Annotated in this window: 32 protein-coding genes (2 of these 32 only partly in view); 23 read left to right on the top strand and 9 right to left on the bottom strand. The window is 61.9% G+C overall.

The features are described 5' to 3' along the window. Window positions 1–3, bottom strand: the 5' end (the start) of a protein-coding gene (locus BVK86_RS07645) for an alpha/beta fold hydrolase (RefSeq protein WP_075945852.1). Its footprint begins 768 nt before the window's first position; 3 of the gene's 771 nt are visible here — the first part of the coding sequence; the start codon lies at window positions 1–3; its stop codon lies beyond the left edge, outside the window. 156 nt (window positions 4–159) lie between these two features. Between BVK86_RS07645 and BVK86_RS07640 the strand changes: the two genes are divergently transcribed. Further along, on the top strand, window positions 160–615 hold the full coding sequence (locus BVK86_RS07640) for a MarR family winged helix-turn-helix transcriptional regulator (protein ID WP_075945851.1): 456 nt from the start codon (window positions 160–162) through the stop codon (window positions 613–615). Window positions 616–1,019: 404 nt separating this feature from the next. On the opposite strand, the gene BVK86_RS07635 is transcribed toward BVK86_RS07640, so the two are convergent. After that, window positions 1,020–1,574 carry an RNA polymerase sigma factor gene (locus BVK86_RS07635; RefSeq protein ID WP_083659309.1) on the bottom strand — a complete coding sequence of 185 codons (555 nt, stop codon included), beginning with the start codon at window positions 1,572–1,574 and terminating at the stop codon, window positions 1,020–1,022. Window positions 1,575–1,928: 354 nt separating this feature from the next. Here BVK86_RS07635 and BVK86_RS07630 point away from each other — a divergent pair, with 354 nt between their 5' ends. From BVK86_RS07630 to tagF, 17 genes are all read left to right on the top strand, one after another. Then, the gene (locus BVK86_RS07630; protein WP_075945850.1) at window positions 1,929–2,852 is read left to right on the top strand and encodes an anti-sigma factor family protein; all 924 of its coding nucleotides are present in this window, start codon (window positions 1,929–1,931) and stop codon (window positions 2,850–2,852) included. Between the two features lie 48 nt (window positions 2,853–2,900). Then, complete coding sequence (locus BVK86_RS07625; RefSeq protein WP_075945849.1) at window positions 2,901–3,941, top strand: catalase family peroxidase; 1,041 nt, start codon at window positions 2,901–2,903, stop codon at window positions 3,939–3,941. Between the two features lie 121 nt (window positions 3,942–4,062). Then, window positions 4,063–5,082 (top strand): type VI secretion system protein TssA, encoded by a 1,020-nt coding sequence (gene tssA / locus BVK86_RS07620; protein WP_167371499.1) that lies wholly within the window; start codon window positions 4,063–4,065, stop codon window positions 5,080–5,082. A 61-nt stretch (window positions 5,083–5,143) separates the two neighbouring features. Next, a complete protein-coding gene (gene tssB / locus BVK86_RS07615; protein WP_075945847.1) occupies window positions 5,144–5,650 on the top strand; it encodes a type VI secretion system contractile sheath small subunit in 507 nt (168 codons plus the stop codon). A gap of 128 nt (window positions 5,651–5,778) precedes the next feature. Further along, complete coding sequence (gene tssC, locus BVK86_RS07610; RefSeq protein ID WP_075945846.1) at window positions 5,779–7,275, top strand: type VI secretion system contractile sheath large subunit; 1,497 nt, start codon at window positions 5,779–5,781, stop codon at window positions 7,273–7,275. 86 nt (window positions 7,276–7,361) lie between these two features. After that, window positions 7,362–7,844 carry an Hcp family type VI secretion system effector gene (locus BVK86_RS07605; RefSeq protein ID WP_075945845.1) on the top strand — a complete coding sequence of 161 codons (483 nt, stop codon included), beginning with the start codon at window positions 7,362–7,364 and terminating at the stop codon, window positions 7,842–7,844. Between the two features lie 113 nt (window positions 7,845–7,957). After that, on the top strand, window positions 7,958–8,476 hold the full coding sequence (gene tssE, locus BVK86_RS07600) for a type VI secretion system baseplate subunit TssE (RefSeq protein WP_075945844.1): 519 nt from the start codon (window positions 7,958–7,960) through the stop codon (window positions 8,474–8,476). Beyond that, a complete protein-coding gene (gene tssF / locus BVK86_RS07595) occupies window positions 8,473–10,350 on the top strand; it encodes a type VI secretion system baseplate subunit TssF (protein WP_075945843.1) in 1,878 nt (625 codons plus the stop codon). Before tssE ends, tssF begins: the two co-directional genes overlap by 4 nt. Then, a complete protein-coding gene (tssG, locus tag BVK86_RS07590; RefSeq protein ID WP_231977905.1) occupies window positions 10,335–11,381 on the top strand; it encodes a type VI secretion system baseplate subunit TssG in 1,047 nt (348 codons plus the stop codon). Before tssF ends, tssG begins: the two co-directional genes overlap by 16 nt. Continuing rightward, window positions 11,374–14,019 (top strand): type VI secretion system ATPase TssH, encoded by a 2,646-nt coding sequence (gene tssH, locus BVK86_RS07585; protein WP_075945841.1) that lies wholly within the window; start codon window positions 11,374–11,376, stop codon window positions 14,017–14,019. Before tssG ends, tssH begins: the two co-directional genes overlap by 8 nt. Before the next feature lie 46 nt (window positions 14,020–14,065). Next, window positions 14,066–14,791: a hypothetical protein gene (locus BVK86_RS07580; protein ID WP_075945840.1), complete on the top strand. Its 726-nt coding sequence runs from the start codon at window positions 14,066–14,068 to the stop codon at window positions 14,789–14,791. A 72-nt stretch (window positions 14,792–14,863) separates the two neighbouring features. Then, complete coding sequence (locus tag BVK86_RS07575) at window positions 14,864–16,825, top strand: type VI secretion system Vgr family protein (protein WP_075945839.1); 1,962 nt, start codon at window positions 14,864–14,866, stop codon at window positions 16,823–16,825. 41 nt (window positions 16,826–16,866) lie between these two features. Then, window positions 16,867–18,393 (top strand): type VI secretion system-associated FHA domain protein TagH, encoded by a 1,527-nt coding sequence (tagH, locus tag BVK86_RS07570; protein ID WP_075945838.1) that lies wholly within the window; start codon window positions 16,867–16,869, stop codon window positions 18,391–18,393. A 42-nt stretch (window positions 18,394–18,435) separates the two neighbouring features. Then, window positions 18,436–19,764: a type VI secretion system baseplate subunit TssK gene (gene tssK / locus BVK86_RS07565; protein ID WP_075945837.1), complete on the top strand. Its 1,329-nt coding sequence runs from the start codon at window positions 18,436–18,438 to the stop codon at window positions 19,762–19,764. 32 nt (window positions 19,765–19,796) lie between these two features. Next, entirely contained in the window at window positions 19,797–21,095 is a 1,299-nt protein-coding gene (gene icmH, locus BVK86_RS07560; protein ID WP_231977903.1) for a type IVB secretion system protein IcmH/DotU, read from the top strand. A gap of 2 nt (window positions 21,096–21,097) precedes the next feature. Continuing rightward, window positions 21,098–24,676 (top strand): type VI secretion system membrane subunit TssM, encoded by a 3,579-nt coding sequence (gene tssM / locus BVK86_RS07555; protein ID WP_083659308.1) that lies wholly within the window; start codon window positions 21,098–21,100, stop codon window positions 24,674–24,676. 21 nt (window positions 24,677–24,697) lie between these two features. Further along, entirely contained in the window at window positions 24,698–25,369 is a 672-nt protein-coding gene (gene tagF, locus BVK86_RS07550; RefSeq protein WP_075945836.1) for a type VI secretion system-associated protein TagF, read from the top strand. Here tagF and BVK86_RS07545 read toward each other — a convergent pair. The 4 genes from BVK86_RS07545 to BVK86_RS07530 are packed head-to-tail and all read right to left on the bottom strand — an operon-like array spanning window position 25,366 to window position 29,418. Then, entirely contained in the window at window positions 25,366–26,178 is an 813-nt protein-coding gene (locus tag BVK86_RS07545; RefSeq protein ID WP_075945835.1) for a PP2C family protein-serine/threonine phosphatase, read from the bottom strand. The two genes, tagF and BVK86_RS07545, sit on opposite strands and share 4 nt — an antisense overlap. Next, a complete protein-coding gene (locus BVK86_RS07540; protein WP_075945834.1) occupies window positions 26,175–27,629 on the bottom strand; it encodes a serine/threonine-protein kinase in 1,455 nt (484 codons plus the stop codon). Before BVK86_RS07540 ends, BVK86_RS07545 begins: the two co-directional genes overlap by 4 nt. 8 nt (window positions 27,630–27,637) lie before the next feature. Beyond that, complete coding sequence (locus BVK86_RS07535; protein WP_075945833.1) at window positions 27,638–28,516, bottom strand: c-type heme family protein; 879 nt, start codon at window positions 28,514–28,516, stop codon at window positions 27,638–27,640. Window positions 28,517–28,518: 2 nt separating this feature from the next. Further along, the gene (locus tag BVK86_RS07530) at window positions 28,519–29,418 is read right to left on the bottom strand and encodes a FecR family protein (protein WP_139315755.1); all 900 of its coding nucleotides are present in this window, start codon (window positions 29,416–29,418) and stop codon (window positions 28,519–28,521) included. Between the two features lie 788 nt (window positions 29,419–30,206). Here BVK86_RS07530 and BVK86_RS07525 point away from each other — a divergent pair. From BVK86_RS07525 to BVK86_RS07505, 5 genes are read left to right on the top strand one after another with little or no spacing between them, the layout of a single operon-like run. After that, on the top strand, window positions 30,207–39,908 hold the full coding sequence (locus BVK86_RS07525) for a non-ribosomal peptide synthetase (RefSeq protein WP_075946107.1): 9,702 nt from the start codon (window positions 30,207–30,209) through the stop codon (window positions 39,906–39,908). Beyond that, window positions 39,905–44,017, top strand: a complete 4,113-nt coding sequence (locus tag BVK86_RS07520; protein WP_075945831.1) for a non-ribosomal peptide synthetase — start codon at window positions 39,905–39,907, stop codon at window positions 44,015–44,017. The genes BVK86_RS07525 and BVK86_RS07520 overlap by 4 nt, the downstream gene beginning before the upstream one ends. Continuing rightward, on the top strand, window positions 44,017–53,106 hold the full coding sequence (locus tag BVK86_RS07515; RefSeq protein WP_075945830.1) for a hybrid non-ribosomal peptide synthetase/type I polyketide synthase: 9,090 nt from the start codon (window positions 44,017–44,019) through the stop codon (window positions 53,104–53,106). The genes BVK86_RS07520 and BVK86_RS07515 overlap by 1 nt, the downstream gene beginning before the upstream one ends. Beyond that, window positions 53,099–53,284, top strand: a complete 186-nt coding sequence (locus BVK86_RS07510) for an MbtH family protein (protein WP_075945829.1) — start codon at window positions 53,099–53,101, stop codon at window positions 53,282–53,284. Before BVK86_RS07515 ends, BVK86_RS07510 begins: the two co-directional genes overlap by 8 nt. A gap of 56 nt (window positions 53,285–53,340) precedes the next feature. Next, window positions 53,341–54,210: a TauD/TfdA dioxygenase family protein gene (locus tag BVK86_RS07505; RefSeq protein ID WP_075945828.1), complete on the top strand. Its 870-nt coding sequence runs from the start codon at window positions 53,341–53,343 to the stop codon at window positions 54,208–54,210. Between the two features lie 55 nt (window positions 54,211–54,265). Here BVK86_RS07505 and BVK86_RS07500 read toward each other — a convergent pair whose 3' ends face one another. From BVK86_RS07500 to BVK86_RS07490, 3 genes are all read right to left on the bottom strand, one after another. Continuing rightward, complete coding sequence (locus BVK86_RS07500) at window positions 54,266–55,510, bottom strand: MFS transporter (RefSeq protein WP_075945827.1); 1,245 nt, start codon at window positions 55,508–55,510, stop codon at window positions 54,266–54,268. Beyond that, a complete protein-coding gene (locus BVK86_RS07495) occupies window positions 55,510–56,025 on the bottom strand; it encodes a GNAT family N-acetyltransferase (protein ID WP_075945826.1) in 516 nt (171 codons plus the stop codon). The genes BVK86_RS07500 and BVK86_RS07495 overlap by 1 nt, the downstream gene beginning before the upstream one ends. 213 nt (window positions 56,026–56,238) lie before the next feature. Beyond that, a protein-coding gene (locus BVK86_RS07490; protein WP_075945825.1) for an ATP-binding protein crosses the window boundary here: on the bottom strand, window positions 56,239–57,671 show its 3' portion. The gene runs 808 nt beyond the window's last position; the window shows 1,433 of its 2,241 coding nt (coding positions 809–2,241); its start codon lies beyond the right edge, outside the window; its stop codon occupies window positions 56,239–56,241.

The following is a 57,671-nucleotide window of genomic DNA, read 5'->3' as shown; positions in this document are numbered from 1 at the left end:
CATTTGAGTGTTTACCAGTGAGTGGAACTGCTTAATATTTTGTGCGCTAACCAATCGCTCTGGTAATAATCGTGCGACAGATAAAATCTGTTGTCAATAGCTTGCGATTGAATCGTGCACGTAATAATTTGCTTCCCCTAGGTAACAAGGGAGAAACAGGTGACCCAATTGGATATTCCGGAAGACGATTTCGCGCCACTGAATGAGTTTTTATGCTTCACGATCTACTCAACGGGACATGCGCTTGCGCAGTTCTACCGTCCGATTTTGGAGGCAATAGGTCTGACGTATCCGCAGTATTTGCTGATGGTGGCGCTTTGGGCGAAGGATGATCAGATCATCAAGGATCTGGGTAGCAGGCTATTTCTGGAGTCGAGCACACTCACGCCATTAGTTAAGCGTATGGAAAGCGCGGGACTTATCAGCCGCTGCCGGGATCCGAAAGATGAGCGTCAGGTGCGGGTCAGGCTGACGGACAAGGGCAGGGCATTGAAGTCTGAGGCACTCAAGGTCCCGGGATGTATTCAGTCGGCAGTGGGCATGAGCGCGGAAAAAGTCATGGAAATTCAGGCTGCGGTCGCGGGCATCCGTGACCGGTTGATTGAAGGGCGATAAATTCGTCCTCCAGTCCTGATCAATGAATTTCTGGAAATCCGGACGCCCAGCCGCTGAGTAGAGATTACGCCTGATGAAGATCCAGACCCATTTGAACCGATCAGGATTCTGCTCACTATTGAGTTCGCAGTGATGGTCGGACACTGCGACTGTGCATACCAAATTGCTCAGATTCTGGATTTCAAAACCGTTGTTGGAATTGAAGTCCAGTCAGTAAAGGTAGTTTTCGGTGGCCGGTTTAATGGCGTTACTTTGAAATAGAAACTTGGATTTAGTTGTTATCCAGCAAGTACAGATCGGCTATCGGTGTGACGATAGTTGATCAGGTGCGCGGGGTGAGTGGCAAAGGCTGAGTAGCAAGGGGAGGCGACATTGACGGCGCTGCAGTGCAACGACCCGCAGTCTCAGGGCGAGATATCGGGCTGACGACGTGACTGCAAAGATCGCTTTTTCTCTTCCGGGTTGAACAATGCGCCGATCGCCTGTCGGGCCCGGGACAGGCGGCTCATCACAGTGCCCATCGGCACATCCAGTATGACAGCCGCTTCCTTGTAGCTGAATTGCTCGACGCCAACCAGCAGCATCACTTCGCGCTGGGCCTCGGGCAAATTATTGACGGCGCTCAGGATCTGTTGGTGCATGAGCGAAGATTCGGGGGTTGCAGCATCCGGGTCGCTGACTGTTTCCAGCGCGTTCTGATCCCAATCAGAACGCGAGCGGCCGCGCACATTGCGCGACCGCAGTTCGTTGATCCACGTAGAGTGAACGATTGAGAACATCCAGCTCAATAATGAGGTGTCCGGCTGAAACTGATGGGCTCGTTCCAAAGCCCGGACACAGGCCAGTTGTACGAGGTCTTCCGCGTCATGTTTGTCGCCGGTTATACGCAAGGCGAACGCCCATAATCGCGGCAATAGACCCGGAAGGAGTGCCGGTAAGTCCGCACCAGTGATCGACATATTCCCTCTTGTTATTACATGGTGCCTGTGGCGTAACCAATGAGTTCAGCTACTGGCCAACACATCCGGTAGCGCTACGCCGGACCTCTGACACTGTGGCACCGATATGTAACTTAATCGATACCGGGTCGCGATTGTGCCATTCTCAAAGGCAAAAACCTATCCAGATACGCCAATGCGCAAAACATTTATACTGCGCCCTTGAGTGCGGTTTCTGATGTGAGATCGATTGCAGCGTTGACGGCTATTGAGTTATCCAGCCTGATGTCAATATGATGGCTAGTTGGGCTAAACAAGCGGATGTTTGGCCGAGAGGTCAAGGAAGATACGCGCGATGAGAAATGGAGATGCCAAGTGACCACTGTAGGGGATGACGCTTTGCTTCTGGCATATGTGAACGGCGAATTGTCGCCCCAGCAATGTCAGGAAATCGAGCAATTGATGGAGCATTCTCCAGACGTTGCCGAGCGCGTCTTTTGCTTGATGGCGTCAACGCTGCCGTACCCCGAAGCATTTGCCCGTCAAGCCATTCCGCCAGTGCCCGAGAGCCTGGTGCAGAAAATCGACGCACTGTCGAAGCAGTCGCTGCCGCCGCGTCCTGACGCACAGGTTTCCCGCAAAACCCATGCGCCCGCTGCCAGTTTTGTCGAACGAATGTTCGGCAAGCCACGACTGGGCTGGCTGGCCGTTGCGTTCGCCACAGGGGCTGCGTGTTACGGTCTTGTGCTGCAGGCCGGTTTCCTCGGTGGCGCGGCACGCACACACAATCCTGTTCAGCCACCGACCCTGGCACAGAACCAGCCGTCGCCGTGGGTTCAACAAGCCGCGTCGTACCAGCAGTTGTATACCCGCGATACCGTCGATCTGGTGACCCCTGATCCCGGCATCGTGGCCCGGACGGTCAGCGATATTCGTCAGGTTGATGGACTGGCCTTGCGTATTCCCGATCTCAGTTCGGCAGGTTTGACGTTCAAAGGCGTACAGCGCCTGCGTTTCAACCAAAAAGCGTTGGTGCAATTAATCTATTTGCCGCAGACCGGTGCGCCCATTGCGCTTTGCGTGATGAAAGAGCCCAAACCGGATCAGTCTCCTGCGCAACTGCGTGTGGCACAAATGAACGTAGTGGTGTGGCGGCAGTCTGAACTCGGCTACGCCCTGATCGGCGAGCCGGAAGGGGTTGATCTCAACGCCGTCGCTCGTCTGGTGGCGGACCGCAGCGCAGGCCAATTGTTTGCCTCGCGACTTACACCTTTATGGATAGCTGCAACGCGCGAGTAAGACCGCAGGAGTCGGCATCGTCAACGAAGCCGGACACCTGGAAAATTGATGATTAACAATAAAACCCTGCGCATCGCGGCCACTGTGTTGGCCTCTTTTATTTTATTGATCTGCTGCGGCGTGGCCGTCATTTCCCCCGATTGGGCGATACGATTGGCGGCTGCCCCTAGCGCCACGCAAATGGTCGATGAGTTTGAAGCGGTCTCCGGCCCTCATCCAGGCTTCAGACGCAATCACGCCAAGGGTGTTTGCGTCAGCGGTCATTTTGAAAGCAACGGCAACGCTGCCCCTTTCTCCAAAGCCGCCTTGTTCAAACCGGGCAGCTACCCGGTGATCGGGCGTCTGTCGATCGTAGGCGGCGACCCGGCGGTCAATGATGCACGCGGCAACCTGCGCAGCCTTGCATTGTTGATGGTTGCCGACGGGCAAGTATGGAAGACTTCGATGAATTCCATCCCGGTGTTTCCAGTGCGCACGCCCGAGGTTCTGCTCAAGCAGTTACAGGCATCCGTGCCCGATAAAGCCACCGGTCGTCCCGATCCATCGCGGGTGCAGGCCTTCCGTGAACAGCACCCCGAGACTCAAGGATTCCGCGATTGGCTGACGGTGACTCCTCCCTCATCGGGCTACGACAACGGTACCTATTACAGCGTTAACGCATTCCGGTTTTTAGACGAACAAGGCCAAGCGTCCACCGTACGCTGGAGCATGGAGCCGGAAGCGATGTACGCGCCGCAGGTTCATGAGTCTTCAGGCGGTAGCGATCCGGACCGGTTGTCATTCTCCTTGGCAAAACGCCTGCAGCAGGCCCCGGTCCGCTGGCACTTGGTGATCACCTTCGCGGAGCCGGGAGACCCGAGTAATGATGCCACCCGGTTATGGCCAACCGATCGCCGACGCATTGATGCAGGCGTATTGGTCATTACCTCTCACCAGTCCCAGGTTGACGGGCCATGTCGCGATGTCGATTTCAACCCGCTGGTATTGCCCCCCGGTATTGAGCCCTCTGATGACCCGTTGTTGATGGCTCGAGCAGCCGCTTACGCCGAGTCGCGCAATCGCCGTTTGCACGAATCACGTACGCAATGAATGAACAGAATCCGTAAGGCAAAAATTTCCGAAATAAATTTTTGATCGCTGGAATAAAGTCGTGTGATCGGTTGTTTTACCCCTAAGCAGTCACTAACAGCTGATGCAAGAGGGGATTTCGATGCACGACTTCACGACACTGACAACACGGCTAAGCGACGATGCACCGTGCGGCATCAGTGTCGAATACGAGCCTGAATTCCTTGCACTTGAGGAGCAGGCGCAAGGCAAGCCTGAAGTTGAATACGGCACTACGCTGTCTGCGGCTACACCGCCTAACTGGAAGGCGGTCAAGGCGCTGGCAATGCCGCTGGCACAGCGTACCCGCGACTTGCGCATCGCGCTTTACCTGACCCGAGCCGAGCTCAATCTCAGCGGTATCAGCGGCCTGGCCGCCGGTCTCGGGCTGATCGCAACGTTGCTCGAGCAACATTGGGAGCACGTTCACCCTCAACTGGATGCCGATGATGACGATGATCCGCAATTGCGCGTCAACATTATTGCCGGGCTCTGTGACAACCACGGTCTTCTGCGCGATCTGCGCGTATCTCCACTGGTGGAGAGCCTCGCGGTCGGCCGCTTCAGTCTTCGCGATATAGACCTTGCCAGCGGGGAACTGGTCGGCGCGGTCGGCTCAGAGGTTCCTTCGCTGGCAGCCATTGAAGGAGCGTTCCAGGAGGTCGGTCCCGTGGCTCTGGCCAGCACGGCCACCGCGCTCGACGACGCATTGGCTCGCACTCTACGTATCGAACAGCTGCTCACCGAACGTGTGGGGATCGCCCGATCAGTCGACCTCAGTGCTTTGCCGATGTTGCTCGAACGAGCCCGTGGCTGGGTCAAGCGCTATTTGCCGGAACAGGCAGAGACTGAAGAGGGCGCCTCGCCGGTGCCTGATCTTGAGGCACGCGCAGGCAAGGCGCCTGTCCAGCGCGGCGAGATCAATAGCCGAGATGATGTGCGGCTGATGCTGGACAAACTCTGCACCTACTTCGCCAGCCACGAACCCGCCAGCCCGATACCGCTGTTGTTGCAACGGGCACGAAAGCTCGTGGATAAAAATTTCGTCGAGCTGTTGCAAGACCTTGCGCCGGAAGGTTTGGCGCAACTGAAGCTGGTCAGCGGCCTGCGCGACGACGGCTGACATGACCCACAGACCACCCCGCGATATCAACGTTTTTGCATCCCACACTCGGAGGTTTTCCATGGCAGAAAGCAGTCAGAAATTCATAGCCCGCAACCGTGCTCCCCGCGTCCAGATCGAATACGACGTGGAAATCTATGGTGCCGAAAAAAGCGTGTCGTTGCCGTTCGTGATGGGCGTATTTTCGGACCTCTCGGGCAAGCCGGCCGAACCCTTGGCGCCGGTGGCGGAGCGCAAGTTCCTGGAGATCGATGTCGACAATTTCGATGAGCGTCTCAAGTCGATGAAGCCGCGTGTAGAACTGCAAGTCCCTAACACGCTGACAGGGGAAGGCAGCTTGCCGGTGGATATCACATTTGAAAGTCTCGACGACTTCAGCCCGGCAGCCATTGCACGCAACGTTCCATCGTTGGATGCGCTGCTCACCGCCCGCAGCCAATTGTCGAACTTGCTCACCTACATGGACGGCAAGACCGGTGCTGAAGAACTGCTCGCTCGTTTGTTGAGCGAGCCCGCTCTGATGCAGGCACTGAACTCGGCGCCAGCAGCGCAAGCCGAACCCGAGTAAACGTTTCGGCACTGCACCCGGCACTGTCCTCGGCACTGTCCTCGGCACTACCCAACTAAAACCCCCCTCGGCTGGGCCACTTTTTGGCCCCGGCGGAGAAAAGCTTTGCCCGAATTCAAGGAATAGCCATGTCTACCAGCGAATCTCAAGCGCTGACGCAAACGGTTGCGACCCCCGATCTGGCGGTCGCCGACTTCGCCAGCCTGCTGCAAAAAGAGTTCAAACCCAAGACTGATAAAGCCAAGGATGCCGTCGAGTTCGCGGTGCGTACCCTGGCCGAACAGGCGTTGCAGGACACGCATCTGGTGTCGGACGATGTACTGGGCACCATCGAAGGCTTGATTGCCGAGCTGGATCGCAAGTTGACCGAGCAGATCAACCACATCTTGCACCACGAGCAATTCCAGTCGGTGGAAAGCGCCTGGCGCGGCCTGCATTATCTGGTCAGTAACACCGAGTCCGACGAGACCCTGAAAATTCGCGTGATGAACATTTCCAAGTCGGAAATGCACAAGACCCTGCGCAAATTCAAGGGCGTGGCCTGGGATCAGAGCCCGCTGTTCAAGAAGCTTTATGAAGAAGAATACGGTCAGTTTGGCGGAGAGCCCTACGGCTCCTTCGTGGCGGATTATTACTTCAGCAACAGCGCCCCGGATGTCGATCTACTGACGCAGATGGCCAAGGTCAGCGCCGCGGCACACTGCCCACTGATCGCGGCGGCAGACCCCAGCGTGATGCTGATGGAGTCGTGGCAGGAACTGGCCAATCCGCGGGACTTGACGAAAATTTTCCAGACCCCGGAGCATGCCGCCTGGCGAGCGTTTCGCGCCTCCGAGGACTCGCGTTACGTGGGCCTGGCCATGCCTCGCTTCCTGTCTCGCGCACCGTACGGTGCCAAGACCAATCCGGTGGAAGCATTCGATTTCGAAGAGACCACCGATTCACCGGGCAGCAAGGATTTCACTTGGGCCAACGCAGCTTACGCGATGGCGGTGAACATCAACCGGTCATTCAAGCGCTACGGCTGGTGCTCGCAGATTCGTGGTATCGAATCCGGCGGGGCGGTGGAAGATTTGCCCGTGCACACGTTCCCCACCGATGACGGCGGCGTCGACATGACGTGCCCTACCGAAATCGCCATCAGCGATCGCCGTGAAGCAGAACTGGCGAAAAACGGTTTCATGCCGCTGGTGCATAAAAAGAACAGCAACCTGGCGGCGTTCATCGGTGCGCAGTCAATGCACAAGCCCGCCGAATATGACGACCCGGACGCCACCGCCAACGCCAACCTGGCCGCGCGGTTGCCGTACCTGTTCGCCACCTGCCGCTTCGCGCATTACCTCAAGTGCATCGTGCGCGACAAGATCGGCTCGTTCAAAGAGCGCGCCGACATGCAGATCTGGCTCAACAACTGGATCGGTCGCTACGTCGAGCACAATCCGGCCACCGCCACCGAGTCGGACAAGGCGCGCAAGCCGTTGGCTGGCGCTGAAGTGGTGGTCGAGGAAGTCGAAGGCAATCCCGGCTATTACAACTCGCGATTCTACCTGCGGCCGCATTACCAGCTTGAAGGCCTGACGGTCTCGTTGCGCCTCGTCTCTAAGTTGCCGTCCACCAAAAACTAAGACCCGCGAGGGTGGCGCGCGGTCGTTGCCGCTCGTGACTCCAGCCCCGTTGCTCCTTAAACACTGACAACACAAAGGTACTGAACATGATCCTGCTCAACTTCAAAGGCAAACAAATCAAAGGCACCTCGACCGTCTCGGCGCACACCGACTGGATCACGATCGATGCTATCCAGATGGGCGTGGGCCGGGCGATCTCCACCAGCGGCGGTGGCGCTGACCGTGACACCAGCAACCCGTCGTTCTCGGAAATCACCTTGTCCAAGTCCACTGACCTGGCGTCCTCGGACCTCTTCATGGAAGCGGTGTGCGGCAAGAGCCTGGGGATCGCGGAAATCCACTTTATCCAGACCGGCGGCGCCGAAAAGAAGGAACAAGTGTTCCTCAAGCTGGAACTGGAAGAAGCAATCATCAGCTCCTATTCCGCTAACAGCGCCGGTGAACGGCCAAGCGAAACCTTCACCATCAATTTCACCAAGATCAGCTACCAGTACGACTCCTTCACGGGTGACATCGTGAAAACCGGTACGCCGAAGAAATGGGACCTGGAAGCCAACGCGAAAATCTGACGCACGCGCTGCGCTGCGTGATGGCAGGCCGACGCTGCGGCGTCGGTCTTACGATCTTTTGGGAGGTGCACCGATGAGACCGATTCAATTATCTGCCAAGCGAAAGCCCGTCCATGGCTGAGTTGACCAGCAAAGTTCGCCTGCAGCCCTCGCTACTCGATCGGCTGACCGACGCGGCGACGCACGAGCGTCACGAAGCGCGCGACAAACGTGTGCTGTCGATGCGCGATTTGCGTAAAGCGGTGCTGCGCGACCTCGGCTGGCTGCTCAACAGCACAAGCCTGGGCAGTGTGCAGTCGCTGGAGCCGTATCCGCTGTCGGCGCAATCGGTGCTCAATTTTGGTTTGCCCGACCTTTCCGGGCGCACCGCGACCGGTCTCGATCGCGGTGAGCTGGGCCGTCGCATTCGCCAAGCCATTTGGGATTTCGAACCGCGAATCCTGCGCGACAGTGTGCAGGTGATTGCGGTGCTCCCCGCCGACGCCCACGTCAGTCACAACCACGTGGCGTTCGAGATTCACGGTGAGCTTTGGGGCCAACCCTTGCCTGAACGGCTGTACCTCAAGACTGAACTGGACCTCGAAGCCGGTGATGTGCGGGTGTTCGACCTAGAAGCAGGCCTTGCTTCATGAATGCCCGGTTGTTGCGCTACTACGAACGCGAACTCCGGCACCTGCGGGAAATGGGGGGCGAATTCGCCCGCGATTATCCGAAAGTGGCCGGGCGTCTGGGCCTGGAAACCTATGCGTGCGCCGACCCTTATGTCGAACGTCTGCTGGAAAGCTTCAGCTTCCTGGCCGCGCGCGTGCAGCTGAAAATCGACGCGGAATTTCCGCGTTTCACCAACCACTTGCTGGAGCTGGTGTATCCGCATTACCTCGCTCCCACGCCGTCCATGGCGGTGGTGCAACTGCAAGCCGATACCGAGGAAGGCAACCTCGCACAAGGCTTCGTCGTGCCTCGCGGCAGCGCCTTGACCAGCCAGCTCGGCAAGGGCGATCAGACCGCGTGCCAATGGCGCACCGCCCACGATGTCACCCTGTGGCCAATCGAGATCGCAGAGGCGCGTTACTTTGCCTGCTCCGGCCAGGTCGGTGGCGTCGACCTGAGCCGCCTTGGGCCGGTCAAGGCCGGCTTGCGCCTGCGTTTGCAGGTTGGTGCCGGGCTGACGTTCAACGAAATCGGTCTCGACGCATTGCCGTTGCATTTGCGCGGGGGCGAAGCCTTGCCGGGGCGGTTGCTCGAGCACCTGTTGAGTCAAGCAGTAGGCGTACTGGTCACCCCGGTACAAGACGCCCATCGCTGGCACACCCTTCTGCCTCGGTCCTCGATTGGCGCCTTGGGTCTTAGCGACGAGGAAGCACTGCTGCCAACCGGGCCGCGTACCTTCCAGGGTTACCGTTTGCTGCAGGAATATTTCGCCATGCCGCAACGCTTTCTGTTCGCGCAGATCGGTGGCCTGGCGGATTCTGTCAGCCGGTGCACCAGCGCGCTCATCGACATCACCGTGTTGTTTCGCAGCTTCGAGCCTTCGTTCGAGCAAGTGCTCAGCGCCGAACATTTTGCCTTGCACTGCACCCCGGCGATCAACCTGTTTCCCAAGCGTGTTGACCGCGTACACCTCAGCGATCTGCAATCGGATTATCACGTGGTGCCGGACCGCACCCGGCCGATGGATTTCGAGATCTACCAGATCCGGAGCGTGACCGGTTATGGCAGCGGCGCCGAGCCGGAGCGGACGTTCGCCTCGTTCTACCACAGCAACGACCTGCAAGGCACCACGCCGCGCAACGCCTACTACCAGGTCCGTCGTGAAGGGCGTCGACTGTCCGACCAGCAACGCCGGCAAGGGCCGCGCTCAAGCTATCTGGGCAGCGAATTGTTCCTGTCGCTCGTCGATGCCCGGGAGGCGCCTTACAGCACTGGCTTGCGCCAACTGGGCATCGACACTCTGTGTACCAACCGTGACCTGGTGTTGAGCATGCCGGTGGGCAGTGGCAAGACCGATTTCACCGTGGAGTCCGGCGCGCCGGTTCGCGCGGCCCGGTGTGTCGCAGGGCCCACCGTGCCGGCACCGTCCCACGCTGAAGGCGAAACCGCATGGCGCCTGGTCAGCCACCTCTCGCTGAACTATCTGTCGCTGCTCGACCAGAACCCGGAGGAGGGTGCGAGTGCACTGCGCGAGATGCTGCGCCTTTATTGCGGCCGGGAGGACGCATCCGCGCACAGACAGATCGAGGGACTGCGCTCGGTCAGCGCCGAGACCATCGTGCGCCGTCTGCCGCTGCCAGGGCCGATCACCTATGGGCGAGGGCTGCAGATCAGCGTGCTGTTTGATGAAAGCGCTTTTGAAGGCAGTGGCGTGTTTGTGCTCGGCGCCGTGCTGGAACAATTCTTCGCAAAATATGTGTCGATCAATTCGTTTACGGAAACGCTGATCAAGAGCGACACCCGTGGACTGATCATGCAATGGCCAGTGCGGGTGGGACGATGCGAGATCCTTTAACTTTGCTCGCGCGCCTCGAACAGCAACCGGCGGCGTTCGATTTCCACGCTGCGCTGCGCCAGATCGAATGCGCCTTCGGCGATTTGCCGCGCATCGGCCAGGCGCATCGGCCGGCCGACGAAGCGCTGCGCTTTGGCCAACTGCCGTCCCTGGCGTTCGAACCGGCCATGATCGCCGCGCTGCAACGCGGTGGCGATGAGCAAGTGCCGCGTCTGCTGGTCAACCTGTTCGGCATGCTCGGCGCCAACGGGTCACTGCCAGTGCACCTGACCGATTACATCCGGGATCGTCAGCGCAATTTCGATGACCCGACCCTGGCGCGCTTCTGCGACATTTTTCACCACCGCATGATCAGTCTGTTCTACCGGGCCTGGTCGAGCGCCCAGCCGGCAGTCAGCCTGGACCGCCCGCAAGATGATCGCTTTGCCGACTACGTCGCTTCGCTGATCGGGCTGGGCATGCCATCACTGCGCGGGCGCGATGCGGTACCGGACCTCGCCAAGTTGCACCACGCCGGGCGCTTGAGTCCGCAAAGCCGCAACGCTGAGGGCCTTGGCGCTGTGTTGAGTGATTTTTTCCAGGTGCCGGTGCACGTGCAAACGTTCGTCGGCCACTGGATGGCCTTGCCTGCCGACGGCATCGCCCGGTTGCGCAGTGGCCCGGACGCCGAAGTGCTGGGGATGACCACGGTGCTGGGTAAAAAAGTCTGGAACGCTCAGCACAAGTTTCGTCTGGTCATAGGCCCTCTGAACCTGACGCAGGCTCTTGACCTGCTGCCCGGCGAACCGGGCATGCAACGGCTGCAAGCCTGGGTCCGGCAGTACGCCGGTCTTACCATGGAGTGGGACGTCAACTTGATCCTGCGCAAGGAACACGTGCCTGGTTTGCACCTTGGCCGACATGCGCGCCTCGGCTGGAGCAGCTGGTTGAGCAGCAAAACCCCCGACCGGGACGACCGCCAGTTGCTGGTCAGCCCCCGCCGTCTCGCGGCATCCGCACAATCTTCAATACAAGGACCAGACCATGGCTGATATCAGTCGCGTTGCCCTGTTCGGCAAGCTCAACCCGCTGTGTTACCGGGCCATCGAAAGCAGCACGGTGTTCTGCAAATTGCGTGGCAACCCCTACGTCGAAATTGTGCACTGGCTGCATCAGATCCTGCAGCTCGCCGACTCGGACCTGCGCCGGATCATCGGCCATTACGATATCGATCCGGCCGTGTTAACCCGTGATCTGACGGCGGCGCTGGATCGTCTGCCAAGGGGCTCGACGTCGATTTCCGATCTGTCATCGCAGGTCGAGGAAGCTGTTGAGCGCGCATGGGTCTACGGGACATTGATGTTCGGCGAATCGCAAGTGCGTTCCGGACATCTGATCATCGGTCTGCTGAAAACCCGGAATCTGCGCAACGCCTTGTTGGCCATTTCACCGGCATTCGGGCGGATCAGGGTTGAAGACCTTGGCGAGCGTTTCGTCCAGTTGCTGGACGCTTGCGTGGAAGCGCAGATGCAGGCCAGTGATGGTTTTCAGGTGGGCGGTCCCGGCGAAGCCATCGGCGCCACCGCACCGGCGGCCATGGGCCGCCAGGAAGCACTCAAGCGTTATACCGTGGACCTGACCGAGCAGGCGCGGGATGCGAAGATGGACCCGATTGTCGGGCGCGACGAAGAGATCCGCCAAGTGGTCGACATCCTCATGCGCCGCCGCCAGAACAACCCGATTCTGGTGGGTGAGGCCGGAGTCGGTAAAACGGCGGTGGTCGAAGGTTTCGCCCAACGCATCGCCCGAGGCGATGTGCCGCCAAGTCTCAAGGACGTGCAACTGCTGGCGCTGGACGTCGGTTTGTTGCAAGCCGGCGCGAGCATGAAAGGCGAGTTCGAGCAGCGACTGCGTCATGTCATCGATGAAGTGCAGGCCAGCCCCCGTCCGGTGATTCTGTTCATTGACGAAACCCACACCCTGGTCGGCGCGGGTGGCGCTGCAGGCACCGGCGACGCGGCCAATCTGCTCAAGCCGGCGCTGGCGCGCGGCGCCCTGCGCACGATCGGCGCCACCACATTTGCCGAGTACAAAAAACACATCGAGAAGGACCCGGCGCTGAGCCGTCGTTTCCAGACTGTGCAGGTTGACGAGCCGGACGAGGCCCGCGCCTTGCTGATGTTGCGCGGCATTGTGCAGACCATGCAGCAGCACCATAACGTGCATGTGCTGGACTCCGCGCTGGAAGCGGCGGTGCGCTTGTCCAACCGCTACATTCCGGCGCGGCAGTTGCCGGATAAGGCGGTAAGCCTGATCGACACCGCATGCGCGCGCGTCGCCATCAGCCTGCACGCCACGCCGGCACAGGTTGATGATTGCCGTCGGCGCATCGAAGCCCTGGAAACCGAACTCGGCATCATCAACCGCGAAACCGCACTGGGCCTCGACACCGTCACGCGCTGTGCGGCGGTAAACACCCTGCTTACGGCCGAGCGCGCACGCCTTGACGATCTCGACAGTCGCTGGCAGGCCGAGATGACCATGGTCGAGCAGATTCTCACGTTGCGCGGTGAATTGCGCGACAACGGTGAGGCGCCCGAACGCGACCAGCGTCTGGTGGAACTGCGCCAGTTGCAAGACCAGTTGGCGACGCAACAGGGTGAACATCCGCTGGTGCTACTGACGGTCGACGAGCAAGCCGTGGCATCGGTGGTGCAGGACTGGACTGGCATTCCGGTCGGTCGCATGGTCAAGAACGAAATCGAAAACGTACTGAAGCTGGCCGAGCGTTTGTCTCAGCGCATCATCGGCCAAAACCATGCCCTGGAGGCGATCGCCCGGCGCATCCAGACGTCCCGCGCCGGACTCGACAACCCGGGCAAACCGATCGGCGTGTTCATGCTCGCCGGCACCTCGGGGGTGGGCAAGACCGAAACCGCGCTGGCGCTGGCCGAGGCTTTGTACGGCGGCGAGCAGAACGTCATCACCATCAACATGAGCGAGTACCAGGAAGCGCACACCGTTTCGACCCTCAAGGGGGCACCACCGGGTTATGTCGGATATGGCGAGGGCGGTGTGTTGACGGAAGCGGTGCGACGCAAGCCTTACAGCGTGGTGCTGCTCGATGAGGTGGAGAAGGCTCACCCCGACGTTCACGAGTTGTTCTTTCAGGTATTCGACAAGGGCTGGATGGAAGACGGTGAAGGCCGGGTGATCGACTTCAAGAACACCTTGATCCTGCTGACCACCAACGTCGGCACCGAGCTGATCAGCCGCGCCTGCGGCGACCCGCAAAACGTACCGCCGGCTGAGGACATCGCCAAAGCCTTGCGCGCGCCGCTGCTGGAAGTGTTTCCGCCGGCCCTGCTCGGACGGCTGGTGGTCATCCCTTACTACCCGCTGAGCGACGCCATGCTTGGCAGCATCATCCGTCTGCAACTGGGACGCATCGAAAAACGCATCGCCGACGGTCAGAAGATCCCGTTCACCTGGAGCGAGGAAGTGGTCGCGCTGATCGCCAGTCGCTGCACCGAACTGGAAAGCGGCGGACGCATGATCGACGCGATCCTCACCCACTCGATGTTGCCGGCGATCAGTCGCGAAATCCTCACGCGCTTGTTGCAAGGCGAGCCGTTGACGCAGGTCGGTGTGGATGTGCAGCACGGCGAATTCACTTACCGGCTCGATTAAGCGGGCATTTTTTAACGAAGGCTTTTCCTGACGGGGAGTATCGACAATGGCTACGAAAAACATATCACCGCTGATTTACGACAACGAGGCCGGTTCGCAGATTGAATCGAGTGTGCAGGGTGCGGGCGGCCTGATGGCTGCGAGCAGTCTGTTCGGTACCTCAAGCATCAACGGCGTGCTGGTGAACACGCAAAACGACGATGGTACGTTCAATCGCGAAATCAATGGCCGAGCGGGCGCTTCCGCAGCGATATCAGTGCTTGCCGGTGCCGCGACAGGCGCCGCCGCGTTTACTCAATTGGCGGGACCTGGCGGCGCGGTGGCCGGAGCGGCGTTCAACATGATTGGCACCGCCTTGACGGGCGGGCTCGCGGCCTATGATTCGCAGAAGTGCATCGCCGAGTTGCGCCGTCTCGACGGCATGCTCGACGTGCCCAATCTGCACTGGACCGAAGACCTGGTGACGGTGTCGATGGCCATCGAATACTGCATCGGCAAGCAGCAGGTGAAGTTCAACAAAGGTGTGAGCAACGCCACAGGTGTTGGCCAGCCGCTGGTCGCGGCGTACCGGGGCGGCAAGGCGGTGATGAAGTGGATTCAGGGTACCAAGGGCAAAAATCGCCAGCAGATCTCCAAGGAACTGGTGCGCATCGCCCAGAAAAATAACGGCATCGCCCCAGAGATGGCACGGCAGGTCATTAGCGCCATTGCCGCGCAAAATTTCGACAGTTTCATCGTTGACTCCGTCGCCAACGCGATGAAATCAGGCTGATGCAACGGTTGGGGCAATTCTGCGCTGTCTGCGTTTCTCACCCACTCTTGCTGCATTCAGGCTGGTCTCGTCATGTCAACCACGCAAATCAATCGCGAAGTTTCGGTCAGTAGCACCCTCGGTGCCGATGTGCTGCTGTTCCGACGCATGGACGCCCGCGAAGGTTTATCCGAACTGAGCGACTATCGCCTGGAGCTCTACAGCGAGCGCGCCGACCTCGATATCGACGACCTGTTGTCGACGCCAATGAGCGTCGCGGTGGATGTGCCGGCGGGTGGCAAGCGCTATTTCAGTGGCCTGGTCACGGCGTTCGAAACCACCGGGCGTCAGGGCCGCTTTGCCACTTACCAGGCGACGTTGCGGCCGTGGTTGTGGTTTCTGACACTGGCCAGCGACTGCCGGATTTTCCAGCAACAGAGCGTGCCGCAGATCATCAGGCAGGTGTTCGCGCCGTACACCATTGCCGATGTTGATCTTACGGGCCTCAGCGCAACGTACCAGCCGTTGACCTACTGCGTGCAATACCGTGAAAGCGACTTCGATTTTGTCAGTCGCTTGATGGAGCAGGCGGGGATTTACTATTTCTTCAAGAGCGCGGCAGGGCGTCACACCTTGGTGTTGGCTGACTCTTACGGCGCTCATGCGCCGACCCCCGGTTATGCCAGCGTGCGCTACATGCCGGCGCAAGATCATGCCATGCGCGAAAGCGAGGTGATCTACGACTGGCGTGTGCGCGGTGAGGTGCAGCCGGGGGCTTATGTGCTGCAGGATTTCGATTTTGAAAAGCCCTCGGCCAACCTGCTGGTGAAGTCGGCGCAGGTGCGCTCGTATGGCCAGTCGCAACACGAACGCTACGATTATCCGGGCCGTTATACCGAGCGTGCACATGGCGAGCGCTATGCCCGTACCCGGCTCGAAGCCTTGCAGAGTCGCTACCGCCGGATCAAGGGCGCCACCCGTGCGCGGGGACTGTTTCCCGGCGCGCTGTTCACCCTCACCGAACACCCGCGCGGCGATCAAAATGGCCAGGTGCTGATCCTCAGCGCGGTCTATCGCTTGTCCTCGGATCGCTACGAACCGACGCCGCCGGATGATCCGGAACCCGTGCTGACCTGTGAGTTCACCGCACTGCCCAGGCAGGTGGAATTTCGCCCCGACTGTCGTACGCCAAAACCGCTGATGCACGGTCCACAAACCGCCATGGTGGTGGGCAAGCGCGGCGAGGAAATCTGGACCGACCCGTACGGCCGGATCAAGGTGCAATTTCACTGGGACCGCGAGGGCAAGGACGACGAAAACAGTTCCTGCTGGGTGCGCGTGGCTCAAGGTTGGGCCGGTAAGCGCTGGGGCAGTCTGTACACGCCGCGTATCGGCCAGGAAGTGGTGGTGAGTTTTCTCGAGGGCGATCCTGATCAGCCATTGGTCACCGGCAGCGTCTACAACGCCGACACCATGTCGCCCGTGAATTTGCCCGAACACGCGACCCGATCGACCCTGAAGAGCCATTCCTCGAAAGGTGGCGCGGGTTTCAACGAGCTGCGTTTCGAAGACAAGAAGGGCGCCGAGCAGGTGTTCATTCATGCGCAGATGGACCTTGAGCAGCGCATCCGCCAGGACTCGCTGGATTGGGTGGGGCGCGATCGTCACTCCATGGTCGTCAAGGATTCCCGCGAACAGATCGGTGGCGACCAGCACCTGACAGTCGAGGGCGATCGCAACGAAAAGGCGGGCGGTGAAGTGTCGGCCAAAGCCGGTACCCACATGACCCTCGACGCCGCCATGAAACTCGGCCTCAGCGGCGGCACAGACGTGCACATCAAGGGCGGAATGAATGTGGTGATCGAGGCGGGCGCCAGCATAACGCTCAAGGCTGGCGCCTCGTTCCTGACGATCGGCCCTGCGATCATCGCGTCCATGCTGCCGATCCCGTTACCGCAGGCCGCTACCGCTGCCAACGCGCTGGTGCTGGCGTCACGGCCCACGCCGACCTCGCCTCCGCTCAAACCCAAAGAGGCTGACGATGGCAAACCGTAACGCCAACCGCGCTGCCACCGCTTAACACCCAGGTGACCCACATGCCCTTGATACTTCAGGTTCTAACCTATCGCGACCAGCCACTGGCCGGGCGTTCCTGCGTGTTTGCTGCCGACACCGGCACCCTGGGACGCGCCGAGAACAATGATCTGGTGCTGGAAGATCCCGGCAAATACATTTCGCGGGTCCATGCCCGTATTGAGCGACGCGGTGAATCGTTCTGCTTCACCAACATCGGCAGCAACCCCAGCGTGGTCAATGAACGGCTGCTCGGCCACGGCCAGGAAACATCGCTGGAGGAGGGCGATAGCATTGTCATTGGCGAGTATCGGCTGGAAGTCCGGATGCAGGTCGAGACGAGTGTCGATGAGAAGATCGAGATCGACGATGACTCGGCGTCCCAAACCCAATCCCAGAACCTGACGCTGGCCGTGTTTGATCGGGCTGCCGCGCCGCCGATCTGGACGGCGCCAGGTGCGCCGGCCATCGAAGCCGTATCGGCGAGCCCACCTTCCAGCTCAGTGCCGAGCCTTTCGTCACACCTGCCGGACGCACTGGCGGCGGCGCTCATTCTGGAGAATGGGTCGTTGTCGCCGGTCGATCTGCCGCTGGCTGATCCGCTGGGGTTGAACCTGTTCGCCCAGGCCCATGAAGCGCGCATGCCGGGCCTGGACAGCCCACGCGAAGACCGCTGGCAGCCGGCGTTTCGTGGTGCGCAACACGATCACTTGTCACCAGAACTGCAGGCCTTGCCTCCCTCTGTCATCACCCCGGTGCAGGCAACACCGCAGACCGCGCCGCTGTTGATTCCTGCGGACTACGATCCGCTGGCGGATTTAATCGCGACGCCGATGCCGGTTGCGATGCGTGAACCCGCACCCACGCCTGACAATGAGGTGCACGCCACCCCCCCGGAAATCTCCACCGAGGCGATCTTCGTTGCCGCTCCAATCCCCGCGCCTGAACCTGCCGCGTGCGCCGACGACGTGCTGCAAGCGTTGCTGGAAGGCCTCGGGTTACCCGACCTGCGCACCCAACGCGAGCCGCGTGACCTTGCACGTCTGGTGGGCGAAATGCTGCGAGAAGCGGTGGGCGGAACCATGGACATCTTGCTGGCGCGGGCGATGACCAAACGCGACAGTCACATCGACATGACGATGATCGGCGCGCGCTCGAACAACCCGTTGAAGTTTTTCCCCAACCCGGAAAGTGCCCTGAGCCAAATGCTCAGCGCCGATGCGCCGGCCTACTTGCCTGGCGTGAGTGCACTCGCAGCAGCCTTCGACGACCTCAAAGCGCATGAACTGTCGGTGATTGTCGGCATGCGAGCCGCGCTGGCGGAAGTGGTGCAACGCTTCGAGCCGGCGCGAATCGAGCAACGCCTGGCGGTACCGGGGCGCTTTGACAAATTGATGCCCGGCGCTCGCAAGGCCCGCTTGTGGGACCTGTTGACTGCGCTGTACGCCGACCTGGTACGCGACGGCGATGAAGATGTGCAGCGTATCTTCGGCGAGAAGTTTGCCCTGGCCTATCAACAACAAATCGCCCGGTTACGCGCTGCCCGTTAGGCCGCGCCGCCACCCACGCCTTTCATTCGAGCGAGAATCCAAATGTCCTGGAACAGTAAAGTCATCTGGTCGGAAGGCATGCTGCTGCAACCGCAGCATCTGCAGCAACACGACCGTTTCCTGCAAGCGCACATCGAGTCCCGTATCGGCGCACTGCAAGCCTACGGCTGGGGTTTCAGCCGCCTTGAACTGGACGAGCAGCACCTGGCGCTGGGTAAGCTGGCGCTGAAATCCTTCAGCGGTGTGCTGCCCGATGGTACGCCGGTAGGCCTCCCGTTCGATGAAATGCCGCTGCCGCTGGAGATACCTGCCGATGCACGGGACGTGATAGTGGTGCTCGCGTTGCCGACACGCCGGCATGGTGTGGCCGAGGTTGATGACCGCCCCAGCGCGGAAAACTTTGCCCGTCATCGTGCCGTGGAATATGAGGCCTGGGACAGCAACGGCCTGGACAGCAGCGCGTTGATGACGGTAGGCAAACAACGTCTGCGCCTGGCGTTTGCGACTGACGTGGCGGACGCCTACACCAGCCTCGGCGTCGCGCGGGTCATCGAACGTCGCGCCGACAAGCAAGTCACGCTTGACCTGCACTACTGCCCTCCGTGCCTGGACCTCTGCGCTGCACCGGTATTGGTGAATTTCCTTGAGGAACTGCTAGGGCTGCTGCATCAACGCAGCGACGCCATGGCGATGCGGCTGTCGCAGTCCGGTGGCGGCGGCGCAGCAGAAATCTCCGACTTTCTGCTCCTGCAGTTGCTCAACCGCAGCGAACCATTGATTCGTCACCTGGCGAGCATGACCGGCCTGCACCCGGAGGCGCTCTACCAGACGCTTGCGCCCTTGGCCGGCGAACTGGCCACCTTCACCCGCCCGGATAAACGCAGTGCGACTTACCCGGTGTATCGCCATGCCGCGTTAGCGGAAAGTTTCGCCCCGTTGATGGTCGATCTGCGTCGCGCGTTGGCCACGGTCATCGACGCGCGGGCGGTGCAGATTGCGCTGGAAGAGCGTCAATTCGGCATTCGTGTGGCGGTGGTGCCGGACCCGCAACTGCTGCGATCGGCCACCTTCGTGCTGGCCGTCCACGCGCAGATGCCCGCCGAAGCGGTGCGCAGCGGCTTCCCGCCGCAGGTCAAAATCGGCTCGGTGGAAAAAATTCGCGACCTGGTCAACCTGCAATTGCCAGGCATCGGCCTGCGTCCTTTGCCCGTGGCGCCCCGCCAACTGCCGTATCACGCGGGGTTCACCTATTTCGAACTCGATCGCGCCAGCGACTACTGGCAGCAGCTCACTCACTCGGTCGGCTTCGCCATGCATGTGGCGGGCACATTTCCGGGGCTGGAGATGCAGTTCTGGGCCATCCGTAACTGAGCCATGCAGTGTAAAAGTGAAGGTAAATCGACGTGAATCTGAACGACCCTTATGGCGCGGGACAAGACGCTGACCGCACGATACTGCTGCCCAATCCGGGCGGGCGGCGCAACACAGCGCCCGACACGGCGTACCGCGTGCACCAAGCCGTTGAGCCTATGGCGCTCAATGGCCAGGGGCTGAACCCACTGGTGCGCGCGGCCAATCCGCTGCTGGACCTGGTGGTGCCGCTGCGCTCAACGAACACTGCGCCGGACATGGACCTGCTGCGTGAACGGCTGGTCACGGCCATGAAGCATTTCGAAGCCCAAGCCCGCGCCAGCCGGATCGAATCCGAAACCGTGGCTGCCGCCCGGTACGCACTCTGCACCCTGGTCGACGAAACCATTTCCAGTACGCCGTGGGGCGCCGGCGTATGGAGCACCCGCAGCTTGTTGGTGACCTTCCACAACGAAGCCTGGGGCGGGGAAAAGTTTTTCGTGATCCTGCAACGGCTCAGCCAAGACGCCGCGCGCCACGTCGATGTGCTTGAACTGCTTTACCTGTGCATCGCCCTCGGTCTGGAAGGGCGTTATCGAGTGATCGAACAGGGCTCCGAGCAACTGAGTCATCTGCGCGAACGATTGTTCGGCCTGATCCGCCAGCAGCGTGGCCTGCAAGAGCAGGATTTGTCGCCACACTGGCGCGGTACCGCGACCGAGCAGCGTTCGATGCTGCGCCTGTTGCCGTTATGGGTGCTGGCGGCGGTGGCGGCGGTGCTGTTGGTGACCTTGCAACTGACCTTCAACGGCTTGCTGAACCACAGGTCCGACCCGGTGTTTGCGCAGATGGGCGCGGTGCGCGTGGTCTCGCCGTTGCCGCCCGTCGTCGCGCCCATCACCCCGCCTCCTGTGCGTGTTTCGGGCTTCCTTGCAGCGGAAATCGCCGAAGGACTTGTGAGTGTCAAGGAAAGCGCAGACCGCTCGGTGATCACCTTGCGCGGCGACGGCGTGTTCGATTCCGGCAGCGCTGAAGCGGCGAAAGCGTTCGAGCCTTTACTGACACGAATTGGCCAGGCATTGGCCAGTCAACCGGGCGCGGTGGTGGTGGTTGGGCATACCGACAACGTAAGACCGTCGGCTTCAGCGCGGCTGTCTTCAAACTTCGACCTGTCCCTGGCCCGCGCGAAAACCGTGGCGCGCTTGCTGGCCGAACAGGCCGGCCCGGCCCAGCGTTATCGCACCGAGGGGCGCGGCGAAACCGAACCATTGGTGGAAAACGACACACCGGCCAATCGCGCGCGCAATCGACGCGTCGACATTACCTTGCTCGTTCCCGCACAGGCGCAGTAATCATGGGTAACTTAAATATCTGGAATGCCTGGTCGCAGATCAAGGGCTGTTCCAACTGGCTGGGCAAGTCCTGGCTGGTGTCGCTGGCCGGCGTGGTGTCGGTCTCGCTATTAGTGTGGTACGAAGGCCCGCTGCTGGCATTCGATGGCCGTCAGCCCTTGGCGCCTGAGGCCTGGCGCTGGCGTTTGATCGCTGCGCTGTTTGTGGTCTGGGCGCTGTATTGGGGAATCGCCGCGTGGCGCGTGCAGCGCGCCAATCGCCTGTTGATGCAAGGTGTGGAGGGCGACGAAAACGCTACACAGCGGCGCTCGGAAGCCAAAGCCTCTGAAGCCGAAATGGCGCTGCTCGGCGAACGCATGCGTGGCGCGATGGCCGTGTTGCGCAAGGCGTCGCCGGGCTGGAAGCTGAGTAACCGCTATTTGTATCAGCTGCCGTGGTACTTGTTCGTCGGTGCCCCTGGCAGCGGCAAAACCACGGCGCTGACCCATTCCGGCCTGCAATTTCCACTCAGCGACTCCCACGGCCCGGCAGCCGTGGGCGGCGTCGGGGGCACGCGCAATTGCGACTGGTGGTTCACCGATGAAGCGGTGTTGCTCGACACGGCCGGGCGTTACACAACTCAGGACAGCTACACCGAAGTCGACAGGGCGGCGTGGTTCGGCTTTCTCGATTTACTGAAAAAACATCGCCGCCGCCGTCCGATCAATGGTGTCATCGTCGCACTCAGTGTCAGCGACTTGTTGCAGCACAATGAAGCTCAGCGGCAAACCCAGGCACTCGCGATCCGGGCGCGGATTCAGGAACTGCAGGAACGCCTGGGCTTGAATTTCCCGGTGTACGTGGTGGTGACCAAGTGCGACTTGCTCGCCGGGTTTGCCGAATTTTTCGAACCCATGGGCCGTGAAGAACGCTCGCAAGTGTGGGGTGTGACATTCCCGCCGGCCCAGGGCGGTCAGGTGCCGCTGGCCGGGGCGGCGCTCGCCGGTTTCCCGGATCGCTTCGATGCGCTGGAAAAGCAACTGCACGGGCGCGTACTGGAGCGCATGCAACAGGAGCGCGATCTCACGCGGCGAGCATTGTTGTACAGCTTCGCGCAACAGTTCGCCGGGATCGGCGAGGTGCTGACGCGTTTTCTGAATACGGTGTTCGAGCCCAACCGCTTCCAGGATCCGGCGTTGCTGCGCGGCGTCTATTTCACCAGTGGCACTCAGCAGGGCAACCCAATTGATCGGGTCATGTCGTCGCTGGCGGCAGCCTTCGGTCTTGGTCGCAGCAGCCTGCCGTCAGGATTTGCCAGTGGTCGCAGTTATTTCATCACGCGGCTGATGCGTGAAGTGATTTTCCAGGAGGCCGGGCTGGCGGGCATCAATCCCGTGCAGGAGCGTCGTCAGCGCTTTTGGCTGCGCGGCGCCATGGCGCTGATCGGCCTCATGACGCTGATGCTGATGATTGGCCTGACAGTCAGCTATCAACGAAATGCAGCCTTGGTGCAGGCTTCCGCCCAAGCGGTGACCGATGTCGCACGAAAGGCGCGTGAACTGCCGACCCAAGGCAATGCGCTGGTGACATTGCCGCTGTTGAACGCCGCCCGCTCGCTGCCGGCCGGCTTCGCCCATCGCGAGGATCCGGTTCCGTTATTGAATCGCCTGGGGGTGTATCAGGGCGAAAAACTCGGTACAGGCGCGATTACGCTGTATCGCCGTCTCCTGCGCAGCACCTTGCTGCCGCGCATTGTCAATAATCTGGAGAGCGCGCTGCGCCGTGGCGATGCGAGTAATCAGGAGTTCCTCTACGAAACCCTGCGCGTGTATCTGATGCTCGGTGAGCGGCAGTATTTCGACGCGCAGTCGGTTCAAGCCTGGGTCGAGGTGGATTGGCGTCGCGAATTGCCGCAAGCCACTGAAGATCAACGCCAGCAGCTGTCTGACCACGTACAGGCGTTGTTCGATGCCGAGGACGAGGGCGCCGAGCCGGTGCAGCTGGACGCGGCACTGGTCTCCAAGGTGCGCCAGACCCTGGCGGGTATGCCGCTGGCCGAGCGCACTTATAACCGTCTCAAGCGCCAGGTGGCGGCGTTGCGTTTGCCGGAGTCGAGCGTCAGTGGCGCGGCCGGTCGCGACGTGTCGGCGCTGCTGGTACGGCGCAGCGGTGTACCGTTGTCCCAGGGCGTGAGCGGTGTGTTCAGCGTCGCCGGTTATCGTGAATGGGTGGCGCGCAGCAGCACAGCCGTGGCGGAGATGGCCAAGGACAAATGGGTGCTGGGCAGGGAGGAAAAACACAGCGCCGCCGATACCGTGGCCATGCAGCAAGCCGTGCTGGGTCTGTATTACGCCGAGTACATCAGGCAATGGGACGCCTTGCTCGCCGACGTGCAACTGGTATCGCTGACCGGTCTTGACCAGGCCGCGTTGGTCAGCAGCGCGCTCTCGGCCAATGACTCGCCATTGCGCGCGTTCCTGCAGCTGGCCTCGCGCGAAACGACCCTCGAAAACGCACTGACGGGCAGCACCGAGGCGGCCGGTGCTCAGCCGGTACGCGATGGCTTCGAGGCGGCGCGCAAGAAACTTCGATCCGCCCTGGACGGTAACGAAGCCGGTGCACCGCTCGACACCCCGTACAACCCCGTAGACCCGCATTTCGCCGCGTTGCACAGTCTGGTCAACAGCCCGGCTCCGGGTCCGCTGGATGACGTGAGTGCGCTGCTGAAAGACGCTGCGCAGTATTTCGACAGCGCCGAAGCCGCCCGTCGCAGCGGTTCGCCAGCACCATCAGGGGAAGTGCTGACGCGCCTCAAACGGGCTGCCACCACGTTGCCCGCGCCCCTTTCTGCGGTGCTGCGAGATGTCGACAGCCGTGGCGGGGCGTTGACCCTCGGCAATGAGCGCGAACGCCTGAATGCGCTGTGGAATTCGGTTGGCGCGCCATTCTGTCGCGCTGCCATCGACGGTCGCTATCCGTTGGTGCGCACCGCCAACCGTGACATCACCGCGGACGACTTCGGCAAGTTCTTCGGACCCGGCGGCGTGATGGACGACTTCTTCAGCAAAAACCTGGTGCCTTACGTCGATATGAGCAGCAACCCGTGGCGTCCTCGTACGGCGGGCAGTGGTTCGATGAGCTTATCCCAGGACGTGATCGATCAATTTCAGCGCGCGGCGCGGTTACGCGACATGTTCTTCGTCAACGGCGCTCGCCAGCCGTCCCTGCGTTTTGATTTGAAAGCAGTGACCGCCGATCCCGGACTGAACAAAGTGATCCTTGATATCGATGGGCAACCGGTGGTGTACGAGGCGGGCGTGGTCGCTAACTTCACGCCGATTGTGTTGCCCAGCGGCAAGGGCGGTGATCGCGTGAATCTGCACAGCGAGCCCGCGTCGGCCAGGCCGCTCGACAGCGACGGCCCCTGGGCCTGGCTGCACCTTCTGGACAAAGGCTCGGTGCGAGGCGGGCAGGGCGAACGCTATCAGGTCGAGTTCAATCTCGATGGCCGCAGGGTTCAGTACGAGCTGCGCGCCAGCAGTGTGATCAACCCGTTCCGCCGCAACGCACTCGAGCAGTTCCGCTGCCCGAGCCGACTGTAAGGGCCGCGCATGGATCAGCGAATGTCACGTAGCGGCTTCTACGGCAAACTCGCCAGCCATGGCGATTTTATCGGTCGACGCTTGTCGCCGGCGTTCCTGCGTATTTGGGACGCATGGTTACAGGCCGCGCTGACCAGCAGCCGCGAGCGCCTCGGCCACCAGTGGCTGCCGACGTACCTGTGCAGCCCGATCTGGCGCTTTGCCCTGGCCAGCGGTGTGTGCGGCGAACTGTCCTGGGCGGGCGTACTGATGCCGAGCGTGGATCGGGTCGGACGCTGTTTTCCACTGACTCTGGCCTACGGCGGGCCGCCGGTGTCCGCCCTGCAGCGACTCAGCCTGGACGACGACTGGTACGCAGCGCTGGAAACCATGGCGTTATCGACGCTCGACGCGCACTTTTGCCTGAGCACCTTCGATCACGCGCTGTTCAGCCTGCACGAACCATCGGGTGATCCGCACAGCGGTGTTCAGTACGGCAGCACTTCAGCCCCCGCCGAATCCTGGTTCGAGTGGCCTGCCGGGCAAGATCGGCAAGCGTGGCTGGCGTCGCTGGAGCTGAGTGAACACAGTGCCCGGGCGCTGTTCTGGACTGACGGCTCGGCGCAATGTCCGCCTAGCCTGCTGGTGAGCAGCGGCTTGCCGAGCGACCGGGCCTATGTCGACATGCTCAGCGGCGGGCAGCCGGCCCGTTAATGTTCACACAGCATCAGCAATACCGTGGCGTTGTCCCGGCCGTCGTATTCGGCGGCCAGTTCAATCAGACCCTCGCACACCGCCGCCAGGGAGTCGTTGCTCACCTGGCTCAGCCGTTGCGCCAGTTCCTGATGGGGCACGCTGCCATGCAGGCCGTCGCTGCACAGCATCAGCACATCCCCGGGCTGCACGGGATGCATGGCAATCTGCGGCTCGACCTTGAGTGACGGTCCGATGGCTTGCAGCAGCAGGTTGCGTGATGGCAAGCGATCAAAATGCCCGGCGTCGAGGGCTTGTTGGTACCAGGTCTGGTCACGGGTCAGTTGCAGCAATTGGCCGTTGCGGTAGCGATACAGTCGACTGTCACCGACGTGGAAAACTATCAACGGACCTCGCGGATCGCTGCGCCAGACCCCGGTCAGCGTGGTGCCCATGCCTTGGCCGTCACCCATGTGCTGCGCCTGGTTTTGCGCAAACAGGCGTGCATTCACGTGCTCTATCGCCGCTTGCAGGGTGCCGATGGCCTTCATGCTCGGCATCTGGCAAGTGGCGTCCGGGTCGACGCTGACCTGGGTCGGTATCGGCGGGTGGCTGAGGCATTCTCGCAAGGTGGTCAAGGCCATGGCGCTCGCTTGGGCGCCGGCCTGATGCCCCCCCATGCCATCAGCCACCGCCAGTAATTGGAGATGAGTATCGACCAGAAAATTGTCTTCGTTGTGCTGGCGCACCGGTCCGGTATCACTGAGACCGCAGGCCAGGCCGTTGATCAGTCGATGGGGGCCTGGAACGCCAAGTGGGCAGTCGTTCATGAGGCATTTCCGAGGCTATGCAGCAGACGAAAAAATTCAGTCCGCGCCGACGGATCATTGATGTGTTCAGCCAGCCGATCGAGAAACGCGGGTTTGCTGTCGGTGGCGCGACTGGCCCGACTGACCACGATGCGGGCGATCGGCCCGATGATTTGAGTCAGGTGCCGTTCGGCGAGGGCGGCGAACGACGCGTCATAATTGCCGTCCTCCGGTGTTGCGGGTTCATTCGGTGCCTGGCTCGGACTTTCGCCAGTGGACTGTGCATCGCCAGGCGATTCTTCAACGGGTGTGTAGCGCCGTGCCAGAGTATCCGTGGCCAACTTGAACTGCTCACGGCCACGCTCTGAGGGGATGTGCGTCAGCAATGTGCTGCACACGGCTTCGAAGTCATTGGCGGTTATCAGCGAGCGCTTGACCAGCAGACGGGCGAGGGGACCAATCTGATGCGACAGGAGCGTTTCCAGCTCTGCCCGCAGCAGATTTTTCCAGGGTGAGACGGTGTCCAGCACTCCGCTCGTGCTGGAGCCTGCGACGCTCGATTGGGCCGTGGGGAAGGTGGCCATGGTTGATTCGAAGCTGCCCCGCCTGGGGCTGATCAACCGCGTGGCATCATCGTCCGTTACTTGGGCCAAGGGCAGTTCGGCATCGATCTCTTGCAAGGCATTGAGAAACTGATGTGCCGAGGCATAACGATCGTCCGGGCGCTTGGCCAGTGCCTTGAGTATCACCGCGTCGAGCAGCGGGTCCAGCGTTGGGTTCAGAACCGACGGCGGCAAGGGCATCGAATTGAGAATTTGCTGCATGACCATGGTGGCCGAACCCGAAAACGGCCGCTCGCCTGTCAGTAACTGATAGAGCACGATGCCGGCCGAGAACACATCGGAGCGTCCGTCAACCAAGGTGCCGCAGAACTGCTCCGGCGACATGTAGCTGGGCGTGCCGATCATCGAGCCGGTCTGGGTGAGGCTCGATGAGTCCATGCGTGCCACGCCGAAGTCGGCCACTTTCAAGTGCTGCTCAGCGGTGATCATCAGATTCGCCGGTTTGACGTCTCGATGCACCACACCACGCGAATGGGCGTATTCCAGCGCTTGTAACAGTTGGCGCATCCAGCACAGCGCCAGTGCCAGGCGTCGCGGCGGGTGTGTCTGCAAAAGCTGGTTGAGCGGTTTGCCGTCGACGAATTCCATGGCGATATAGGCCGAGCCGGCGTCTTCACCGTAATCGTAGACGGCAACGATATTGGGGTGGCTCAAGCGCCCGGCGGCCTGCGCCTCGTTCTTGAAGCGACTGATGAGGTGTTCATGCTGTTCGTCACCCAGCAATTCCAGACGGATCGTTTTCAGCGCGACCACGCGCGCGATGTGCGGGTCGAAAGCCTTGTAGACCGTGCCCATGGCGCCCTTGCCGAGCACGCTGTCGATGCGGTATTTGCCCAGGTGTTCAAGCATGGTCGCGCTCATTCTTCGAGCATTTTCATGGCACTGACCAGACTGGTGCGCATCCGTTCGAACGATTGCGCCAGGCGCGTCAGTTCATCGCGGCCCCGGGTGTCCATCTGGGGCACGTCGCTCTCGCCGAGGCTGACCCTGTCCGCCAGGTTCGACATCTGGCACAAGCGTCGGGTCACGAACAGGTAGACCATCAAGTTCAACGCACAAAACAGGAAGGCAAATATGCCCAGCAGCGACAGCATGTAGGTGCGCAGGAGCAGGTTGGCGCGCTCCAGCGGCACCGTAAGCGGTACCGATACGAGTCGCGCACCGATGATTTCGTTGAGCTTCCAGCCGAAGCCGTTGTCCGGGCCGTAGCGGTCGACCACGGTTTTCGGTGCGAGCGCCGGCGTGGTATGGCAGGCGAGGCAGGCCGGGTCGGTGATCTGGATCGGCTGGGCTACAAACAGTGATGGACCGTCGCCATCATTGCGCTCACCGACCAGTTCCTTGAGGTCAGGCTTGCCACGTAGCTGGTTGACGATGGTGGCCTCCCAGTCAGTGGCTTTGTCACGCGGGTTGGTCGGGTTGAGTGTGGCTTCTTTGTATGAGTAATCAGGATAGGACTTGAGCAACTCGCGCAAATGTTCGGTTGAGGCGAATGCCGGGATCGACTGTGGCAAGAACTCGAAGCGCAGACGGTTTTCCAGCAGCGGAGCGATCTGCGCCGAGGTGTAGATGCTGGCGGCGGACGCTGCGCCCATGAGCATGCGCGCGTTGTCGAGAGACTCTTCGCGAGCGCTTTGTTGCAGCAGCCGGTAAGTGAACAAACTGCTGGCGGCGAAGCCCACAGCGAATACCGCCAGGAACACGATATTGAATTTGACCGCCAGGGAAAACTTCATCATCAGGCTCCGGTGGGCTGTTGCAGGTGAGTAGTACGCACGCTGTCACCGGTTTTTTTCAGGGTGCGGCTTTTACTCTCGAAACGGAACAACGCGGTCTCCCATTCAAATGAGCCGCCCATCTCCCGGACAATGGCTTCGCGAAATGCCGGGTTGGCCAGGCGTGGGGCGAATTGATTCGCCATGTGCGTCCGGTTCAGGTTGGGTGCGTGGAGCCAGTGAGCGATGTCGGCGAAGTCGACATCGCGAATTTTTTTAGGCGCTACATCGCCGGCAGGCTTGCCCGACAGCAAGACCAGAGCGTCGAAAAAAGCGTTCGGCACCGTGCTGATGAAAGTGGCCGGCGGACGCCCGGGGGATTGTAAGGGTTCGTCTCCCTTGCGCAGGGTGAACTGCTCGCCACTGAGCAACGATGTGCGCCCGGGTTGGCCGCGCTTGTCCAGTTCCACAATGGATTGCGAACCACTCTCGACGAAGACTTCCACTTGTGTGTCGCTGACATGCATCACGCTGGCACTGCGGCTCACGTCCGAACGCAAATTGCGGGTGGTGATCTCCAGGCCGGACGCAGCGGTACGGGGAGCGGGTTGTACTTTCAGCCAGCCGCGAAGGATGTGCACAACGGTTACGCCCTCACGTTGAGTGATGGCGGCGCGGGTGTTGGGACCCAGCGCCAGTGTGCTGGTCGCCAGACCTTCGATCTGGGTGATCGATTGATCAGACTCGATGAAGTCGCCATTTTGCAGATGCACACCCGGGCCAACGTTGTAGAGCGCCGTGGCGCGGATGAGTCGAAGTGGTTTTTCGGCAAACGTGATCACGCCCACGTTGCGTGAAGCGGCCAGCAGGGCTGATGTTTGCAGCAACCCTGCAATCAGCAGGAGCACAGAAAATCGGTTCACGGTTTTGACCTATGTGACGCAACCTATGGCGCGTAGTGCGCTGGCAAGTGGCGCCAGCCTAACGTTTGAACGCCTCTGCGCAACGTCAATTCTCTCTATCCCAAAGTGCTGATTACATGGAACAAATTGATGGAATAAAGTCGCTGATTCAGGTGTTGTCCAAGTGTCGCGCGGGCGCCCGCGCGCTTGCCGGTGCCATGGCAAACATCCGTGTTAACCACCCATGATCGCACTCGGGTGGTGATGGCGTTCGACCGGTCTGGCTTGAGGCGCACGCGCTTATGATTTTCATGTTTGTAACTTTTTGTTTGCCTCGTTGCCGACAATCATGGTTATTATTCGGCGGCGCCAAGGGCCAATATCCCGGCGTCAATAGATTGTCTTTGGGTAATAAGCCCGGCAATCGCAGCCGATCGGGTCCACCCTGGCGCTGTTACCCCTGCGCAGGCCGTTCCCCATCGTTGACCCTCAAACGAAAGGTGAGGTTTCAATTGGTCAAGCGGTCTCTATTCGTCGGTGCAGTGGGCAAAACGGCAGAAGTCGCAAACGCCCCCGCCAGTTTCCCTGCTGTTTGCGACTCACGCCTTGCAGTGCTATTCGCCAGCCAAAAACCCCGCCACTCCTGGTGCGCCACTGCGCCCGCTCATGACACAGGTCCGCGGGCACGCGCCGCACCATCCCCCTGAGTTTCGCTTCACCGATCCGGCACACAGTGTCGGGCCTGACTGGCGGGCTATGAACGTCCCAGCCAAACACACAAAAACAACGTAGTCATGGACGGTAGCCTGATGTTCGACAAATCTTCCTTGCGCGGGACGACCTCCGCGCAGCCCAACGCTTTAGCCGAAAATCCATCCGCCACCCCGGCACTCGCCTACTGGCGCGAGCGGCTGGCCGATGCCCCGGCGTTGCTGGAGTTGCCCACCGACCGGCCACGGCCCGCGGTGCAGGGCGTTCAAACCGCTTCGCACGCGCTGGAACTGGATGCTTCGCTGACCGAAGGGCTCAAGGTTTTGGGGCAGCGTCACGGCCAGGCTTTGTGCATGACATTGCTCGCCGGCTGGGCGGTGGTGCTGGCGCGGTTGTCGGGCCAGCACGAGGTGATCATCGGCGCGCGCACGGAGACGTTCGGCAACACGCTGCCACTGCGCGTGTCCCTTGCAGGGGCTCCGTCAACAAGCCAATTGCTGGATCACACCCGCGCTGTGCTGCTCGGTGCCGAGGAACATCGAGACGTGCCGTTCGAGCAATTGCTCGCGTACCTCAACCCCGAACAAAGCACCGCCTACCATCCGCTGATGCAGGTGTTATTCGTCTGGGAGCATTCGCAGCCGCTGCCTGCCGGGTTTGATCTGACGCTGGTGCTGGCCGAATCGGAAGGGCGCATCCGCGGCCATTTGCATTACGCCCCGGCGTTGTTCGACGCCGCGACCCTCGAGCGTCATGCCGGTTACCTGAACAGCGTTCTGCAACAGATGGTCGCGCAACCCACAACAGCGGTGATGGCGCTGCAAATGCTCGGCGCCGCCGAACGCCAGCATCTTCTGCACGACTGGAACAGCGCCGAGCAAGCATTCGACGCCACACAATACGTCCAGGGTTTGTTCGAAGCCCAGGTCCAGCGCAACCCTGACGCCATCGCCGCACGATTGAACGACAAGGCGCTGAGCTATGGTGAGCTGAATACTCGTGCCAACCGCCTCGCCCATCACCTGCGCAGCCTGGGTGTCGGCCCGGACGTGCGTGTCGGGCTGTGCCTGGAGCGCTCGCTGGACATGCTGGTCGGCGTACTGGCGGTGCTCAAGGCTGGCGGCGCGTATGTGCCGCTGGACCCGGCTTATCCTCCGGCACGGCTGGCGCATATGCTCGCCGACAGTGCACCCGCCGTGGTGCTGAGCCACGGCTCCGCCGCTGCCACCCTTGAACATTCCACCGTGTTGGACATCTCCGACACTCGCCCATGGGACTCGCAATCAACGCACAATCCCGACCCCCACGCCGTCGGGCTGACGCCTCGGCACTTGGCGTACGTGATCTACACGTCGGGCTCCACCGGCACCCCGAAAGGCGTCATGGTCGAGCACAGTGGCCTGATCGCCGTCAGTGCAGCCTGGGAAAAACTCTACGCCCTGGACGCGTCCCTCAATCACCTGCAAATGGCCGGTTTTTCCTTCGACGTGTTCAGCGCCGATCTGATCCGCGCCCTCGGTTTTGGCGGCACGCTGGTGCTGTGCCCGCGTGAAACGTTGATGGACCCGCCCGCGCTGTATCGCCTGCTGAGTGAAGCGCCAATCGGTTTCGCCGACTTCGTGCCGGCCGTGCTCAACCCGTTGCTGGCCTGGGTCGAAGACAGCGGCCACGACCTGTCGTTCCTGCGCACCGTGGTCTGTGGCTCTGACGTCTGGACCGCCCACAGCGCCCGGCAATTACGCCGACTGGCTGGCGATCACGTGCAGATTGTCCAGGCCTATGGCGTGACCGAGGCGAGCATCGACAGCACCTGTTTTGAATTCAACGACGCCAGCGTGGCCGACGGCGTATTGCCGATCGGGCGAGCGCTGGCCAATACGCGGATTTACCTGCTGGATGCACTGGGTGCCCCCGTGCCCGTGGGTGTGGCGGGCGAATTGCACATCGGTGGCGCCGGCGTTGCCCGGGGCTATCTGAACCTGCCGCAACTGACCGCCGAACGTTTCATCGACAGTCCATTTGTGGCAGGCGAACGCCTGTATCGCAGCGGTGATCTGGCGCGTTATCGGGCGGACGGCCATCTGGAATTCCTGGGGCGCAATGACTTCCAGATCAAGCTGCGCGGCCTGCGCCTGGAGGTGGGAGAAATCGAAGCGCGTCTGGCGGACATTGCCGGGGTGCGCGAAAGCCTGGTGCTGTTGCGTCAGGACTCGGTCGGCGAATCGCGACTGGTCGCTTACTATTGCGAAAGCCAAGGCGCGGCACTCAATCCGCGTTCGCTGCGTGAGCAACTCCAAGTCAGCCTGCCGGATTACATGGTGCCCACGGCGTTCGTACGGCTTGATGCGCTGCCACTGACGGCCAACGGCAAACTGGATCGCACTGAGTTGCCGATGCCTGATGCCCAGGCCTTCGATCAGCGCGACTATCAGCCGGCGCAAGGTCCACTGGAAATTGCGCTCGCTGAAATCTGGGCTGAAGTGCTCGGCGTCGAGCAGGTGGGTCGCCAGGATCAGTTTTTTGCTCTCGGCGGCCACTCACTGCTGGTGATGCGCGTACTGGCTCAAGTCCGGCAGCAACTCGGCCTGGAAGTGGCCCCTTCGGCGCTGTTTGCCGCGCCGGTGCTGGAACAGTTTGCCGAACGGCTGAAACACAACCAGGGCAAGGCTCGCGTGGCGATAGCGACTGTTGAGCGGTCGGGCGCGCAAACGTTGTCGTCTGCCCAGCAGCGCCTGTGGTTCCTCGCACAAATGGCGGGTGGCAACGCGGCGTATCACATGCCGTTGAACCTGCGCATGCGCGGTCCGTTGCAGATCGCCGCCCTGGAACGCGCCTTCAATCAACTGGTGGCGCGGCATGAAGCGTTGCGCACCACGTTCATCGCCGTGGAAGGGGAAGGACGGCAACGGGTTGCGGCGCCTGGGCAATCGATCAAGCTGTCGGTGGTTGACCTGCAAGGCCAGTCCGAAGCGCTTCTCACGCAATTGATCGACGAAGAGGGCGCCAAACCTTTCGACCTGACCTGTGGACCACTGATGCGCGTCAGCTTGGTGCGGCTGGCGGATGACGATCATGTGCTGCTGCTGACCCAGCACCACATCATCTCTGATGGCTGGTCGATGGGCGTGCTCACCCGTGAACTGGGCTTGCTGTACGAAGCCGCCATTCAGGACCGCGACAATCCGTTGCCGCCGCTGCCCGTACAGTATGTGGATTACGCCGTGTGGCAACGCCAATGGCTGACCGGCGACGTGCTGGCCGAGCAGAGCCGCTACTGGCGCGACACCCTCAGCGGCGCGCCGCTATTGCTGGAACTGCCGGCCGATCATAAACGCCCTGTGGTGCAGGATTACCTCGGCGGTTTCGTGCCGCTGGTGTTGGACCCGGCGTTGACCGCACAGTTGAAAGCCTTGTGCATGCAGCAGGGCACCACGCTGTTCATGACGTTGCTGGCGGCCTGGTCGCTGGTGCTGTCGCGACTGTCCGGGCAGGCCGATGTGGTGATCGGCGTGCCGTCGGCTAACCGCACGCACCAGGAGCTGGAAGGCCTGATCGGTTTCTTCGTCAACACTCTGGCGCTGCGTATGACACGCTCGGGTTCGCCGTCGGTGGCGCAATGGCTGCAGCAAGCGCGCCGCGTGGCGCTGGGTGCCCAGGAACATCAGGACTTGCCGTTCGAACAGGTCGTCGAGTTGCTCAACCCGCCCCGCAGCCTGGCGCACAGCCCGCTGTTCCAGGTGCTGTTTGCCTGGGAGCAGGATCAAGGCTCGGATCTGCTGTTGTCGGGCCTTGAGGTCAGTCCGGTACAGAGCAGCCATCACGTAGCCAAGTTCGATCTGCAATTGGCGCTGCATGAGCGTGACGGGCAGATTGTCGGCGGTCTGGAATACGCTTCCGGCCTGTTCGAACCGGGCACGGTGGCGCAGTTCGGCGAGTACCTGCGCCGGGTACTGACCCAGATGGTCGAGCAGCCGGAACAACCGTTATCGAATGTGGACCTGCTGAGCGCGGAACAACATCAACAGATCGTCCACGACTGGAACCGTACCGAGCGCGACACCTCGGCCATGCCTGATTGTGTGGCGCGGTTTGAAGCCGTGGCCCGGCGCACGCCAGAGGCGGCAGCGTTGCTCGCGAACGACCGGCAACTGAGTTATGGCGCACTGAATCGGGCCGCCAATCGTCTTGCTCATTACCTGATCGAGCAAGGTGTGCGCCCCGAGCACCGGGTCGGTCTATGCCTGGAACGATCGCCGGAGATGGTCATCGGTTTGCTGGCGATCCTCAAGGCGGGCGCGGCGTATGTGCCGTTCGACCCGGCTTACCCGATTGAGCGTCTGGCCTTCATGTTCAGCGACGCGGCGCCGACCTTGCTGCTGACTCAGTGCGCATTGCTGGAGGCTCTACCCGGCGTCATCAACGCCTGCTGCCTGGACACCGATGCGCAGCGCTGGGCTCACTGCCCGGATACCGATCCGCGAGTGGCCGTCAGCCCCGACAATCTGGGCTACGTGCTCTACACCTCCGGTTCCACCGGCCGCCCGAAAGGCGTGGCGCACAACCGCCGCGCCCTGGATAACCTGATCGCCTGGCAGCTTGAACAAGCGCAGGCACCGGGCCGGGTCTTGCAATTCGCTTCGCTGAATTTCGACGTGTCGTTCCAGGAAGTCTGCAGCACGTTGTGTTCGGGGGGCAGCCTGTTGCTGATGACCGAAGACAGCCGCAAGGACCTCGCCGCGCTGCGTCCGACCCTGGTGGCCGAAGGCGTGCAGCGGGCGTTCCTGCCGTTTGCCGTGTTGCAACAACTCGCCGGGCTGACCGAGGCCGATGCGCCGATGCCGGCCGGTGGCTGCGAAATTGTCACGGCGGGCGAAGCCCTGCAAATCAACGATGAACTGCGTGGCTTTGTGCGCGGCCTCGGCGGCGCGCAATTGCACAACCAGTACGGCCCGACCGAAACCCACGTGGTCAGCCAGTTCAGCCTGTGGTGCAGCGACGCCGAAGACTGGCCGGACGCGCCGCCGATTGGCCGTCCGATCGCCAACGCGCGGCTGTACGTGCTTGACGTCGATATGAACCCGGTGCCAGTCGGCGTGGCGGGGGAGTTGTACATCGCTGGCGCATGCCTGGCTCGCGGTTATCTGAACCGCCCGGACCTGACCGCCGACCGCTTTGTGCCGGACCCGTTCAGCACCGAGCCCGGTGCGCGCATGTACCGCAGCGCAGACCTGGCGAAATTCCAGGCCGACGGCAACGTGCAGTACCTGGGGCGCATCGACCAGCAGGTCAAGTTGCGCGGCTTCCGTATCGAACTCGGTGAGATCGACAGCGTGTTGCAACAGCAGCCCGGCGTGCAGGACGCCGCGGTGTTGCTGCGTGAAGATGTGGCGGGGGATAAGCGTCTGGTGGCCTACGTGGTCGGCCCGGCGTCCAGCGAAACCCTGCGCGCCGAACTGCAACGGCACTTGCCTGAGCACATGATTCCCAGCGCATGGGTCTCGATGGCGCAGTTGCCGTTGACCCGCAATGGCAAGCTCGACCGTCAGGCATTACCTGCACCGGAACGCACCGCCGGGGCCACTTACGTGGCGCCGCGCGACGACACCGAACAGCAAATGGCCGAGATCTGGGCCGAGGTGCTCAAGTGCGAACGGGTCGGGATTCACGACAACTTCTTCGAACTGGGCGGCCACTCGCTGCTGGCGACCCGGATGATCTACGCGATCAACCAGCGCATGGGCGCGCAGTTGTCCTTGAGCAATCTGTTCAAGACGCCGGTGCTGATGGATCTGGCGGCGCACGTACAGGCCGGGCGCAGCGATGATGCGCAAATCGTCCCGGCCTGCCTTGTGATCGAGGCGGATCGTGGCGCCCGGCATGCGCCGTTCCCATTGACCGATATCCAGCAAGCCTACTGGTTTGGTCGCGAAGCCACGGTCAGCCTCGGCGGGGTCAGTGCCCACGGCTACGAAGAACTGCGCATCCCGGATTTCGATGCCGCGCGTTTCGAGCAGGCGCTGAACCGGATGATTCAGCGCCACGACATGCTGCGCGTGGTGTTTCTCAGCGATGGTACGCAGCAGGTACTGGAGCAGGTGCCAACCTACTGCATGCCCCGCAGCGATTTGCGCGGCGTGCCCGCTGACGTCGCGCAGCAGACGTTGCAAGCGACCCGCGAGCGTCAGTCCCATCAAGTGCTGGACGCCAGTCGCTGGCCGCTGTTCGAGTTCAGCCTGTCGTTGCTCGATGATGGCATCACCCATTTGCACATCAGCCTGGATGCCTTGATCGTCGATGCCGCGAGCACACAGATTCTCGCCCGCGAGCTGATGGCGTTTTACGTTGATCCGCAGCTGATCCTGCCCGAGCCGGGCCTGACCTTCCGCGATTACGTGCTGGCCGAACATCAGCTTCGCAACGGCATTCGTTACGAACAAGCCCTGAGCTACTGGCGCGAACGGGTCACCCGCCTGGCACCGGCGCCGGACCTGCCGCTGGTGTGCCAGCCGGACAGCATCAGCAATCCGCACTTCACCCGCCGCGACCGCGATATGCCGGCGGCGCAGTGGGCGCAGTTGAAAACCGTGGCCAAACAATTTGCGGTGACGCCGTCGGTGATGCTCCTGACTGCTTTCAGCGAAGTGCTGGCGCTGTGGAGTCGGCAGCCGCGATTTACCCTCAGCTTGCCGCTGTTCAATCGCTTGCCGTTGCACCCGGACGTCGATGAAATCATCGGCGACTTCACCTCCCTGGTGCTGCTGGAAGTCAACATCGCCGGGGCCATGAGCTTCACCGACAAGGCTCGGGCGTTGCAGGCGCAGTTGTGGCAAGACATCGATCACTCGGTGGTCAGCGGCGTGCGGGTGCTGCGGGAATTGTCCCAGGCCCGTGGCGTGCAGCAGACGGCAATGCCGATCGTATTCAACAGCACGTTGTCGGAGGCCGCACCGGAACTGGCGGAATTCAACCTCGCAGATGCGTTGAACGCCAGGCCTGTGCACAGCATCACGCAGACCCCGCAAGTATGGCTCGACCACACCTTGCTGGAGCTGGAAGGTCGCTTGCTGTTCAACTGGGACAGCATTGATGAGCTATTTCCGGCGGGCATGATCGAAGAAATGTTCGTCGCCTATAACGCACTGCTGGATCGCCTGCTGGAACCGGCCGCCTGGGAAGCGAATACGCCACAACTGCTGCCATTGGCGCGCTTGCCGGCACCCCTCGACACTCAAGACCCGTTGCCCTTGATGCACGAATTGTTCGAGCGTCAGGCGCTCATCACGCCGGACGCTGTGGCGGTGATTGCTACGCAGCGGCAACTCACCTACGGGCAATTGCGCACGGGGGCGCGGTCTCTAGGGGCGTTGCTTCAGGCCGAGGGCGTGACGCCCAATCGACTGGTCGCCGTGATGATGGAACGCGGCTGGGAACAAGTGGTGGCGACCCTGGCGGTCCTGTACGCCGGTGGCGCTTATCTGCCGATTGACCCGGCGCTGCCGGCGGAACGGGTGCGGCATATTCTTGAGCGCGCCGAAGTCAGCCTGGTGCTGACCCAACCGCCGCTGCTTGGCGTAATCGAGTGGCCGGTGCAGGTCCGCGCGATCGCCGTGACCGACGACGTCATGGGCCAGCATGCGCCGTTGCAACCGGTCAACCTTGCGCCCTCCGATCTGGCTTACGTGATCTACACCTCCGGTTCCACTGGCATGCCCAAAGGCGTAGTCATCGACCATCGCGGCGCGGTCAACACCTTGCTCGACATCAACCGACGCTTTGCCGTCGGCTCGGCGGATCGGGTGCTGGCGATTTCGTCGCTGAGTTTCGACCTCTCGGTCTATGACTTTTTCGGCACCCTGGCGGCCGGCGCGGCAGTGGTGGTGCTTGAACCGCAACTGGCGCTCGATCCGGCGCACTGGCGGGATTTGATCGCGCGTCATCAGGTGAGCCTGTGGAACTCGGTGCCGGCGTTGCTCGGCATGCTGCTCGAATACGTCGAGGGAGAGAGCGGCACGCTGCCCGCCAGTCTGCGGGTGGCGATGCTTTCCGGCGACTGGATTCCCCTGACCCTGCCGCAACGGCTGTGGGCGTTGCAGCCGTCGGCGCAACTGTTCAGCCTCGGCGGCGCTACCGAAGCTTCGATCTGGTCGATCTGCTACCCGGTGCAGCACGTCGATCCTGCGTGGCGCAGCATCCCTTACGGCAAGGCCCTCGATCACCAGCGTTTTTACGTGCTGGACGAAGCTCTGCAAGTGCGCCCGACCTGGGTTGCGGGGCAGCTGTACATCGGCGGTATCGGCCTTGCCCAAGGTTACTGGCGCGATGAAAAACTCAGCACCGGCAGTTTCTTCCCGCACCCACTGACCGGCGAACGCCTGTACCGTACTGGCGACCTCGGGCGTTTACTGCCGGATGGCAACATCGAATTCCTCGGCCGCGAAGACAATCAGGTCAAGGTCCAGGGTTATCGCATCGAGTTGGGCGAAATCGAAGCCGCGCTCAATCGCCACCCAGGCGTCCAAGGTGCGGTGGTGCAAATCCTCGGCAGCACGCTGGGGGAAAAACGTCTGGCCTGCTATGTGCTCAAGGCCGATCCGGCGTTGCAAGCCAGCGACTTCGCCCTGTACCTGGCAGACAAACTGCCGGCGTACATGGTGCCGTCGTCCTTCACCTTCGTGGACGCATGGCCGTTGTCGTCCAACGGCAAGGTCGACAAGAAACGCCTCCCGGAACCGTCGCCGCAAGTGGAGTCCGGCCCGGCGCTGGAAGTCGATGGTGTGCAGGAACAACGGCTGGTGGCGATTGTGCAAGCGGTCCTCAAGCGCGATGTCATCGCCGGCGACGCCAACCTGCTGAACCTCGGCGCGACGTCGATCGACATCGTGCGCATCAGTAATGCGTTGTCCAGCGAACTGCGCTTCCGTCCGCACGTGGCGCAACTGTTGGCGCAACCGACGTTGCTGCACCTGATCGGCATGTACCGCCAGAGCCTGGCGCACCAGGAACTGGTGAGCAACGCGCAGCAGCGTCTGAACAGTCACGAGGACGTCATCGAAGATCCGCAACTGCGTGCACAGTTCAAGGCTGACCAGCGTGGGCGCCGTACCTTTGCCCAAACGTTGCCGAGTGTGGCGCTGACCTTGCCGCAAACCCCGGCATTCGCGAAGCGATTCAGCGATTACCGCTCAGTGCGCCAGTACGCCGCGCAACCGATTGAAACCCGCGACTTTGCCGAACTGTTGGCGGCACTTGCCCAGGGTCAACTCGACGACGAGGTGAAATACCAGTTTCCGTCGGCCGGCGGTTTGTACCCGATCCAGGCGTACCTGTACGTCAAGCCGGAACGGGTGATCGGCGTGCCCGGTGGCGCTTATTACTACGACCCGTGCGAACACCGGCTGCTGGCCCTCGCCAGTGGGGCGCTCGACCCGGACACCTACGACTATTTCGTCAATCGGCCGGTCTTCGAAAACGCCGCCTTTTCGCTGTTTTTCATCGCCGACATGGCAGCGATCCGTCCGCTGTATGGCGAGCGCAGTCGCGACTTCTGCCACATCGAAACCGGCGCCATCGGGCAATTGCTGAGCATGACCGCCGTCGAGCAAGGCCTGGGCCTTTGCGGCATGGGTTCGATTGATGAACAACAATTACCGGCGCTGTTCGACCTCGGGCCGAGCCATCAATTGATCTACTCGATGGTCGGTGGCCTGCGTACCACGGATGAGCAACACCGCGCCGCGGTCGAGGCCTTTGCGCCCGACCAGCCCAGTGACGACAGCGACATGGAGGAATTTGAGGTATGAACGCCTATCAATTGCTGGAACTGTTCGCTCGTCATGCCGTCGTCCTCGAAGTGGAGGGCGACAAGCTGCGCTGCAAGGCGCCTCGCGGCTTTCTGACGGAAGAGATGATGCAAGCGCTCAAGCTGCACAAGCCTGAACTGATTGCGTTGCTCGGTGGCCATGATGCCGCGGTGATTCCTCTAAGGGCTGGCAGTGACGTGGACTGGCCGCTGTCTTTTTCGCAGCGGCAACTGTGGTTTCTCGATCATCTGGAACCGGGCAACGCGTTCTATAACGTACCCACGGCGTTGACCCTCAAGGGGCTGCTGGACGTGCCATCGCTGGAGCGGGCGCTGAACGGGTTGATCCAGCGCCACGAAATTCTGCGCACGACGTTTTGCAATGTCGATGGCGAACCCCGTCAGATTGTCCATCATGCGATGCCGCTTGCACTGCGTGTGACCGATCTAAGCGACCTGCCAGGCACCGAACGCGAGCAGCAAATCCGGGCGGCAGTCGATCACGACGCCCGCGCGCCATTCGATTTGGCCACCGGCCCATTGTTGCGAGCCTCGTTACTGCGTCTGGCCGACGATGAATATCTGTGGCTGTACAGCGTTCACCACATCATCGCCGATGGCTGGTCGATGGGCGTGATCCTGCACGAAGTCGCCACCCTGTACGGCGATTACCTGCGCGGCGAACAGTCCAGTCTGGCGCCGTTGCCGGTGCAGTACGCCGACTACGCCGGTTGGCAGCAGCAACGTCTCGGTGGGGATGCGTTGACCGCGCAACTCGATTACTGGCGGCGTACCCTGGCCGACGCGCCGGCACTCTCGACTATCCCCACCGACCGGCCACGGCCATTGGTGCAGCGTTATGCTGGCGCCACGTTCAGCTCCTCCCTGGACGCCAATACCCTGCGCGAACTCAATGGGCTGGCCCGACAAACCCAGGGCACCTTGTTCAATGTGTTGATGGGCGCACTGGCCGTGCTGCTGTGGCGGCACAGCGGTCAGCAGGATGTGTGCATCGGTACGCCCTTCGCCAACCGCAGCAGCCCTCAAATCGAGCCGCTGATCGGGCACTTCGTCAACACCTTGGTCATCCGCCAGCGCCTGGATCCTCAGCAAACCTTCGCCGAACTGCTGCGTGACGTGCGCGGGCAGATGCTCGACGTTCACGCCCATCAGGACGTGCCGTTCGATCGGGTGGTCGAAGCCGTCAATCCACAGCGCGATACCGCTCATTCGCCGTTGTTCCAAGTCATGCTTGTGTTGCAGAACACACCCGCTGGCAACCTGGAAATGCCTGGCTTGAGCCTGTCGCCCTACAGCACCAGCAGCGCCACGGCCAAGTTCGACCTGGCGTTCGAGTGGGTCGAACGCGAAGGGCGGCTGAACCTGTTGGTGGAATACAACACCGACCTGTACGACGTGGCGACTATCGAACGTTTAAGCGGGCATTACCGACAGTTGCTCGAACACATTGTCCAAGACCCCAAGCAGCCGATTGGCGCGTTGTCGCTGTTGACCGAAGCCGAGCGTGAACAGATCCTGGTGGGCTGGAACCGTTGCGCACCGCTGGCGCAACCGGCGGACTGCTTGCACCGATTGTTCGAAGCCCAGGTTGCGCGCCACCCGCAAGCCTGTGCGGTGGCATTCGAAACTGAAACCCTGAGCTACGGTGAATTGAACGCCCAGGCCAATCGTCTGGCGGCGTATTTGCGCAGCCTCGGTGTCGGCCCGGACGTGCGCGTGGCGGTGTGTGTCGAGCGCTCGCTGGAGCTGCCGGTGGCGTTGCTGGCGGTGCTCAAGGCCGGTGGCGCCTATGTGCCGCTGGACCCGAATTATCCGGTCGGACGCCTGAGCCACATGCTCAGCGATAGCACCCCGGCCGTGCTGCTGACGCTCGGCTCGGCGCACGAAATACTGCGCCAGGCCCAGCAAGGTTCAACCTGGGAAGCGCCAGTGCTCGACCTCAAGGCGCAAGATGCGCTTTGGGCCGGTCTGTCGCCGGAAAACCCCGACCCGCGCAGTGTCGGTGTCACGCCCGATCACCTCGCCTATGTGATTTACACCTCGGGCACCACCGGGCTGCCCAAAGGCGCGATGGTGGCGCATCGCGGCCTGAGCAACCTGCTGTTGTGGTGTTCGCAGGTCTGCGGCGAAACCGGGGTGATGCTGCACAAGATCCCCTTCGGTTTCGACGCCTCGGCCTGGGAGACCTTCTGGCCGCTGACCACGGGCGGGCGGCTGGTTGTAGCGCGTCCTGGCGGTCATCTGGAGCCGGGTTACATGGCAAAAGTGGTGCGCGAACAACGGGTCACGGCGCTGGTGTTTGTGCCGGCGATGCTGCAACTGTTTCTCGAAGTCGATGAGGTCAGCCTGTGCACCGGGCTGACCGACGTCTTCTGCGGCGGCGGTGAGCTGTCGCCAGCCCTGGCTCGGCGTTTTCAGGAGCGACTGCCGCATGCCCGTTTGCACAACGTCTATGGCCCGACCGAAACCACGGTGATCAACAGCGTCTGGACCCTGGAGCCCGGCGCCGAAGTGCCGGCCCTGCAAGTACCGATTGGCCGGCCGATCGCCAACAACCGTTTCTACGTGCTGGACGAGCGCGATGCGCCGGTGCCGGTGGGCGTCACCGGGCAGTTGCACATTGGCGGCGTGGGTGTTGCGCGCGGTTACCTGGGGCTGGCGCAACTCACCGCCGAGCGCTTTATCGATAACCCGTTTGTGCCTGGAGACCGGTTGTATCGTAGCGGCGATCTGGCGCGTTATCGCCCGGACGGTCAGTTGGAATTCCTCGGTCGCAACGACTTTCAAGTCAAGTTGCGCGGCGTGCGCCTGGAACTGGGCGAGATCGAAGCACGGCTGGAAGCCTTCGCCGACATCCGTGCCGCCGTGGTGCTGCTGGTCGGCGACACGGCGCAGAACCAGCGGCTGGTAGCCTGTTGTGCAGTGATGGAAACCCCGGATGAGTCGGCGGTGCACGCGCACCTGGCGGCCACGCTGCCCAGAGCCGTGTTGCCGAGCGCTTATCTGTGGCTCGACACGCTGCCGCTGACCGCCAATGGCAAAGTCGATCGCGTGGCCCTGACCACCCTTGCCGATCAAGACCTGGCCAATCGTCAGGTCAACCTCAGCAGCCCGCGCGATCATATTGAATTGACCCTGTACCAAATCTGGAAAGGTGTGTTGCTGGCGACCCAGATCGGCATTCGCGACAACTTTTTCAATGTCGGCGGAACGTCCATCGCAGCGATCAAAATGGCCCACCAGATCGGCCAGGCGTTCAACGTCGAAGTGCCGGTGCGCGTGGTGCTCGGCTACCCGACCATCGAAGCCCTGGGCGGCTGGTTGCGCGCCGGGGCCAGTCCAGCGGCCGTGCAAAGCAACCTGATCGAATTCCGCCGCGCTGCGGGCCAGCGCAATGTGGTGTGCATTCATCCGGCGGGCGGCACTGCGTTTTGCTACCTGTCCCTGGCCAAAGTGCTGCCGGAGGAGGTCGGTGTGTACGGCGTGCAATCACTGGGGCTGAATCCGGGGGAGGCCACCGAGCCGACAGTCGAAGCCATGGCTGAAGCCTATTTGCGCCTGATCGAGCCCTTGGCGACGCAACCGCTGGTGCTCACCGGGCTGTCCTTCGGTGGGCTGGTGGCTTACGAAATGGCCCGGCGCCTGACAGCAGCCGGACATCGCCAAGTGACCGTGGTGTTGCTCGATACCCAAGGCTCGGATGATCCGAATTTCCGCCAGCAGATCGGCACCGTCGAAATGGCCGAGTTCCGCGACAAACTGGTGCGGTTCAATGGCATGTACCCCGGCATCGAAGACGCGCAAGTCGAGCGTTATTTCCACCTCTACAACCACAACCGTCTGGCCATGGCCGGCTACGCATGCGAGCCGCGTGCCGGTCGCGTGGTGCTGATCCAGGCCCGGGAGGGTTTCAGCCGCCAGCAGTTGCATGCGCTGCGAGGTTTCTGGCGTCGGCGTGCCGGCGACGGCTTCCTGGCGAAACTGGTGAACGGCGGTCACTGGGACATGCTCGAAACCGCTGAAGTGCACCGGGTCTCGCAGACCCTCAGGCAGGAACTGCAACGCTTCGACGCGCAGGAGGCGAAATAATGAATCCACAGATGCTGACGTTGCTCGCACAATTTGCCGCACAAGTGCGGCGCGATCCCCAAGCCCTGGCAGTCGTCGATCAGCAGGTACGCCTGAGTTACAGCGAACTGGCCAGCGCCAGCGAGCGCATCGCCCGGGGTTTGCAGGCACGGGGCGTGCAACCGGGCGAGTCAGTGGCGCTGTGCATGCCGCGTTGCTGGCAATGGCTCGCCGCGATACTCGGCGCGCTGAAAGTCGGCGCCGTGGTGGTGCCGCTGGACCGTGCCAGCCCGGTCAAACGCCGGGACCTGATGCTTGCCGATGCCGCGTGCGTGGGGCTGATCACCCTGGATGAGCAGTGGACCCCGACACCCGCGCGTTGGCAGGCGAGTGTCGACGCGTTGCTGGATCACCCGGATCAACCGCCACAACCTTTGGCCGACACGTTTGCCGAGGTGAGTTTCCTGTTCTACACCTCGGGCACCACCGGCACTCCGAAAGCTGTGGAGGTCGGCGAACGGGGCTTGCTGCGTCTGACGCAAACCGCTGGCTATATCGAGATCCGTCCGGCGGATCGCTTTGCCTGCCTGTCGAATCCGGGCTTCGATGCGTGCAGTTTTGAACTGTGGGCGCCGCTGCTCAACGGTGGTTGCTGCGTGATGATTGCCGATCACGATGTGCTGGATGCGCAACGCCTGGCCCGTGTATTGGAAGAGGAGCGGGTCGACAACCTGTTTATGACCGTTTCGCTGTTCAATACCTTGAGCGCGGAATACCCCGCGTGCTTTGCCCACCTGCGTCAGTTGCTGATCGGCGGCGAGCAAATCAGCGCCGCTGCGGTGCGCGCCTGGTATGGGGCGAATCCCGGCAGTCAGTGCCAGATCTTCAATGCCTACGGGCCCACGGAATGCACGACGTTTGCCTTGTGCTACCCGATTGCCCGGGACTTCGGCAGCCCGTCGGTACCGATTGGCCGGCCATTGCCGGACACGGGCGTACGGGTGCTGGACGAGCAGCAACGGCCGGTGGCGGTCGGTGAAGTCGGCGAGTTGTACCTCAGTGGCAGCGGTGTCGCCCGAGGCTATCGCAACCGTGCCGAAGAAACCGCACGCAGCTTCGTGCGCTTGGCCGAACTGGATGGCGGCGCCCAGGTTCACTACCGAACCGGTGATCGGGTGCGGATCAACGTCGAAGGGTTGATCGAGTACATCGGCCGGGTTGATCGGCAGGTAAAGGTTCGTGGTTTTCGCATCGAACCGGGGGAGGTGGAGCAGCAGATCCTGGAGCATCCGCAGGTGGCGCAGGCCTATGTCTGCACCCAACGAATAGCTGCCGAAGACCATCAGTTGCTGGCATTTATCGTACATCGCGATGGTTTGGATTACGTCGAATTCGACGCCCATCTGCGGGCCCGACTGGCCTTCTACATGCGCCCGCATCAGTTGTTTTTGCTGGAGCGACTGCCGCTGACCGCCAACGGCAAGATTGACCGCGACACCTTGCTGGCACAGTCGTTGACGCCTTGGCGACCCGCCGTCGAGCAGAGTGATATCGAGGGTTCACCGGCACTGGACTGGTTGCTGGCACAGGTTCGTTCGCTGTTGGGGCAACCGGCGCTCAATGCGCACGATGACTGGCTCGGCAGTGGCGGCGACTCACTCAAGGCCATGCGTCTGCGTTCAGCGATTCGCACGTACTGGCAGCGCGAGATCGCCATCGCCACGCTCTTGAGCGAACCGTTCATGGCGCTGGCCGAACACCTGATCGACCAACAGGCCAACGTTATCTATCCTCCCGCGCCCCCCATCAGCAGCGCACGCCGTCTGCCGGCCACCGCCGAACAACGCCGCCTGTGGCTGATGCAGCAACGCACTCCGACGTCGACGGCTTATAACGTGCCGCTGATTCTACATCTGGCGGCCGGTGTCGATGTGTCGGCGCTGGCGCATGTCGTGGGGCAGCTGGTGGCGCGTCATCCGGGGTTGCGCACGGCATTCGTATCCGGCGCCGATGGCCTCGATCAAGTGATTGCCGAACACGGTCCGGTTTGTCGCACCTTCGAACCCGGGCATTTCACCGAAGACACCTGGCAAGCCTTCGCGGCGCTGGTGTTCGGCACGCCCTTCGATCTGGCCATGCCGACGTTGTTTCAGGCCTGGCTGCTACCGTTCGCCGATGGAAGTTGCCGGTTACTGTTGAACCTGCACCACATCATCGTCGATGGCTGGTCGATGAATCTGTTGTTCGACGACCTGACGCAGCTCTATGAAGACGCCGTGCGGGGGCGTGTCTGCCCTGAACCGACGCCACAGCTGACCACGCTGGAATTCGGCCAATGGCAGGGGCAGTGGAGCGTCGACCCGCATTACCGCGACCAGCGCCGGGCCTTGGCACAATTGCACCGCCAGCAAGGGGCGCCGTCACCCGCGCTGAGTCCGATGCGTGCTGTCAGCCCGGAAGCCAGACTCTATCGCAGACCCTTGGGCGACCTGCGCAGTGCGGCCCTTGAGCGTTTCTGCAGCCAGCAACGCCTGACCCGTTTCGAAGTGCTGTTCAGTGCCTTCGCCTGGAGCCTGTACGCCCTGACCGGGAGTGAGCGGCCACGGATCGCCAGCCCGGTGTCGAACCGGCCGCTTGCGGAGTTCGAACAGACACTGGGCATGTTTGCCAACACCGTGCTGATTCCGACCTCCGTCGATAATGCCTTGACCCTGGGTGAGCAATTGCGCCGTCAGACCGCCACCGTGCGCGAGGTGCTGGCGTTACAGGACGTCGCGTTGGCGGATGTCGTGGAAGACCTGCGCCTGTCGTCGGGCACCCCGTTGTTCGATTTCATGTTCGTGCAGGAAAACACCGATTACGCCGCACTGTCGGGGTCCGGTTTGCAAGCGACGCTGGCGTTCAGCGAGCAGTTGCAGGCCAAATGCCCGTTGACCTTGCTTGTCGTGGGGGCGGAATGCTGGTGGGAATATCAGTGCAGCTACTTTGATGAAGCGCAGATGCACGACGTGCATGAGCTGCTTTGCCGGAGCCTCGACCTGCTGCTGGAATCACCGGCAGCGACCCTCGATGATCTCCTCAACCCTTATCGACGCCACATGCCGGTGGCCAGTGAGGGTTCCAGCGGGGAACCGCCGTTCAAGACCCTGGCCGACTGGTTCGACCATCAAGTCCATTGCACACCGCACGCTATCGCGCTGGTGGCCGGCCAGCAGCGCTTGAGCTATGCCGAACTGAATGCATTGTCCAACACCTTGGCGGCGACCTTGATCGAACGTCAGCCGCTGCCGACTCAGGACCACACACCGCTGCATGTGGTGCTGTTTCTCGACGCCTCGGTCGAGCACATCGTTGCCTTGCTGGCCCTGGCCAAACTCAACTTGACCGCCGTCCCGCTCGATCCCGGTTATCCGCTGGCTTTACAGCGTCAGGTACTCGAACAAGCGAACCCGCATTGTCTGTTGTTCAGCCCCACGACCGAAGCGGCACTGGAAAACCTCGATGCCAGGCGCCTTGCCCGGCATCGGGTTGACCTCAGGGCCGAATCCCAAGCGCTCGCACGCGCCCATCATGCCGGTGAACGCGCGCTGTACACGCTGTTTACCTCCGGTTCCACGGGCACCCCCAAGGGGGTGCAGGTGTCGGATCGCACCCTGTGCAACCTGCTGCACTGGCAGCGCACCGAGGGCCAGTTGCCGGCCAAGTCGGTGACCTTGCAGTTTTCCATGTTGTCGTTCGATGTGTCGTTTCAGGAGATTTTCGCAACCTTGTGCGGCGGTGGCACCTATCACCTGATCACGCCGCGCTGGCGTCAGGATGCACAAGCGTTGTTGGCGTACCTGGTCGAAGCGCGGATCGAGCGCCTGTACTTGCCTTGCGTGGCGTTGCAGCATCTGGCGCAAACCGCTGTTGCCCAAGGGACGTACCCGCCGGCGTTGCGCGAAGTGGTCACGGCGGGGGAGCAATTACTCTGCACCGACGCGCTGAAAACCTGGTTCGGTGGTTTGCCGATGGCGACGCTGTTCAACCACTACGGACCCACGGAAACCCACGTGGTCAGCGCTTACCGCTTGCCGCCGACGGCCCGTGACTGGCCGCTGCGTGCACCGATTGGCCACGCCGTCGGCAATGCCCGTTTGCTGTTGGTCGACGAGCACGACCGCCCGGTACCGAGCGGTAGCCGTGGTTACCTGCTGGTGGCCGGACCGATGATTTCCCGCTGCTACCTCGCCGACCCGGCGTTGAACGCGACACGGTTTATCGAGTTGCCGCAAGCCGAAGGTGACACTCGGTTGTTCTATCGCACCGGCGATCTCGCCTGGGCCGACCCTGAAGGTTGCCTGCACTATCTGGGGCGCGACGACCAGCAAATCAAACTCAGCGGTCATCGCCTGGAACTGGGGCAGATCGAAGCGGCGCTGATGCAGGTGCCGCAAGTGATCAACGCGGTAGTGACGGTTCAGGTTGATCCACCGAGCCTGATTGCGTACCTGCAACTGGACGGCGAGCCGGCGACGGCGCAGACGCTGGATCGTCAGGTCGCCCGACAACTGCCGGCCCACGTGCGCATTGACGCGTATCGACGGATCGACGCCTGGCCACGTACGCCCAGTGGCAAAATTGATCGCAAGGCTCTAAGGGGGTTGGGCGAGGCGATGGAACGGCGTCGTTCGACACCTGCGGCCCCTGCGTTGAGCCCGCTGGAGCAGCAATTGAGTGTGCTGTTCAGCGCCGTTATCGGCCGGGAAATCGAGCCCGATCAAACCTTCTTCGAAGCGGGCGCCACCAGCCTCGGCCTGATGCGCCTGCACGCCCGTTACAACCAGGAACTGCCACATGACGTGGCGATGGCCGATCTGTTTGAGCAGGTGACAGTGCGCAGCCTTGCGGCGCACTTGTCGAGCACGCCATCGACCCCGGCCGCGCGGGTGCGTCATGCCGATGTCGGCCAGCAACCGATGGCGATCATCGGCATGGCGGTCAATGTAGCCGGGGCGCAGAACCTCGATGAGTTCTGGGCGATGGTTCAGGGCGCAGCGTTGGGTATCGAGCATTTCGAGGCGGCTGAAGGGCGCGTCGGTGCTCGCAGTCAACTGGCCGGAATGCTGGATTTCGACCCCGAGTATTTCGGCATCAGCCGTCAGGAAGCGCGATTGATGGATCCGCAACAGCGGCATTTGTTGATGGCCTGTGTGCAGGCGTTGCAACACGCGGCGATCACGCCGTCTGCCGACGGCCCGCGCATCGGCCTGATTGCCAGTTGTGGCGAAACCACGTACTTCCAACAGATGCTGCGCGAGACCGCCGACGGTGATTTGCCGGACGGTTTCCAGATGGCGCTGCACCACGACAAGGACTTCCTGGCGACCAAAGCTGCCTACCACCTCAATCTCACCGGCCCTGCCATGAGCGTGCAGGCAGCCTGCGGCAGTTCGCTGATTGGCGTGCACCTGGCCAGTTCGATGCTGCGTCAGGGCGACAGCGACGTGATGCTGGCGGCCGGGGTGCTGATCGACCCGACACTGACCGACGGCTATCGCCATCGTTCGCAGCACATCTTTTCCAGTGATGGCTTGTGTCGGCCGTTCAGCGACGATGCCAGCGGCACCATCGGCGCCAGTGGTTATGGCGTGGTGGTGCTTAAGCCATTGGCCCGCGCCCGCGCTGATGGCGACCGGATTTATGCCTTGCTCGAAGCCTCGGCGCTGAACAACGATGGCCGCGACAAAATGAGCTACACCGCGCCTTCGGTCGCGGGGCAGAGTGCGGTGATTCGCGAGGCCTTGGCCAAGGCCGGGCTGACTGGTGCCGATATCGGTTACATCGAAGCCCACGGCACCGGCACGTTGCTCGGTGACCCGGTCGAGGTCGCGGCGTTGAGCAAGGCGTTCGGCGATGCCCCGGCCGGCGGTTGTGCGTTGGCCTCGGTGAAAAGCCAGATTGGCCATTTGGGCGCGGCGGCCGGGGTCGTCGGGTTGATTCGCGCGAGCCTCGCGGTGTTCCATGGCGTGGTGCCGCCGAACCTCGGTTTTGGCCGGGTCAATCCGCAAATCGACCTCGTTAATTCGCCGTTTTATGTACCGACCACAGCACGGCCCTGGCCAGAAGGGCGGCGGCGTTTGGCAGGGGTCAGCAGTTTTGGCATTGGAGGCACGAATGCGCATGTGATTGTGGGGGCTGCGCAGCAGGACCAGGCCTTGGCTGAGGACGTGCTGCCGTGCCTGATGATGTCGGCTCACAGTCGTTCGGCTTTGTTGCGCGATGTCGAGGTGATTCAAGCGTATCTGAACGCATTTCCCGAGCATTACGAGGCGGTGCTGCGTCACCTGCAATCCGGGCGTCGTCAACGGCGTTGGCGTCTGGCGATGGCGTATCGGGCGGGGGAGGAACTGGACACTTCATTGATCAAGGAAGTGAGCGCATCCGGTGTGCGATTGAACGCCAATGGGCATCCAGCCCAGGCGCTGATAGACGCATGGTATGACGGTGCAACCATCGACTGGCCACAGCGTTCGGCGCCACCGCCGTGGAATTTGTCGCCATCATCTTTCGATTTGGAGACCTGCCGGTTCCAGGCAGCAGTTGAACCCGAAAATACCAAGGTCATTGAGCGCCAACCATTGGCCGACTGGTTCTACCAACGACAGTGGGTACGTGTGCGGCGCTTGAACGCGGCTGTAGCTGCCAAACGCCGTGAAACGCTGGTCATCTGCAGCAACGAAGCGCTCGATGCAACGTTGCTGGAGGGCCTGAGCCGCGTATATCAGCGGGTGGTTCAGGTATACGCCGGCAATGGCTTCAAACGACACGCCATGGATCGTTTCCAGCTCGACCCGCTGGACACCCCGGCGTTGACTCGCTTGCTCGATGAACTGACCGTGCCTGCATTGGGCGAACTCGAATGGCTGCACGCGTTACCGCTGTCGGTGACCGGACCGGTCAATGAGCAAAGCCTGGCGGCGGCGCAATGGGCCGGTCTGGACACCGTCAGCGCCTTGATGCAGGCCTGGGGGCAAACCTCGCGGACAACGGCGTTGCGGCTGTGGCTGATGTCGTGGCAGGCCTGTCCGGTTGACGGTGACGTGATGCGTCCCGAACTGGCGGCGCTGGCCGGGATCACCGAAGTGGTGCCCCAGGAATACCCGGTGCGCTGTCACTGGCTGGATTGGCCGACTTCCCACATGGACGCGCAGGCACTGGCGACGTTGCTCGCGGACCCGGCGCCCTTGACCCGGCGCATGGCGATTCGCGACGGTTACCTGTGGCAACCCCGGCTGCTCGCCAGTCCGTTGCCGGCCAGCGCGGCGCTGGCGAACAGGCTGCCCATGGACGGTACGTTCCTGATATTGGGCGGCACGGGCGGTATCGGTCGCACGTTGGCCGAGCACCTGCTGCAGGCGCCGCAACGGCGTATCGTCGTCCTGTCACGCGGGGGGGAATTACCGGCAGCGCTGGCGGCCTATGGGGCACGGGTCGACCCTGTGCGGGGCGACATTGCCGACCTGGCGGGTTGGTCCGGGGTGGTCGAACAATTGACACGTCGTTACGGCCGCTTTGCCGGAGTGATTCACGCCGCGGGTGTCGGTGCCGGCAGCCTGATCCGCCAGCGTGACGCCCGGCAACTGGGCGAGGCTATGGCGTCCAAGACCCGAGGCATGCTCGCGGTCGAGGCGTTGATCGAAGCGATGAGCCCCGGGTTTGTGCTGTATTGCTCGTCGATGTCTGCGCTGTTCGGCGGCGCGGGGCACATGGATTACGCCGCCGCCAGTGGCGTGCTCGACGGCTTCGCCCATTACCGCCCGAACGCGGCCAGCGACTGCGTGCGCCTGGGCATCAACTGGGACATCTGGCGCGACATCGGCATGGCCACCACCCAAGGCACTGTCGATGCCGCGCATCAGGATCACCTGGCGGTCGGCATGACGGCGCAAGAGGGCTGTCAGGTGTTCGACCAGGCCATGGCGACGCAACTGCCACAACTGCTGATCTCGACCACCGACATCGTGACTGCGCGGCGTTTCTATCCGGTTCGCCATGGCGCTGCGATGGCGCCGGTGGATGCGCCGCAGGCGCTGGACCTGCGCAGCCATCTGCACGAGTGCCTGTGCAAATGGCTGGGCGTCAGCAGCCTCGATGAAGACGATTCGCTGTACGAACTGGGGGCGGACTCGCTGACCTTGCTGGACCTGATCGATGCGTTGCAAGCGGCCACCGGCGTGGTGTTCCAGCTTTCGCAATTCAGTCACAAGGTCAGCCTGCAAGAGATCCTGGCGTTGGTGGACGCTGCTGCGGTCTGTTCGACGTCAACGGTGCCGGAAACCTGGGCCGATGCGGTGCAGATTGATCAATGGCACGCGGGCGCGGGGCGCGAGTGGCTGTACCTGATTCACCCGGTGGGCGGCGATGTCCAGGCGTACCGGGCACTGGTGTCGGCGCTGCACCCTGATCTGGGCGTGTGTGTGATTGCCGATCCGGTGTTGCGTCTTGCGCACTTGCCGAACATCGGCGTGGCTGAGCGCGCGGCACTTTACTTGAAGGCTATTCAGGCCCGGGAACCCAACGGCAGCGCTTGGCGCCTGGCCGGGTGGTCGTTCGGCGCCTGGGTGGCACAGTCGATGTGCAGCCTCGCACCGCCATCCGGATTCAGGCAGCCGCTGCTGTACCTGATTGACCCGCCCGCGCCGGACGCCGGCGTGGAACTGGCGAGCATCGACGCCCAGGCGATCGAGCAGGTGTTCCAGCGCGAGTTTGCCCAGCGCTGGCCCGACGCCATTGACCGGGCATTGCCTGAAGACCGGCAAGCCTATTTGCAGCACCTGACCCGTTGCTGCCAGCACAACATCGCCAGCATGCAGACCTTCCAGCCACCCGCGTTGGCGACCACATCCGTGCGCCTGTTCATTGCCGCACAAGCCAACCCCTATAGCGTGGGCAATGCCTGGAACGCCGAAGACCTGAAACAAACCTGGCAGGATTTACTCCCGCAGATGCTGAGCTGGCAGCGGCTGGACACCGATCACTACGGCATCGTCGCAGGCCAATGGGCGCGAATGATCGCCGACATGATCAGCACCGATTTTCAACCCGAGGAGGGCAATCAGCATGACTGACAACAATCCGCAATTCGAGGTAGTCCGCAACGACGAAGGCCAGTACTCCCTGTGGCCGGTGGGCAAGCCGATGGCCAAGGGCTGGACTGTGGTGGGGCAACGCGGGGAGCGGCAGGCTTGCCTGGATTACATCGCTGAACACTGGACCGATATGCGACCGCTTTCGCTTCAGCATTGAGCACTGTCAATCGCAGGGTCTGGTGACTGGCCATACACATAAAAAGGTGAGGGAACATGGATCAATTGGCATTGAAGGCGATCGAGTGCATTGCAGGGCAATCCCGTGCGCCTTACCACAGCATTACCCTGGACCGTCTCACGCCGATCATCGGCGCCGAAGTGGGCGGGATCGACCTGTCACAACCATTGAGCGAAGAGCAACTCACCGAAGTGCGCAGGGCCTTTCTGGAAAACCACGTGTTGGTCTTTCGCGACCAGCACCTGACAGTAGAGCAGCACAAAGCCTTCGGCCGACTGTTCGGCGAACTGCGGTCCTTGCCGGTGGAGGACATCGACGGCGATGACCCGGAGCTGGTTGTAATCCGCGCCAGCGCGCAATCGCGGTTCGTCGCCGGGGAAACCTGGCACACCGACGGCACGGCGGACCTGGAGCCGTCCATGGGCTCGATGCTGTACGTCAAGGAAACCCCGGCCATCGGCACGGGCGGCGATACGCTGTTTGCCAACATGCACCTGGCCCTGGAGATGCTGTCGCCGGCAATGCAGCAGTTCCTGGGTGAATTGACTGCGATCCACGACGGCGAGATTCCGTGGAAAGGCTTCCAGCCACCGGCCAACCTGCCCAGGACAGAGCACCCGGTGGTGGTTCGCCACCCGGAAACCGGGCGCAAGACACTCTTCGTGAACTCCGGGTTCACCTCGCACATCGTCCAGCTGTCTGGCGGCGAGAGCCAGACCCTGTTGAACATGCTGTTCGATCTGATCGCGCGGGAACCGATCCTCAGCTGTCGCGTGCGCTGGGCGCCCAACACCCTAGTGTTCTGGGACAACCGCTGCACCCAGCATCACGCGGTCTGGGATTACTTCCCGCATTCGCGCTACGGCGAGCGCGTGACGATCCTCGGCAAACAACCCAAGGCTTGACCCCAGACCATTGCCCCATGGGAGCGAGCTTGCTCGTTCCCATAAAGGGCAGCGATCAAACCGGGGAGGGCGCTGGCGCCAACTCAGGCTGGCTAGCCCGCAACACCCGATACCCCAACAAGCCAATCGGAATGCACGCTAACGCCAACCCCCAGAACAATACCGCGCCACCAAAATGCGCAATCACCACCGCACCGAGCAACGGTGCCAGCGCTGTACCCAACCCCGCCAACATCGAAATCCCGATAAAACTTCCGCGCATGCCCCGCGGCGCCAGGCGATCGATCAAGGTGCCGAACAGCGGCATCACAATGATCTCGGCAAACGTTGCGAAGACCACGGCAAACAGCCAGCCGGCCCACCAGGCCCCGGTGTTCAGCGCTATCAGGGCGTGGGCGACCATCAGGCAGCCCAGCGCCATCAGGTAGGCGGTCTTGTCGGCCAGGGTAATCAGCCAATTCATCAAAAGCAGGTGCACCACCAGCACCACGGCGGCGTTGGTGAAACTCATCATGGCGATGATGTGGTTGATGTCATCGACGCTCAATTGCAGCAGGTAAAAGGTCAGCGGTTCATCGATCTGCGCGTAGACCAGCACCAGGAAAAAGTTGGCGACGATGATCGATAAAAACAACTTGCTGCCGAGTATCGCGCGCAAGATTTCCCGCAGCGCTGGCGAAGTGGTTTTCGTCAGGTGCGGATTACGCAACCGCGCACGGTCGGCGTTGATGATCGTCAGGGTCAGTAAGGCATAGACGCACACGGCAACGCAGAACACGCCGTCGCTTTGATGGTTGGCAAACCACAGGCCGATCAGCGGGCCGATGGCCGCCGCGCAGTTGACCACGTAATAACGGATGTGGAACAGGAACGTGCGCTGGGCATCATCGACCGCCGTATCGCTCAACAGCATGCGCAACAGTGGCTCGAGAATGCTCTGGGACAGCGCCATGCCGATGATTGCCGCGAAATAGCTGGTTTGCCCGGGCAACAGGCCCATAAGCAGGTAACAGCTGGCGCACAGTGCGCAACCGAACAGCATCAGGTTGCGCGAATTGAAGCGATCCCCCAACAGACCACTGAGCGGCGACAAGGCAATCGAAATCACCGCGCCGAGGGCCAGTTGCGCGCCGATCTCGGTGATCGGCGTGCCGAACCGTTTGTTCATCGCCACCGCAATGAACGGCCAGATCATGAACGAGGCAACGCGGGCCAGGCCGATCCCCATCAACAGCCAGCGCGTCGGGGCGGGCAGGGCGCGCAATGAGGCCAGGGTGCTGGTGACAGGGCGCTGGCCCATCAGCTGAGCCGAAGCTGATAGATGAGGTCGTCAAACCATTGATCACCAATCTGATAGGCCTGGGGCACGCGGCGTTCAAACACGAAACCGCATTTCTCCAGCACTTTGCACGAGGCGATATTGCCGTCGGTGACGGTCGACTCCAGCGACTCGAGGCCGATGGCCGCCGCGTAGTCGATGATCGCCTTGCGGGATTCGGTGCCGAAGCCCTTTCCCTGAAACTCCGGAAGCAGCAGCGTGCCAACCTCGGCATGGCCCGGCGACAGAATGCGGAAACCGCTGACGCCGAGCTCCTGCTGGCTGGCCTCGTGGATCACCACCAGGCACAACCAATGCTCGGACTGCGGCGTCCACGCCGGCAGGCGGTGGTCGAAGCCTTTGCGAATTTGTTCCTCAGCAATGTCGCCGAACACGAATTGCATGGTCTGGGGTTCGGTATGCAGCCTGAGAAACAACGGCCAATCAGACTCTACCAGGGTCCGAAAATACAATTGCTCGGTGCGTAACGCCAGCATCCAATGCTCCTCGCGTGATCGAAAAGGGACAGGGGTTTCACGCGGCGGGACTGAGTTCATAACACAGTGTTGATAGCTCCGACGATGGTTCCTTCTGCATGACCCCAGCTTAAATTATTAAACGATCGGTGGAAAATCGTAATTGCCTGCCGGGTTGCCTCTGAACAGCGAACTGTCGCTTCTCAATGAGTCAATAGCCCGGCAGTCAAGGCGCTATTCTGTAAACAGCGGCACGGTAAATCGGAACTCTGATCCTCTACCCGGTTCGCTTTCAGCGCAGATTGTCCCCCCGTGAGCCTCAACAATACCCTGGGTAATGTACAAACCGAGGCCGGTGCCGGTTGGGTTGCCCTCTTTTACTGTCCAGTAGCGGTCGAAAACATGCGGCAGGTTTTCCTTGGGAATGCCCTCGCCACTGTCACTCACGGTGAAGACAATCTCGTCGCCGACCGACTTGGCATGCACGCGCACCTTGCCCAATCGCGGGGTGAACTTGATCGCGTTGCCGACCAAATTCGACAGTACCTGAAACAGCCGCTCCGGATCGGCGTGGATGCGTAGATCGGGATCGGCGTCGAAGGAAATACTGATGTCCTTGTCCAGCGCCAGCGGTGCGAGCAGCGACTGTGCCTCTTCGAACATCTGGCCAACGTCGAGTTTCTGCGGCGTGATGACGTAGCGCCCGGCGTCGATTTTCGACGTATCGAGCAAGTCTTCGAGTAGCGTGTTCATACGCCCGGCAGCATGTTGCATGGTGTCGATGGCCGTTGAGATTCGACGGGAAGTGTGCGGGCCGTCGGAACTGAAGGCCTTTTGCATCATGCCGCAGAGCATCGAGATCACCGTCATTGGATTGCGCAAGTCGTGGGAAACCACCGCCACCAACTCATCGCGGGCGCGCACGGCTTCCTGCTCGCGGCGTACTTGCCGAGCCAGATCGTTTTCCAGCGCCGAGCGGCGCAGATCGTTGGCGGCGAACAGATCACCGTGGCTCCACTGGGTGGAAATTCCGGCCATCTCGACTTTCCAGATTTCGAACGAGGTGCGCGGGCGCAAACGCAGGCCAGCCTCGGAGTTTTCCAGATCCAGCGGCTTGCGCGGATCGCCGCTCCAATTGATGTTCTCCTTAACCTCCGGACGGAACCAGAGCACCCCGTTGTCAACCGGTTTCGGCAGGCTGATGGCAAGTACGCCGCTGGCCACTTGCTGATATTGCTCTGCCGGCGGGTAGACACCGGCCAGGTGATTGCTGGCAAAGACCGCCTCGCCGCGATCCTGCAGCCACTTTTGCAAAGCGCGAATTTCATCCGGCTCCGGACAGTGGCCGTACCGGTGCAATTGTTTGTCTTCAATGATCGCGATGCCGCCGGCATTGGTCAGCGCCATCAGGGTCTGCGGCTGATGTGCCAGGCCGTCGAACACATTCTGTGGCGAGTCGATCATCGCTTGATTGAGCAGCGCCAACGCTTCGACTTTCTCTTCACGCTGGCGGCTGATCTCCAAGGCTTCCATGGCGCTGATTTGCAGCGACAACACCTGGCCGATGGTCTGGCACGCCGCGCGCAACTCCTGCGGCACATGCAGTGGCTGGCGATTGCCGCAACTGATCAGGCCCCAGAGTTTGTCGCCCTTGAGCAGGGAAATAC

This window comes from Pseudomonas reinekei, assembly GCF_001945365.1.
In the GTDB taxonomy this organism is placed as follows: domain Bacteria; phylum Pseudomonadota; class Gammaproteobacteria; order Pseudomonadales; family Pseudomonadaceae; genus Aquipseudomonas; species Aquipseudomonas reinekei.
Note: the sequence above shows the minus strand (reverse complement) of the source record. Positions and strands in the feature narration are given on the sequence as shown.

Excerpts from the sequence above, each read along its gene's own strand:
- tssH (WP_075945841.1), top strand. The coding sequence starts at position 11,374 with ATGGCTGATATCAGTCGCGTTGCCCTGTTCGGCAAGCTCAACCCGCTG.
- tssF (WP_075945843.1), top strand. The coding sequence starts at position 8,473 with ATGAATGCCCGGTTGTTGCGCTACTACGAACGCGAACTCCGGCACCTG.
- BVK86_RS07525 (WP_075946107.1), top strand. The coding sequence starts at position 30,207 with ATGTTCGACAAATCTTCCTTGCGCGGGACGACCTCCGCGCAGCCCAAC.
- BVK86_RS07515 (WP_075945830.1), top strand. The coding sequence starts at position 44,017 with ATGAATCCACAGATGCTGACGTTGCTCGCACAATTTGCCGCACAAGTG.
- BVK86_RS07575 (WP_075945839.1), top strand. The coding sequence starts at position 14,864 with ATGTCAACCACGCAAATCAATCGCGAAGTTTCGGTCAGTAGCACCCTC.
- BVK86_RS07505 (WP_075945828.1), top strand. The coding sequence starts at position 53,341 with ATGGATCAATTGGCATTGAAGGCGATCGAGTGCATTGCAGGGCAATCC.
- BVK86_RS07535 (WP_075945833.1), bottom strand. The coding sequence starts at position 28,516 with ATGAAGTTTTCCCTGGCGGTCAAATTCAATATCGTGTTCCTGGCGGTA.
- BVK86_RS07545 (WP_075945835.1), bottom strand. The coding sequence starts at position 26,178 with ATGAACGACTGCCCACTTGGCGTTCCAGGCCCCCATCGACTGATCAAC.
- tssG (WP_231977905.1), top strand. The coding sequence starts at position 10,335 with ATGCGAGATCCTTTAACTTTGCTCGCGCGCCTCGAACAGCAACCGGCG.
- tssE (WP_075945844.1), top strand. The coding sequence starts at position 7,958 with ATGGCTGAGTTGACCAGCAAAGTTCGCCTGCAGCCCTCGCTACTCGAT.
- BVK86_RS07540 (WP_075945834.1), bottom strand. The coding sequence starts at position 27,629 with ATGCTTGAACACCTGGGCAAATACCGCATCGACAGCGTGCTCGGCAAG.
- tagH (WP_075945838.1), top strand. The coding sequence starts at position 16,867 with ATGCCCTTGATACTTCAGGTTCTAACCTATCGCGACCAGCCACTGGCC.
- BVK86_RS07605 (WP_075945845.1), top strand. The coding sequence starts at position 7,362 with ATGATCCTGCTCAACTTCAAAGGCAAACAAATCAAAGGCACCTCGACC.
- BVK86_RS07500 (WP_075945827.1), bottom strand. The coding sequence starts at position 55,510 with ATGGGCCAGCGCCCTGTCACCAGCACCCTGGCCTCATTGCGCGCCCTG.
- BVK86_RS07625 (WP_075945849.1), top strand. The coding sequence starts at position 2,901 with ATGATTAACAATAAAACCCTGCGCATCGCGGCCACTGTGTTGGCCTCT.
- tssB (WP_075945847.1), top strand. The coding sequence starts at position 5,144 with ATGGCAGAAAGCAGTCAGAAATTCATAGCCCGCAACCGTGCTCCCCGC.
- BVK86_RS07580 (WP_075945840.1), top strand. The coding sequence starts at position 14,066 with ATGGCTACGAAAAACATATCACCGCTGATTTACGACAACGAGGCCGGT.
- BVK86_RS07635 (WP_083659309.1), bottom strand. The coding sequence starts at position 1,574 with ATGTCGATCACTGGTGCGGACTTACCGGCACTCCTTCCGGGTCTATTG.
- BVK86_RS07510 (WP_075945829.1), top strand. The coding sequence starts at position 53,099 with ATGACTGACAACAATCCGCAATTCGAGGTAGTCCGCAACGACGAAGGC.
- tssC (WP_075945846.1), top strand. The coding sequence starts at position 5,779 with ATGTCTACCAGCGAATCTCAAGCGCTGACGCAAACGGTTGCGACCCCC.
- BVK86_RS07520 (WP_075945831.1), top strand. The coding sequence starts at position 39,905 with ATGAACGCCTATCAATTGCTGGAACTGTTCGCTCGTCATGCCGTCGTC.
- tssM (WP_083659308.1), top strand. The coding sequence starts at position 21,098 with ATGGGTAACTTAAATATCTGGAATGCCTGGTCGCAGATCAAGGGCTGT.
- tagF (WP_075945836.1), top strand. The coding sequence starts at position 24,698 with ATGTCACGTAGCGGCTTCTACGGCAAACTCGCCAGCCATGGCGATTTT.
- tssK (WP_075945837.1), top strand. The coding sequence starts at position 18,436 with ATGTCCTGGAACAGTAAAGTCATCTGGTCGGAAGGCATGCTGCTGCAA.
- tssA (WP_167371499.1), top strand. The coding sequence starts at position 4,063 with ATGCACGACTTCACGACACTGACAACACGGCTAAGCGACGATGCACCG.
- BVK86_RS07495 (WP_075945826.1), bottom strand. The coding sequence starts at position 56,025 with ATGCTGGCGTTACGCACCGAGCAATTGTATTTTCGGACCCTGGTAGAG.